The organism is Pseudomonas sp. YuFO8 (assembly GCF_035065025.1).
GTDB classification, from domain to species: domain Bacteria; phylum Pseudomonadota; class Gammaproteobacteria; order Pseudomonadales; family Pseudomonadaceae; genus Aquipseudomonas; species Aquipseudomonas putida_AE.
In genome coordinates, this window is sequence record NZ_JAXDEQ010000034.1 from 1 (window position 1) to 55,954 (window position 55,954).

The 55,954-nt window shown below is 62.1% G+C and carries 54 protein-coding genes and 1 pseudogene (1 of these 55 cut by a window edge); 21 read left to right on the plus strand and 34 right to left on the minus strand.

Annotation, left to right across the window (positions count from 1 at the left end):
• Positions 1-95: 95 nt before the first annotated feature.
• Positions 96-884 carry an alpha/beta hydrolase gene (locus SOP95_RS23955; protein WP_323608548.1) on the minus strand — a complete coding sequence of 263 codons (789 nt, stop codon included), beginning with the start codon at positions 882-884 and terminating at the stop codon, positions 96-98.
• A gap of 52 nt (positions 885-936) precedes the next feature.
• On the opposite strand from SOP95_RS23955, the gene SOP95_RS23960 reads away from it, so the two are divergent.
• From SOP95_RS23960 to SOP95_RS23975, 4 genes are all read left to right on the plus strand, one after another.
• Positions 937-2,214 (plus strand): NTP/NDP exchange transporter, encoded by a 1,278-nt coding sequence (locus SOP95_RS23960; RefSeq protein WP_323608549.1) that lies wholly within the window; start codon positions 937-939, stop codon positions 2,212-2,214.
• Positions 2,211-3,155 (plus strand): aldo/keto reductase, encoded by a 945-nt coding sequence (locus SOP95_RS23965; RefSeq protein ID WP_274077950.1) that lies wholly within the window; start codon positions 2,211-2,213, stop codon positions 3,153-3,155. Before SOP95_RS23960 ends, SOP95_RS23965 begins: the two co-directional genes overlap by 4 nt.
• A 2-nt stretch (positions 3,156-3,157) precedes the next feature.
• Entirely contained in the window at positions 3,158-3,820 is a 663-nt protein-coding gene (locus SOP95_RS23970; RefSeq protein ID WP_274077951.1) for a hypothetical protein, read from the plus strand.
• Between the two features lie 125 nt (positions 3,821-3,945).
• Positions 3,946-4,599 (plus strand): peroxiredoxin, encoded by a 654-nt coding sequence (locus SOP95_RS23975; RefSeq protein WP_323608550.1) that lies wholly within the window; start codon positions 3,946-3,948, stop codon positions 4,597-4,599.
• Between the two features lie 95 nt (positions 4,600-4,694).
• Here SOP95_RS23975 and yghX read toward each other — a convergent pair whose 3' ends face one another.
• From yghX to SOP95_RS24010, 7 genes and pseudogenes are all read right to left on the minus strand, one after another.
• Entirely contained in the window at positions 4,695-5,582 is an 888-nt protein-coding gene (gene yghX, locus SOP95_RS23980) for a YghX family hydrolase (RefSeq protein ID WP_274077953.1), read from the minus strand.
• 31 nt (positions 5,583-5,613) lie between these two features.
• Positions 5,614-5,730, minus strand: a pseudogene (locus SOP95_RS23985) (outer membrane lipoprotein carrier protein LolA); the annotation flags it as partial.
• Between the two features lie 6 nt (positions 5,731-5,736).
• Positions 5,737-6,135 (minus strand): heme-binding protein, encoded by a 399-nt coding sequence (locus tag SOP95_RS23990; protein ID WP_274077954.1) that lies wholly within the window; start codon positions 6,133-6,135, stop codon positions 5,737-5,739.
• 19 nt (positions 6,136-6,154) lie between these two features.
• The gene (glcF, locus tag SOP95_RS23995; protein ID WP_274077955.1) at positions 6,155-7,375 is read right to left on the minus strand and encodes a glycolate oxidase subunit GlcF; all 1,221 of its coding nucleotides are present in this window, start codon (positions 7,373-7,375) and stop codon (positions 6,155-6,157) included.
• 3 nt (positions 7,376-7,378) lie between these two features.
• The gene (gene glcE / locus SOP95_RS24000) at positions 7,379-8,443 is read right to left on the minus strand and encodes a glycolate oxidase subunit GlcE (protein WP_274077956.1); all 1,065 of its coding nucleotides are present in this window, start codon (positions 8,441-8,443) and stop codon (positions 7,379-7,381) included.
• Positions 8,443-9,942 carry a glycolate oxidase subunit GlcD gene (gene glcD / locus SOP95_RS24005; protein ID WP_323608551.1) on the minus strand — a complete coding sequence of 500 codons (1,500 nt, stop codon included), beginning with the start codon at positions 9,940-9,942 and terminating at the stop codon, positions 8,443-8,445. The genes glcE and glcD overlap by 1 nt, the downstream gene beginning before the upstream one ends.
• A gap of 227 nt (positions 9,943-10,169) precedes the next feature.
• Positions 10,170-11,933: an L-lactate permease gene (locus tag SOP95_RS24010; RefSeq protein WP_323608552.1), complete on the minus strand. Its 1,764-nt coding sequence runs from the start codon at positions 11,931-11,933 to the stop codon at positions 10,170-10,172.
• Between the two features lie 164 nt (positions 11,934-12,097).
• On the opposite strand from SOP95_RS24010, the gene SOP95_RS24015 reads away from it, so the two are divergent.
• Positions 12,098-12,334, plus strand: coding sequence for a hypothetical protein (locus SOP95_RS24015; RefSeq protein WP_046818795.1), 237 nt, complete (start codon positions 12,098-12,100; stop codon positions 12,332-12,334).
• Positions 12,335-12,422: 88 nt separating this feature from the next.
• Here SOP95_RS24015 and SOP95_RS24020 read toward each other — a convergent pair whose 3' ends face one another.
• The 11 genes from SOP95_RS24020 to SOP95_RS24070 form a co-directional block, all read right to left on the minus strand.
• Positions 12,423-13,847 (minus strand): gamma-aminobutyraldehyde dehydrogenase, encoded by a 1,425-nt coding sequence (locus SOP95_RS24020; protein WP_323608553.1) that lies wholly within the window; start codon positions 13,845-13,847, stop codon positions 12,423-12,425.
• A 145-nt stretch (positions 13,848-13,992) separates the two neighbouring features.
• Complete coding sequence (locus tag SOP95_RS24025; RefSeq protein ID WP_323608554.1) at positions 13,993-15,528, minus strand: APC family permease; 1,536 nt, start codon at positions 15,526-15,528, stop codon at positions 13,993-13,995.
• A 110-nt stretch (positions 15,529-15,638) separates the two neighbouring features.
• Entirely contained in the window at positions 15,639-16,661 is a 1,023-nt protein-coding gene (locus tag SOP95_RS24030) for a heme-dependent oxidative N-demethylase family protein (protein WP_323608555.1), read from the minus strand.
• Positions 16,662-16,679: 18 nt separating this feature from the next.
• The gene (locus tag SOP95_RS24035) at positions 16,680-17,648 is read right to left on the minus strand and encodes a PDR/VanB family oxidoreductase (protein ID WP_274077556.1); all 969 of its coding nucleotides are present in this window, start codon (positions 17,646-17,648) and stop codon (positions 16,680-16,682) included.
• On the minus strand, positions 17,645-18,247 hold the full coding sequence (locus SOP95_RS24040; RefSeq protein ID WP_274077557.1) for a dimethylamine monooxygenase subunit DmmA family protein: 603 nt from the start codon (positions 18,245-18,247) through the stop codon (positions 17,645-17,647). The genes SOP95_RS24035 and SOP95_RS24040 overlap by 4 nt, the downstream gene beginning before the upstream one ends.
• A gap of 525 nt (positions 18,248-18,772) precedes the next feature.
• Positions 18,773-20,200, minus strand: a complete 1,428-nt coding sequence (locus SOP95_RS24045) for a sigma-54 interaction domain-containing protein (protein ID WP_323608556.1) — start codon at positions 20,198-20,200, stop codon at positions 18,773-18,775.
• Entirely contained in the window at positions 20,197-21,327 is a 1,131-nt protein-coding gene (locus tag SOP95_RS24050) for a PAS domain-containing protein (RefSeq protein WP_274077559.1), read from the minus strand. Before SOP95_RS24050 ends, SOP95_RS24045 begins: the two co-directional genes overlap by 4 nt.
• Before the next feature lie 571 nt (positions 21,328-21,898).
• The gene (gene phnE, locus SOP95_RS24055) at positions 21,899-22,666 is read right to left on the minus strand and encodes a phosphonate ABC transporter, permease protein PhnE (RefSeq protein ID WP_323608557.1); all 768 of its coding nucleotides are present in this window, start codon (positions 22,664-22,666) and stop codon (positions 21,899-21,901) included.
• Positions 22,663-23,490, minus strand: coding sequence for a PhnE/PtxC family ABC transporter permease (locus SOP95_RS24060; protein ID WP_323608558.1), 828 nt, complete (start codon positions 23,488-23,490; stop codon positions 22,663-22,665). The genes phnE and SOP95_RS24060 overlap by 4 nt, the downstream gene beginning before the upstream one ends.
• Positions 23,484-24,281, minus strand: a complete 798-nt coding sequence (locus tag SOP95_RS24065) for a phosphonate ABC transporter ATP-binding protein (protein WP_274077562.1) — start codon at positions 24,279-24,281, stop codon at positions 23,484-23,486. Before SOP95_RS24065 ends, SOP95_RS24060 begins: the two co-directional genes overlap by 7 nt.
• Positions 24,278-25,129, minus strand: a complete 852-nt coding sequence (locus SOP95_RS24070) for a putative selenate ABC transporter substrate-binding protein (RefSeq protein ID WP_323608559.1) — start codon at positions 25,127-25,129, stop codon at positions 24,278-24,280. Before SOP95_RS24070 ends, SOP95_RS24065 begins: the two co-directional genes overlap by 4 nt.
• A 397-nt stretch (positions 25,130-25,526) precedes the next feature.
• Between SOP95_RS24070 and SOP95_RS24075 the strand changes: the two genes are divergently transcribed.
• Positions 25,527-25,976 (plus strand): cupin domain-containing protein, encoded by a 450-nt coding sequence (locus SOP95_RS24075; RefSeq protein ID WP_274077564.1) that lies wholly within the window; start codon positions 25,527-25,529, stop codon positions 25,974-25,976.
• A gap of 6 nt (positions 25,977-25,982) precedes the next feature.
• On the opposite strand, the gene SOP95_RS24080 is transcribed toward SOP95_RS24075, so the two are convergent.
• Positions 25,983-27,245, minus strand: a complete 1,263-nt coding sequence (locus SOP95_RS24080; RefSeq protein ID WP_323608560.1) for an MFS transporter — start codon at positions 27,243-27,245, stop codon at positions 25,983-25,985.
• A gap of 132 nt (positions 27,246-27,377) precedes the next feature.
• On the opposite strand from SOP95_RS24080, the gene SOP95_RS24085 reads away from it, so the two are divergent.
• From SOP95_RS24085 to SOP95_RS24110, 6 genes are all read left to right on the plus strand, one after another.
• Positions 27,378-28,271, plus strand: a complete 894-nt coding sequence (locus SOP95_RS24085; RefSeq protein ID WP_323608561.1) for a LysR family transcriptional regulator — start codon at positions 27,378-27,380, stop codon at positions 28,269-28,271.
• A 514-nt stretch (positions 28,272-28,785) separates the two neighbouring features.
• Positions 28,786-30,183 (plus strand): diguanylate cyclase domain-containing protein, encoded by a 1,398-nt coding sequence (locus SOP95_RS24090; RefSeq protein ID WP_323608562.1) that lies wholly within the window; start codon positions 28,786-28,788, stop codon positions 30,181-30,183.
• Positions 30,180-31,508, plus strand: a complete 1,329-nt coding sequence (locus tag SOP95_RS24095; RefSeq protein WP_274077568.1) for a glycosyltransferase family 2 protein — start codon at positions 30,180-30,182, stop codon at positions 31,506-31,508. Before SOP95_RS24090 ends, SOP95_RS24095 begins: the two co-directional genes overlap by 4 nt.
• Position 31,509: 1 nt before the next feature.
• Positions 31,510-32,352 carry a hypothetical protein gene (locus tag SOP95_RS24100; protein ID WP_323608563.1) on the plus strand — a complete coding sequence of 281 codons (843 nt, stop codon included), beginning with the start codon at positions 31,510-31,512 and terminating at the stop codon, positions 32,350-32,352.
• A 6-nt stretch (positions 32,353-32,358) separates the two neighbouring features.
• A complete protein-coding gene (locus tag SOP95_RS24105) occupies positions 32,359-33,483 on the plus strand; it encodes an HlyD family secretion protein (protein WP_274077570.1) in 1,125 nt (374 codons plus the stop codon).
• Between the two features lie 2 nt (positions 33,484-33,485).
• A complete protein-coding gene (locus tag SOP95_RS24110; protein WP_323608564.1) occupies positions 33,486-34,433 on the plus strand; it encodes an NAD-dependent epimerase/dehydratase family protein in 948 nt (315 codons plus the stop codon).
• Here SOP95_RS24110 and SOP95_RS24115 read toward each other — a convergent pair.
• Positions 34,405-34,665 carry a hypothetical protein gene (locus SOP95_RS24115; RefSeq protein WP_323608565.1) on the minus strand — a complete coding sequence of 87 codons (261 nt, stop codon included), beginning with the start codon at positions 34,663-34,665 and terminating at the stop codon, positions 34,405-34,407. The two genes, SOP95_RS24110 and SOP95_RS24115, sit on opposite strands and share 29 nt — an antisense overlap.
• Positions 34,666-35,081: 416 nt before the next feature.
• Here SOP95_RS24115 and SOP95_RS24120 point away from each other — a divergent pair, with 416 nt between their 5' ends.
• Positions 35,082-36,149: a hypothetical protein gene (locus tag SOP95_RS24120; RefSeq protein ID WP_323608566.1), complete on the plus strand. Its 1,068-nt coding sequence runs from the start codon at positions 35,082-35,084 to the stop codon at positions 36,147-36,149.
• Between the two features lie 16 nt (positions 36,150-36,165).
• Complete coding sequence (locus SOP95_RS24125; RefSeq protein WP_323608568.1) at positions 36,166-36,519, plus strand: DUF1428 domain-containing protein; 354 nt, start codon at positions 36,166-36,168, stop codon at positions 36,517-36,519.
• Positions 36,520-36,534: 15 nt separating this feature from the next.
• On the opposite strand, the gene SOP95_RS24130 is transcribed toward SOP95_RS24125, so the two are convergent.
• The gene (locus SOP95_RS24130; RefSeq protein WP_274077574.1) at positions 36,535-36,729 is read right to left on the minus strand and encodes a hypothetical protein; all 195 of its coding nucleotides are present in this window, start codon (positions 36,727-36,729) and stop codon (positions 36,535-36,537) included.
• Positions 36,730-36,804: 75 nt separating this feature from the next.
• Between SOP95_RS24130 and thpR the strand changes: the two genes are divergently transcribed.
• Positions 36,805-37,344 carry an RNA 2',3'-cyclic phosphodiesterase gene (thpR, locus tag SOP95_RS24135; RefSeq protein ID WP_323608569.1) on the plus strand — a complete coding sequence of 180 codons (540 nt, stop codon included), beginning with the start codon at positions 36,805-36,807 and terminating at the stop codon, positions 37,342-37,344.
• A gap of 210 nt (positions 37,345-37,554) precedes the next feature.
• Here thpR and SOP95_RS24140 read toward each other — a convergent pair whose 3' ends face one another.
• From SOP95_RS24140 to SOP95_RS24160, 5 genes are all read right to left on the minus strand, one after another.
• Positions 37,555-38,652, minus strand: coding sequence for a polyamine ABC transporter substrate-binding protein (locus SOP95_RS24140; protein ID WP_323608570.1), 1,098 nt, complete (start codon positions 38,650-38,652; stop codon positions 37,555-37,557).
• A 53-nt stretch (positions 38,653-38,705) separates the two neighbouring features.
• Positions 38,706-39,590: an ABC transporter permease subunit gene (locus SOP95_RS24145; RefSeq protein WP_274077577.1), complete on the minus strand. Its 885-nt coding sequence runs from the start codon at positions 39,588-39,590 to the stop codon at positions 38,706-38,708.
• On the minus strand, positions 39,587-40,468 hold the full coding sequence (locus SOP95_RS24150; RefSeq protein ID WP_274077601.1) for an ABC transporter permease subunit: 882 nt from the start codon (positions 40,466-40,468) through the stop codon (positions 39,587-39,589). The genes SOP95_RS24145 and SOP95_RS24150 overlap by 4 nt, the downstream gene beginning before the upstream one ends.
• 29 nt (positions 40,469-40,497) lie before the next feature.
• On the minus strand, positions 40,498-41,640 hold the full coding sequence (potA, locus tag SOP95_RS24155; RefSeq protein WP_274077578.1) for a polyamine ABC transporter ATP-binding protein: 1,143 nt from the start codon (positions 41,638-41,640) through the stop codon (positions 40,498-40,500).
• A 360-nt stretch (positions 41,641-42,000) separates the two neighbouring features.
• Entirely contained in the window at positions 42,001-42,762 is a 762-nt protein-coding gene (locus SOP95_RS24160; protein ID WP_323608571.1) for a gamma-glutamyl-gamma-aminobutyrate hydrolase family protein, read from the minus strand.
• A 283-nt stretch (positions 42,763-43,045) separates the two neighbouring features.
• On the opposite strand from SOP95_RS24160, the gene SOP95_RS24165 reads away from it, so the two are divergent.
• The 4 genes from SOP95_RS24165 to SOP95_RS24180 all read left to right on the plus strand — a co-directional run bounded on the left by SOP95_RS24165 (position 43,046) and on the right by SOP95_RS24180 (position 48,256).
• The gene (locus tag SOP95_RS24165) at positions 43,046-44,422 is read left to right on the plus strand and encodes a glutamine synthetase family protein (protein WP_008063763.1); all 1,377 of its coding nucleotides are present in this window, start codon (positions 43,046-43,048) and stop codon (positions 44,420-44,422) included.
• A 187-nt stretch (positions 44,423-44,609) separates the two neighbouring features.
• Positions 44,610-46,100, plus strand: coding sequence for an aldehyde dehydrogenase (locus tag SOP95_RS24170; protein WP_323608573.1), 1,491 nt, complete (start codon positions 44,610-44,612; stop codon positions 46,098-46,100).
• A 52-nt stretch (positions 46,101-46,152) separates the two neighbouring features.
• Entirely contained in the window at positions 46,153-47,436 is a 1,284-nt protein-coding gene (locus SOP95_RS24175) for an NAD(P)/FAD-dependent oxidoreductase (protein ID WP_274077582.1), read from the plus strand.
• A gap of 271 nt (positions 47,437-47,707) precedes the next feature.
• Positions 47,708-48,256: a cupin domain-containing protein gene (locus SOP95_RS24180; protein WP_007946335.1), complete on the plus strand. Its 549-nt coding sequence runs from the start codon at positions 47,708-47,710 to the stop codon at positions 48,254-48,256.
• A gap of 79 nt (positions 48,257-48,335) precedes the next feature.
• Here SOP95_RS24180 and SOP95_RS24185 read toward each other — a convergent pair whose 3' ends face one another.
• The gene (locus tag SOP95_RS24185) at positions 48,336-48,761 is read right to left on the minus strand and encodes a hypothetical protein (protein WP_274077583.1); all 426 of its coding nucleotides are present in this window, start codon (positions 48,759-48,761) and stop codon (positions 48,336-48,338) included.
• 128 nt (positions 48,762-48,889) lie between these two features.
• Positions 48,890-49,108: a PLD nuclease N-terminal domain-containing protein gene (locus SOP95_RS24190; protein WP_274077584.1), complete on the minus strand. Its 219-nt coding sequence runs from the start codon at positions 49,106-49,108 to the stop codon at positions 48,890-48,892.
• Positions 49,109-49,371: 263 nt separating this feature from the next.
• Between SOP95_RS24190 and SOP95_RS24195 the strand changes: the two genes are divergently transcribed.
• Positions 49,372-50,175 carry a hypothetical protein gene (locus tag SOP95_RS24195; RefSeq protein ID WP_323608577.1) on the plus strand — a complete coding sequence of 268 codons (804 nt, stop codon included), beginning with the start codon at positions 49,372-49,374 and terminating at the stop codon, positions 50,173-50,175.
• Between the two features lie 36 nt (positions 50,176-50,211).
• Here the strand turns inward: SOP95_RS24195 and SOP95_RS24200 are convergent, their stop codons facing one another.
• The 3 genes from SOP95_RS24200 to SOP95_RS24210 all read right to left on the minus strand — a co-directional run bounded on the left by SOP95_RS24200 (position 50,212) and on the right by SOP95_RS24210 (position 53,053).
• Positions 50,212-50,949, minus strand: a complete 738-nt coding sequence (locus tag SOP95_RS24200) for a hypothetical protein (protein WP_274077586.1) — start codon at positions 50,947-50,949, stop codon at positions 50,212-50,214.
• Between the two features lie 193 nt (positions 50,950-51,142).
• On the minus strand, positions 51,143-51,379 hold the full coding sequence (locus tag SOP95_RS24205; protein ID WP_274077587.1) for a hypothetical protein: 237 nt from the start codon (positions 51,377-51,379) through the stop codon (positions 51,143-51,145).
• Between the two features lie 258 nt (positions 51,380-51,637).
• Positions 51,638-53,053: a purine-cytosine permease family protein gene (locus SOP95_RS24210; RefSeq protein ID WP_323608578.1), complete on the minus strand. Its 1,416-nt coding sequence runs from the start codon at positions 53,051-53,053 to the stop codon at positions 51,638-51,640.
• A 256-nt stretch (positions 53,054-53,309) separates the two neighbouring features.
• On the opposite strand from SOP95_RS24210, the gene SOP95_RS24215 reads away from it, so the two are divergent.
• A complete protein-coding gene (locus tag SOP95_RS24215; protein WP_274077589.1) occupies positions 53,310-54,221 on the plus strand; it encodes a LysR family transcriptional regulator in 912 nt (303 codons plus the stop codon).
• Between the two features lie 15 nt (positions 54,222-54,236).
• On the opposite strand, the gene argE is transcribed toward SOP95_RS24215, so the two are convergent.
• Both argE and SOP95_RS24225 read right to left on the minus strand, forming a co-directional pair.
• The gene (argE, locus tag SOP95_RS24220) at positions 54,237-55,388 is read right to left on the minus strand and encodes an acetylornithine deacetylase (RefSeq protein WP_323608580.1); all 1,152 of its coding nucleotides are present in this window, start codon (positions 55,386-55,388) and stop codon (positions 54,237-54,239) included.
• Positions 55,385-55,954, minus strand: partial view of a DUF1028 domain-containing protein gene (locus SOP95_RS24225; RefSeq protein ID WP_323608581.1) — the 3' portion only. The gene runs 108 nt beyond the window's last position; only the last 570 of its 678 coding nucleotides appear in the window; its start codon lies beyond the right edge, outside the window; its stop codon occupies positions 55,385-55,387. The genes argE and SOP95_RS24225 overlap by 4 nt, the downstream gene beginning before the upstream one ends.

Here is a 55,954-nt window from a genome sequence, read left to right on the forward strand (position 1 = left end):
GTGGCTGCCGCGGACCTGTAGGAGCCGGCTTGCCGGCGAAGGCGTCCTTGAATATTGCGCTGGCCTTTCGGGCCTCATCGCTTGCAAGCCAGCGCCTACAAACCATCCTCCAGCGCCTCGAGGTATTCCGGGCTGTTGCTGATCGAATTGTGCCCGGTGCCCGCAATTACCTGCAGCGTTGCCACGCCCGCGGGGAAATGGCTGTAGAGGCGCCGGGTGCTTGCGCCTGGAATCACTTCGTCGTGTTCGGCGGCGATCAGGCGTGTTGGCACGGCGATATGTTCGGCGTAGCGCCAGGATTCGTATTTATCCTTCAATAGCCACTTCACCGGAAACCAACGGAACTGCCGCTCGGCCAGTTCCTCCAGGCTGTTGTACGGCGTGATCAGCAGCAGTTTCGCCGCCGGCCGAGAACTGGCCAGGCGCACCGCGACCCCCGAACCCAGGCTGCGTCCGACCACGGCAATCTGCGGGTGGTCGGCATAGACCTTGTCGAACAGGGCCATGGCATCGCGGGCAATCGCCTCTTCCGAAGGTGACCCGGAGCTGCCGCCGTAGCCACGGTAATGCAGCAGATACAGGGCATGGTCGGGGAAGGCCCGGGCGAAGTCCGGCAGGCTGCGCGAGACGTCCTCGGCATTGCCACCGAAGTAGATCAGTGCCTTGGGGCCGTCATGCGCGCGCACCGACACCAGCACCTGCGCCTCGTCCACGGGCAAGGTCAGCAGCGTGTCGGGTGAGTCGACGGCGCGGGGTTGCGGGTAGTAGATGAGCGCGCGCTGAAAGACGAACAGGGCCGCGCAGAGCGCCAGGTACAGCGCAGCGGCGATGACGACGAGGAACACCAGGGTACGGGACATTCGGCTAACGTTAGTGGGCGGCATTGACGGCTCCGGGTTGCTGTCAGAGTGTAGCTGGCGGTAAAGGAGGGCACCGATGCCCATCGCGCTCAAGTGGCTCAACGTAAAGCCTGCGGAAAGAGCGGCCCTGGCCCTGGGTTTCGCCTTCCACTTCTGCGTGCTGGCCAGCTATTACCTGGTACGGCCGTTGCGCGATGCCCTGGGCCTCGAAGGCGGCGTCGACCGGTTGCAATGGCTGTTCACCGCCACGTTCGTGGTCATGCTGCTGATGGTGCCAGTGTTTGGCGCGCTGGCGTCGCGGCTGCCGGCCACGCGCTTCGTGCCGTTGATCTACCGCACGATTGCCGTATCGATGCTGGTGTTTGGCCTGTTGATCGGCAACCGCGTGGCGCCGGTGACGGTCGGCCAGGTGTTTTTTGTCTGGATCAGCCTCTACAACCTGTTCATCGTCTCGATTTTCTGGAGCGTGCTGGTCGATCGCTTCTCCAGCGAGCAAGGCCGACGGCTGTTTGGCTGCATCGCGGCCGGCGGCACCCTTGGCACTTTCATCGGGCCCTTGCTGGCGGCGACCATGGCCACTCGTCTGGGCCCGCTGGCGTTGACCGTCGCTGCGGCGCTGCTGCTGGAGCTGGCGGTTCGTTGCTATCGGGGGCTGCTGGCGAGGACGCAAGCGCAGGCGGCTCATCACCTTTTGGACGAACGGCGCCTGGGCGGCAGCATGCTCGCCGGGATCACTCTCATCCTGCGTTCGCCGTATCTGTTGGGGCTGGTGGCCTTCATGCTGCTGCACACCAGCGCTGCGACTTTGTTGTATTTCGAGCAGGGACGGATCGTCACTGGCAGCTACGCTGATGTAGGCAGCAGGACGCAATTCTTCGCCCTGGTCGATTTGCTGGTGTCGACGCTGACCCTGATCTGCCAGTTGCTGCTGACGGCGCCGTTGATTCGTCTGCTGGGCATCGGCGGCGCGCTGCTGGTCATGCCCCTGGCGACCGTCGTGGCGTTTAGCGTCATGGCTCTGGCGCCGGTGCCGGCCAGCGTGGCCCTGGCCCAGGGGCTGCGCCGCGCGGTGGAGTTCGGCATCGTGAGGCCGGCGCGTGAAGTGCTGTGGACGGTGGTCAGCCGGGAAGAGAAGTACAAGGCCAAGAACGTGATCGAAACCCTGGTCTATCGTGGAGGTGATGCCGCCAGTGGCTGGTTGTCGGCCGGTTTGACAGCCTTGGGCGCAGGCTTCGGCCTGGTCGCGCTGGCGGTCGTGCCGTTCGCGGGCGTGTGGGGCGGGTTGTGCCTGTGGCTGGCCAGGCGCCAGGCACGAATGGCCGACGCAGCACCACCGGGGAGGGAAACGTCATGAGCCATGGCCAAGGTTTTACCCGCAGGCAAATACTCACGCTGGCTGCCGCCGCATCGGCGGTCTTCACGCTCGGCCCGAGCGGCGCGTCAACCTCGCCAGCGGCGGGAACAGGAGGCAAGACCATGATGACCCGCGTCATTCCTTCCAGCAAAGAGCCATTGCCCGCCGTCGGCCTGGGCACCTATCGCGGCTTCGACGTGGCGCCTTCGGACCCTGCCTACCGCAGCTTGTCCGCGGTGCTTGACGCCTTGTTCGAAAAGGGCGGCAAGGTCATCGACAGCTCGCCGATGTACGGCCGCGCCGAGCAGACCACCGGCGAGCTGCTGTCGATTCACGAGCCACGCTCGCCGGCATTCCTGGCGACCAAGGTGTGGACCCGGGGCCGCGAAGAAGGCATCGCGCAGATGGAGCAATCCTTCAAGCTGCTGCAGACCGACCGCATCGACCTGATGCAGATCCACAACCTGCTGGACTGGCAAACCCATCTGCCGACCCTGCGCGAGTGGAAGGAGGCAGGTCGCATTCGCTACATCGGTATCAGCCATTACACCGCGTCGGCCTATGACGAAGTGGAGGCGCTGCTCAAGGCCGAGCCGCTGGACTTCCTGCAGATCAACTACGCGCTGGATGATCGCGCGGTGGAGAAGCGCATCCTGCCGTTGTGCCGCGACCGCGGCGTCGCGGTGATCTGCAACCGGCCGTTCGGCGGCGGTGGCCTGATCGCGCGGTTGCAGGGCAAACCCTTGCCCGGCTGGGCCGCACAAGTCGGGGTCAAGACCTGGCCGCCTTTGGCACTCAAATTCCTCTTGTCGCATTCCGCGGTGACCTGCGTCATCCCTGGCACCGGCAACCCGCGCTACATGGCGGAAAACGCCAGCGCCGGATTCGGCCCGATGCTGACCGATGCACAACGTCATCAACTGATCGCCCTGGTGGGGTAACCATGCACGAAAACGCTCAACAGAAACGCGCCCGCGTACTCGATCCGGTCGACCGGGTCACCGAAGTGATTTTCGGCCTGCTCATGGCCATGACGTTCACTGGAACGATCAGTGTGGCCACCGCCAATCAGGAGGAAGAACGCACGATGATGATCGCCGCGCTGGGCTGCAACCTGGCGTGGGGCCTGGCGGACGCGGTGATGTATCTGCTGCGCACGGTCATCGAGCGCACGCGCAACCGCAACTTGTTCAGCGGTTTGCGCGAGGGTCGCGATGCCAGCGCTGGCCAGGCGCTGATCGCCGATGCGCTGCCGCCACGGATTGCCCTGGCCGCCGGCGCCGAAGGCCTGGAAGCGTTACGCCAGCGCCTGATCCAGGCACCCGCCACGCCGCTGCAGCCGGCGCTGGGCCTGGATGACTTCAAGGGCGCGCTGGGCGTGTTCCTGTTGGTAGTGGTGGCGACCTTCCCGCTGGTGGTGCCCTTCCTGCTCCTCGATCAGACGGCGCTGGCGGTGCGCTTGTCCAACGCCATCGGCATCCTGGTGCTGTTCCTGGCGGGCTGGATCCTCGCCCGCTACGCCGGTGCCAGGCCGTGGCAGGGCGGGGTTGCCCTGGCCGTCCTCGGCGCCGCGCTGATCGCCGCGATCATTGCGCTGGGCGGCTGATCGATCGGCAATCGTCTCCTATACTGAGTCGCGTCAACAGGCAAGGCACCCATTTTCAATGCCGTCGCTAACGCTCACCCGCGCTGCGACAGCGTCCCCTGACCATCACTGCAAGGAGATCGAACATGGCAATCCGCATAGGCGATGAAGCGCCGGATTTCACGGCACAAACCACCGAAGGCACGCTCAACTTCCACCAATGGATCGGTGATGGCTGGGCCATCCTGTTTTCGCATCCCAAGGATTTCACCCCGGTGTGCACCACCGAACTGGGTTACCTGGCCAAACTCAAGCCGGAGTTCGACAAGCGCAACACCAAGATCCTCGGCCTGAGCATCGACCCGGTCAGTGATCACGAGAAATGGGTGGGTGACATCGAAGAAACCCAGGGCAGTGCCGTCAACTACCCGCTGATCGGCGACGAAAACCTGGTCGTGGCCAAGCTCTACGACATGATCCACCCCAATGCCAGCGGCGGCACGCGCACCGCGGTGGACAATGCCACGGTGCGCTCGGTGTTCCTGGTCGGCCCGGACAAGAAGATCAAGGCGATGCTGATCTACCCGATGAGCGCCGGGCGTAATTTCGATGAAGTGCTGCGTTTGCTTGACTCGTTGCAGCTCAACGCCAAGCACACCGTCGCCACGCCGGTGAACTGGCGGCCGGGGGAAGACGTGATCATTCCGACGTCGGTGTCCGACGAGGATGCGAAGAAGAAATACCCGGACGGCTTCAAGACCCTGAAACCGTATCTGCGCACGGTACCGCAACCGAAATAACCCCGGCCTTTGTGGGAGCTGGCCTGCCGGCGATGGCGTCCGCGAGATCGCCTTCGCCGGCAAGCCGGGCTCCTACAAGGGAGGGTGGCTCCGGCTTACCCCAGGTATTTGTGAAACCACCCCAACGTCCGCTCCCACGCCAGCTTCGCCGCCGCCTCGTCATAGCGCGGCGTGGAGTCGTTGTGAAAACCGTGATTGGCGCCGGGATAGATGTAGGCCTCATAGGTCTTGCCCCCGGCCTTCAACGCCTGTTCATAGGCGGGCCAGCCTTCGTTGATGCGCGTATCCAGCTCACCGTAGTGCAGCATCACCGGTGCCTTGATCCGCGGTACATCCTTGGCGTCCGCTTGCCGACCGTAGAACGACACCGCGGCGCCCAGTTCCGGGTAGGCCACGGCGGCCGCATTGGTGACTCCACCGCCATAACAGAAACCGGTGATGCCGACTTTGCCACTGGCGTCGGGGTGTTTCATCATCCACTCGACGGCGGCAAAGAAGTCATTCATGAGCTTTTGCGGGTCGACCTTCTCCTGCAGCGCACGGCCCTTGTCGTCGTTGCCGGGGTAGCCGCCCACCGAGCTCAGGCCATCCGGGGCGAGGGCGACGAAACCGGCCTTGGCCAGGCGTCGCGCGACGTCTTCGATGTAAGGATTGAGCCCACGGTTTTCATGCACGACCACCACCGCAGGGGGCTTGCCGGCGGCTTTTGCCGGACGCACCAGATAGGCACGAACCTGCCCGTGGCCCTTGGGTGAGGGATATTCGACGTACTCGGCAATGATGTCCGGGTCGGTGAATTCGACCTGTTCGGCCAGGGCGTAGTCCGGGCTCAGGGACGCCAGCAGTGCACTGGCGGTCAAGCCACCCAGGGTGAACAGCGCGGCGCGGTCGAGAAACTCGCGCCGGTTGATCAGGCCATGGGCGTAGTAATCGTAGAGTTCCAACAGCTGTGGGGAAAAGTCTTTTGCAGTGAGACGGGTCATATAGGCGCTTCCTCTTCATCCAATAGAACGCGAACCTTGTAGGAGCGAGCTTGCTCGCGAAAAACCTGAGAGCACCGCGGGCTGTCAGGCTCCCCGCGTCATCGTTGACCTCCATCGCGAGCAAGCTCGCTCCTACAGGGGGGGGCATGCCAAATTACAAACTCTGCGCCCCGGCCTTCGCCACCTGCGCATCCTGCTCGGCCTTGACCCCGGACACCCCGACCGCACCGACCACCTGGCCGTCGACCGTGATCGGCACCCCGCCTTCGAGCGAGGTCAGCAGCGGGGCCGAGAGAAAGGCCGTGCGCCCGCCATTGACCATTTCTTCATAGCCTTTGGATTCCCGCCGCCCCAGGGCCGAGGTGCGGGCTTTTTCGGTGGCGATGTAGGCACTGATGGGCGAGGCGCCATCGAGGCGTTCGAGGGCCAGGGGATGACCGCCGTCGTCGACCACCACAATGGTCACTGGCCATTGATTGGCCTGGGCTTCGGTGCGGGCGGCGGCGAGTATCCGGCTGACTTCGGCCTGGCTCAGGACGGCTTTGCTGTTCATGGGCATTCTCCATTGGGCGCTATTGGGACAGGGCGGCTTCGACCAGTTCGATCCAGTGCCGGACGGGGGTACGGCCCGCGCCGTCGAGGTGCGACTGACAGCCGATGTTGGCGGTGACGATGACTTCGGGGTAGCCGCTTTCCAGGGCATTCATCTTGTTGTCGCGCAGTTGCCGGGCCAGTTCCGGCTGGGTCAGCGAATAAGTGCCCGCCGAACCGCAGCACAAATGGCCGTCCGGTACTGTGGTGAGGTTGAAGCCCAGGCGCATCAGTACCTTTTCGACCGCGCCACCAAGTTTTTGCGCGTGCTGCAAGGTGCACGGGCAATGGAACGCCACGCGGTGGGCGTTGTGGATGCCCAGCTGTTCCAGCGGTTCGGCGCGCAACACCTCCACCAGGTCCTTGGCCAGCGCGCTGACCTTCCTGGCCTTGTCGGCATAGACCGGGTCGCGCTCCAGCAGATGCCCGTAATCCTTGATGAACGCGCCGCAACCGCTGGCCGTTTGCACGATGGCCTCGGCGCCTTGTTCAATGCCCGGCCACCAGGCATCGATGTTGTGCCGGGCGCGATCGAGGCCGGCGGCCTGGGCGTCCAGGTGATAGTCCACGGCGCCGCAACAGCCGGCCTCGCGGGCCGGCATGACGCTGATGCCCAGGCGGTCCAGGACCCTGGCGGCGGCCACGTTGGTATTGGGCGACAGGCCGGGCTGCACGCAACCTTCGAGCATCAGCACCTGGCGGGCATGGCGCACGGCGGGGCGCTGCTTGGTCACCGGCAGGTTGCGCGGCAGCTTGCTTTGCAGCGCGCCGGGCAGCAGCGCGCGAAACACCTGGCCGCTGTTGACCAGGCGCTTGAACAGGTCCGGATGCGGCACCAGCGTGCGCAGCCCTTCGCGCAACAGACGCTGACCGAGCGGACGCGGTACCGCCGCATCGACAACGGCCCGGCCGATGTCCAGCAAGTTGTGGTAATCGACCCCCGAAGGGCAGGTGGTTTCGCAGTTGCGGCATGACAGGCAGCGATCCAGGTGCTGCTGGGTCTTCTGCGTCACCTCGTTGCCTTCCAGCACCTGCTTGATCAGGTAGATGCGCCCGCGCGGGCCATCCAGCTCATCGCCGAGCAATTGATAGGTCGGGCAGGTGGCGTTGCAGAAACCGCAATGCACACAGGTGCGCAGGATGCTGTCGGCTTCTTCGGCGCGGGGCAATTGGCGGGCGCGTTCGCTCAAGGTGGTCTGCATGATTCATAACTCCGCGTACAGACGTCCGGGGTTGAAGATGCCCTGGGGGTCGAGTTGCTGCTTGAGGCTCTTGTGGTAGCGCATCAATGCGTCGGGCAGCGGCTGGAAGGGCGTGTCCGTGAGCCCGTGGCTGTAGCAGGTGACGTGCCCGCCAGCCTCTTCGACGACCTGGCGAATGAACTTTGCCTCGGCGTCGGACTTGAGCCAGCGCTGGGCGCCGCCCCAGTCGATCAATTGCCGGCCGGGCAGGGACAGCCGTGGCGTGTTGTTGGGCACGGACAGGCGCCACAGGGGCTGGTCTTCATCGAAGAAGGCCAGGCGTTGTTCGTTGAGATCGGCCCAATACGAAGCGTCGAGCAACTCGCCGCCCAGGCGGTCATGGGCCGCCGCCACCGAACCTTCGCCACCCTCCAACCGCAGATGCAGGCGTTCACCGTCATGACACGCAGCGCTGATCGGCAGCGGTTGCTGGCCCCATTCCGCCAGGCGTAGCAGGGCATGTTCGGCGTTCATTTGCAGGCTGATGCTCAGGGCCTGCCGGGGCTTGGGCAACACCTTGAGCGAGACCTCGGTGATCAGGCCGAGGATGCCGTAACTGCCGGCCATCAGGCGCGACAGGTCGTAACCGGCGACGTTTTTCATGACCTCGCCACCAAAACGCAGGTGCTTGCCCAGGCCTGTGATCACCCGCGTGCCCAGGACGAAATCCCTGACCGACCCCGACCACGGCCGACGCGGCCCCGACAGCCCGCAGGCGATCATGCCGCCGACGGTGGCATCGTCGCCAAAGGAGGGCGGTTCGCAGGGCAACATCTGCTGCGCGGCGTCCAGCACCTTCGCCAGTTCCGCCAGTGGCGTGCCGCAGCGCACAGTGATTACAAGCTCCGTCGGGTCGTAGCTGACAATGCCCCGGTGCGATCGTGTATCGAGTATTTCGCCCGCCGTCACCCGTCCCAGGAACGCCTTGGTATTGGCCCCCTGGATGCGCAGCGGCGTGGCGTTCGCCAACGCCTGGTTGACCTGCTCCTGCAGCGCGCTGCTGTCATCGAGATCGGCAGTTTCCTGCATCAGAAGCGCTCCAGGTCAGGGAAGGGCAGTTGGCCTGCGTGCACATGCATGGCGCCAAACTCGGCGCAGCGGTGCAGGGTCGGTATGTTCTTGCCAGGATTGAGCAGGCCGCCGGGGTCGAACGCCGCCTTGACCGCGTGGAACAGGGTCAACTCATCGCTGTTGAACTGCGCGCACATCTGGTTGATCTTTTCCCGGCCGACGCCGTGCTCACCGGTAATGCTGCCGCCGACCTTCACGCACAGCTCGAGGATCTTCCCACCCAGGGCTTCGGCGCGATCCAGTTCGCCAGGCGTATTGGCATCGAACAGGATCAGCGGGTGCATGTTGCCGTCGCCGGCATGGAACACGTTGGCCACTCGCAGGCCGTACTCGGCCGAGAGGCTGGCGATGGCCTTGAGCACACCGGGCAGCTCGCGGCGCGGGATGGTGCCGTCCATGCAGTAGTAATCCGGCGACAATCGGCCCACCGCCGGAAAGGCGTTCTTGCGCCCGGCCCAGAAGCGCACGCGCTCGGCCTCATCCTTGGCCTGGCGCACTTCGGTGGCGCCAGCCTGTTGCAACACCTGGCGCACGCGGTCGCAATCGTCACGCACGTCGGCTTCGACGCCGTCGAGTTCGCACAAAAGGATGGCTTCGGCCTCCACCGGGTAACCGGCGTGGATGAAGTCCTCGGCGGCGCGGATGGCCAGGTTGTCCATCATCTCCAGGCCACCGGGAATGATGCCGGCGGCAATGATGTCGCCGACGGCGCGACCGGCCTTTTCCACGGAGTCGAACGCCGCCAGCAGTACCTTGGCCGACTGCGGTTTGGGCAGCAGCTTGACCGTGACCTCGGTGATCACCCCGAGCATGCCTTCGGAGCCGGTGAACAAGGCCAGCAGGTCCAGACCGGGCGAGTCCAGGGCGTCGGAGCCCAGGGTCAGGTGTTCGCCGTCGACGGTGAGGATGTCCACCTTGAGCAGGTTATGCACGGTCAGGCCGTATTTCAGGCAATGCACGCCGCCGGCGTTTTCGGCGACGTTACCGCCGATGGAGCAGGCAATTTGCGAAGAAGGGTCGGGCGCGTAGTACAGGTCGAACGGTGCGGCGGCCTGGGAAATCGCCAGGTTGCGCACCCCTGGCTGAACCCTGGCGGTACGGGTGGCGGGGTCGATCTGCAGGATCTGGTTGAAGCGGGCCATCACCAGCAGCACGCCTTTTTCCAGGGGCAAGGCGCCGCCGGACAGCCCGGTACCGGCGCCCCGGGCGACGACCGCTACCCGGCGCTCATGACACAGGCGCAACACGCCCTGGACCTGGGCAATGTCCCGCGGCAGCACCACCAGCATCGGTGTAGTGCGGTAGGCGCTGAGCCCGTCGCATTCGTACGGCTTGAGCTCTTCCTGCTGGTGCAGGATCTCCAGATCGGGCAACTGCGTGCGCAAGGCCTGCAACAGCGCGCTCTTGTCGACCTCTGGCAACGCGCCATCAACGCGTTCATCGTAAAGAATGTTCATAGTCGTTTTACGATACTCCGTTCATGAAAGCCCGGGCCAGTGCCCGTATTGCTGCTCACTGTAGGAGCGAGCTTGCTCGCGATGAACTCAAGAGCGCCGCGTTTAGCCCGTAAACACGCGTTATCGTTGACGACCATCGCGAGCAAGCTCGCTCCTACAGTGGACAGCATTAGGGCCAGTGCCCGGGATTTTCAACAGAGTTGCGCGAGCAACCCGGGCTGTGCCGATCAGTGGCCGCCCACCACCATATGACTGAACGGCGCAACATAGGCCTGCAATGTCACCAGGCCACCGACCAGGATCGCCAGGACGATCGAGTGGAAAAACACATAACGCAGGATTTCCCCTTCATGGCCGTACCAGCGGGTGGCGGTGGAGGCGACCACGATCGACTGGGCGTCGACCATCTTGCCCATCACCCCGCCGGAACTGTTGGCGGCGGCCATCAACACCGGGCTGAGCCCCAGTTGCTCGGCGGTCACCTTCTGCAAGCCGCCGAACAGCACGTTGGACGCGGTGTCCGAGCCGGTCAGGGCCACGCCGAGCCAGCCCAGCAGGGTGCCGAACATCGGATAGAAAATCCCGGTCGCGGCAAAGGCCAGGCCCATGGTCGCGTCCAGCCCCGAGTAGCGGGTGAGGAACCCCAGGGCCAGCATCGCGGTAATGGTGATCAACGAGTAGCGCACCACCCACAGTGTTCGCAGGTATTGGTGAATCAGTTGCGGGATGGAGTAGCCCATCAACAGCCCGCCGAGGATCGCCGACAGCAGGATGCCGGTGCCGGTGCTGGTGAACCAGGTGAACTTGTAGATCGCTTCTTCGGTTTTCGGCGCAGGCACCACGGGCGGAACCTTTTCGATCTGCTGGTGAATCGTGGTGAAGGTCAGGGTCGGGGCGAAAATCGGGTTGGCCTCGCGCAGCGGTTTACCCTGGGGATCCAGTTTCGCCGTGCTGGTGGCCGGATCGATCGCGGGGCGGGTGTCGAACATGTTCTTGAAGCCCTGGGTGCCCCAGGCGAACACGAAGACGGTGAGGATGATCCACGGCATCCAGGCGCGCATCACCGCGGGCTTGGCGTCGCTGGCAAAGGCCGCACTGGCGACCGGTTTTTCGTCGTGTTCCTCGGCGATCGCCGAGTTGTCGACGCGCCCGGACAGGGCGGCGGAGGTGTGCACCGTGGCCGGTTTCCACACTTTCAGGAATCCTGTCAGGCAGGCCATGGAAATCAGCGCGGCGATCACGTCCACCAGCATCGGCCCGTGATAGTTGGACACGACGAACTGCGGAACGGCAAAACTGATCCCGGTCACCAGGATCGCCGGCCAGATTTCCAGCATCTTGCGCCAGCCGGCAAAGGCCCAGATCAGCCAGAACGGCACGATCACCGAGAAGAACGGCAGTTGCCGACCGACCATCATCGACAGCTCCATTTCATCCAGCCCGGTGACCTTGGCCAGGGTGATGATCGGCGTGCCCAGGGCACCGAAGGCCACGGGGGCGGTGTTGGCGATCAGCGCCAGGCCCGAGGCGGCCAGCGGTGAGAAGCCCAGGCCAATGAGGATCGCTCCGGTCACCGCCACCGGTGTACCGAACCCCGCCGCGCCCTCGAAAAAGGCACCGAAGCAGAAGGCGATCAGCAGCAATTGCAGACGGCGGTCGTCGGTGATCCGCGCGAGGGAGTCCTGCAGCACTTTGAACGAGCCGTTCTCGGTCGTCAGCCGGTGCAGGAAAATGATGTTCAACACAATCCAGCCGATCGGCAGCAAACCGTTGGCGGCCCCGTACAGCGCGGCCGACCCGGCCATGCCGGCGGGCATGCCGAAGGCGAAAATCGCGATCACCAGGGCCGAGGCCAGGGCCATCAGTGCCGCCAGATGTGCCTTGACATGGAAGAACGCCAGGGCTGCCAGCATCACCACCACCGGCACGGCGGCCATGAGGGTTGAAAGCACCGGGTTGTTGAACGGATCGTAGAGTTGCTGCCAGACCATGTTCCACCTCTGCTTTTTATTGTTGGACGTGCAGCCCCTTGGGGGGGAGGTGGCCTGTAGTATAGGTGGCATTGCGCCGCTGTCAGGGCGTGTTTACCGGCGCTGTGCAGGCGCCTGAGCTAGCATTGCCGATAGGTCCAAACTGCAACGGGAGGAAAACCGCAATGACTGAGCGCCATCTGGAGCACAAGGAGACGCTTTCGAACGGATGCAGCATCAAGGTCAAGGCCGAGATACTGAAGGACGGCTCCCTGGGCATGTTCATCGGAGTCTACCGACCGGATGGCACGGCCATCGACGAAAACCACGATCCCAAGCCGCATATGCTGGACATGGAAGCGGCGATGGACTGGGGGATCGACATTGCCAAGGGGATTGGCAATAGCCAGAGGACGCTTTAGCGCAAGGCTGGGGATTTGCGGTGATGCCATCGCCAGCAGGCTGGCTCCCACAGCCAAATTGTGGGAGCCAGCCTGCTGGCGATGGTTTTTAATGCTTGAACATCACATGCCGCACGACGGTGTAATCCTCCAGCCCATACATCGACATGTCCTTGCCATACCCGGACAGCTTCTGCCCGCCATGGGGCATCTCGCTGACCAGCATGAAATGCGTGTTCACCCAGGTGCAGCCGTACTGCAAGCGCGCCGACAGGCGATGCGCACGACCGACGTCGGCGGTCCATACCGATGACGCCAGGCCGTAGTCCGAGTCGTTGGCCCAGCCCAGCACCTGCGCCTCATCGGTGAATCTGGTCACCGACACCACTGGCCCGAACACTTCGCGCCGCACGATTTCGTCGTCCTGCTGAGCATCGGCCAACACCGTCGGTTCGAAGAAGAAGCCATTGCCGTCCACCGCTTTACCGCCGGTGATCAGGCGGATGTGCGGCTGCGCCACGGCGCGCTCGACGAACCCGGCCACGCGGTCGCGGTGCTGCGCGGTGATCAGCGGGCCGAGCTCGGTCGCCGGATCGTCCTGCAAGCCGTACTTGATGCTGCTGACCGCCGCGCCGAGTTTTTCCACGAATTTGTCGTAGATGCCTTCCTGGGCATAGATGCGGCAGGCGGCGGTGCAGTCCTGGCCGGCGTTGTAGAAACCGAAGGTGCGGATGCCCTCGACGGCGGCGTCGATGTCGGCGTCGTCGAAGATGATCACCGGGGCCTTGCCGCCCAGTTCCATGTGCATGCGCTTGACGCTGTCTGCGGTGCTGGAAATGATGTTCGAGCCGGTGGCGATCGAGCCGGTCAGCGACACCATGCGCACTTTCGGGTGGGTGACCAGCGGGCTGCCGACTGTGGGACCACGGCCAAACACCAGGTTGAGCACGCCAGCGGGGAAGATTTCCGACGCCAGTTGTGCCAGGCGCAGGGCGGTCAACGGCGTCTGTTCCGACGGCTTGAGCACCACGGTATTACCGGCGGCGAGGGCCGGGGCGATTTTCCAGGCGACCATCATCAGCGGGTAGTTCCACGGCGCGATGGAGGCGATCACCCCCACCGGGTCGCGGCGGATCATCGAGGTGTGGCCGGGCAGGTATTCGCCACCGGCCGAGCCGCTCATGCAGCGGCTGGCGCCGGCAAAAAAGCGGAACACGTCGGCGATCGCCGGAATCTCGTCGTTGAGCGCGGCGCTGTAGGGCTTGCCGCAGTTGTCCGACTCCAGCTTGGCCAGCTCTTCGCCGTGGGCCTCGATGGCGTCGGCGAGTTTGAGCAGCAGCAGCGAACGTTCCTTGGGCGGGGTCTGCGACCAGCTGTCGAACGCGGCATCGGCGGCGCGCACGGCGGCATCGACCTGGGCTTCGCTGGCTTCGTTGATTTCCACCAGCACGCGCCCCAACGCCGGGTTGAACACCGGTTGGGCGGGGCCTTCGCCGTTGATGAGTTGGCCGTTGATCAAGAGTTGGGTTTGCATAAGTCTGTCCTCGTTCGAGTTCCCTGTAGGAGCTGGCTTGCCAGCGAAGGGGCCATCACTTCCAGCAATGATGTCGGCTGACACACCGCTTTCGCTGGCAAGCCAGCTCCTACAGGATCCGGTTCGCACAATGGGTATCGGGTTGTCAGATGGCTGGTTTGTTTATCGCAGCACCGGGAATGTCAGCACCCTTGGCCCGCGGCTTGGAAAACTTCCACGCATCCCCCGCCGGCGCCGTGCCTTTGTCGTAGGGCTTGCCCAGCAGCATGTAGACCAGACCCGCACCCATCACCACCAGCGTGGTGAGGATCATCGAATAGTTGATGTACCAGGCCGCGTCCGGCGAGCGCGGCCAGACCATGTTGACGATGGCGCACACGCCATAGATCAGTGCCGCCAGGTTCACCCACAGGCCCCAGGCGCCGAGGGTGAATTGACCGTTCGGGCGCCAGCCCTTGGCACGGGCGATCAGCGCGGCGACCACGATCAACTGGAAGGCCACGTAAATGCCGATCGCGGCGAAACCGACGATGGTGGCCACGGCATCGGCCATGAACATCCCCAGGCAGACAATCGCCGCCGGCACCAGGCCGCTGACCAGCAGCGCGAACGACGGCACCTGGTTGGCCGACAGGCGCTTGAACAGTGAGCTGCCGACGATCATCTCGTCCCGGGCATAGGCGAACAACAGTCGGCTGGCCGCCGCTTGCAGGCTCAGCACACAGGAGATGAACGAGACCATGACCACCGCCATCACCAGGCGCGAACCGACCGGGCCGAAGGCATTGGCCAGGATCGTGGCGACCGGGTCGGTGTCTTCACCGGCCAGTACCTTGGCCATGTCCGGCACCGAGAGAATCAACGCCAGGCACGCGAACATCGCTGCCGCGCCGCCGATGTAGATGGTCATGCGCATGGCCTTGGGAATGCGCTTGCCCGGGTTCGGGGTTTCTTCCGCGACATCGCCGCAGGCCTCGAACCCGTAGTACTGGAACAGGCCGGCCAGGGAGGCCGCGAGGAAGGCCGGCAGGTACGAGCCATTGACCTCAAGGTTGAAGGTGTCGAACAGCACGCCGATCGGTTGATGGCGCTCGAAGATCAGCAGGTAGCCACCGACCAGGATCGCGCCGACCAGCTCGCAGAGAAAGCCGAACATCGCCACCCGTGCCAGTAGCTTGGTGCCCACCAGGTTAAGCGCGGTGGACAGCAGGATGATCGCCAGGGCGATGACGATGTTGGCATCCGGGCCGGGATTGAAGCCCAGCATGATCGCCAGGTACGGCCCGGCACCCACCGCAACCCCGGCGATGGTGGCGCATAACGCCCAGGCATAGACCCAGCCGACCATCCACGCCCAGCGCTTGCCCACCAGGCGACGAGCCCAGGGGTAGACGCCACCGGAAATCGGGAACTGCGACACCACTTCGCCAAAAATCAGGCAGACCAGCATTTGCCCGGCGCCGATCAGCAGGTAGGACCAGAACATCGGCGGGCCGCCGGCGGCCAGGCACAGGCCGAACAGGGTATAGACCCCGACGACCGGCGACAGGTAGGTAAAGCCCAGGGAAAAGTTCTCCCACAGGCTCATGCTGCGATTGAAATCCGAGCTGTAGCCGAGGGCGCGCAGTTGTTCGGCGTCCTGGTCGGCGCTGCTTGCACGCGTGTTGGATGAGCCACTCATGTTATTTCCTCATTATCAATGGCAGTGGATTGCGGTGTGGGAGCAGCCTGCTGGCGATGGCGCCCTCAAGACCGCCATCGCCAGCAGGCTGGCTCCCACAGGGGATCTCATCAGGCTTTGGTTTCGTCGTCGTACTGCGACAGCCACTCGACCGCCGCATCGCGGTACCGGCTGAAGCCTTTGTAATCGACCAATTGCTGATTCAGGTCGCGCAGCACCCGGTGCATGCGCCGCGCCCATGCCGGGTTGGTGGCGATGTCTTCGAGGCTGAGCAGGTAGGTGCGGATCGGAAAGACAATGGCGTTGCTGCGCGGCAGGCGGTGCAGCGGTTGCAGCTCGATGCGCAGGTACACCAGCTTGCCGGCGTTTTCGGCCGTCACGAGGGTCCGGTCCGGCGCCCATTCGGGCAGGCTTTCGGCTGAGACCTCGAGGCGCGGGTTGACCGTCAGCGACCAGTTCAGGCGCCGCACCGGGTGGCCGGTGCGCAGGCGCAGGAGGAACTTCAGGGCACGGTCGAGCATGCCGATTTCCTTCACCAGCGGCACCGGGCCGTGGAACTCTTCCCAGCTCATGCCGAGGTTGAAGCGCAGCGAATAGTCGGCGCGCTGGGTGGCGATCCCGGCGCCCCAATACAGCGTACCGTCGCGTTCTTCCTGCAAGACCCAGTCGCCCTGGGCCTGGCGGGTCACGTATTCCATCGGCTCATAGGGCAGGGTCGCCGGGTCGCCGAAGGTGAAGTGATCGTCGATGTCCAGCAGGCGGTTGACCCAGTGCCACTGGCGGCCTTCACGGGACAGGGTGAAGTACTGCGGATAGTCGCGGGCGTAGGACTCCATGATCAGTTCGAGCAGGTCCCACTGCGCCTCCATCATGTGCGGCGCCGCGACGTAGTGCATGCCCGGATCTTTCTCCAGGGTGATGGCGCGGTCCCGGCATTCGCTGATGTAGTGCTCGTCGATATCGAACGCGGCCCGGAAGGCGCCGTCGCCGACCGAGACATGGGGCTCGAGGTTCATCGAGTACATGTAGTCGTCATCGGGGAACGGGAAGGGCGCGCGGGCGATGGTCTCCGGGCTGTTGGCGAAGGTGTAGTCGTCGCGGTAGGTTTCGTCGGGATTGAACTTGATATTCATTGTTATGGCTTCCGTCGATCAGAGGTCGATGACCAGGCGATTGCATTTGGCGCGGGATACGCAGGGCATGATTTTCTTGTGGCTGCTCTTGTCGTCGTCCGACAGCCAGTCATCGCTGTGCAGCAGTTCGCCATCGAGCTCCAGGACCGCGGTTTCGCAATGGCCACAGGCACCACCACGGCACAGGTAAGGCATGCTGTAGCCCGCGGCCTCGACCGCTTCGAGCATGGTCTGGTCAGGCGAGACTTCGATGGTTGCGCCACTGCGCCCGAGGGTGAAACTGAAGGCTTCGCCGCCGCTGCTTTGTTCGAGGAATCGCTCGAAGTGCACGTGGCTGTCGGTCCAGCCCAGGTCGCGGGCACAGGCCAGCGTGGCGTCGATCATGCTGTCCGGTCCACAGGCATAAACGTGACTGCCCAGCGGGCGATCGGCGAGGATCCGGCCGATGTCCATGCGCGTTTCGATGCCTTTGCGATACAGGTGGACCTGTTCGCCGTAGGTGGCCTGCAACTCTTTGCCGAGCTGTGCGTGTTCATCGCCGCGAACGGCGTAATGCAGTTCGAAGGGCACCTTGCTCAGGCGCAATTCCTCCAGCTGGGAGATCACCGGGGTGATACCGACGCCACCGGCAATGAACAGGTGCAGGCGGGCCTGCTTGATCAGCGGGAACAGATTGACCGGTGGCGTGACCTCGATCAGGTCGCCCTCGCGGACACTGTCATGCAGCGCCATCGAACCACCGCGACCGCTTTCCACCCGGCGCACGGCAATCTGATAGCTGCTGGTGTCATAGGGCGAACTCAGCAGCGAGTAGGGGTTGCGCAGCGTGTTGTTCGGGTTGGCGATGAGCACCACCACGTGGCTGCCGCCGGAGAACGCCGGCAGGTGCGCACCGGTCGGCGATACCAGGGTGAAGCGCTTGATCTCTGGGGTCACCGCTTCGATGCGGACCACCCGCAGATTCAAGGTCCCGTTGTTCTGGCTCATGTATCGAGCTCCTCGGCTGGGGGCAGTTCGCCCGGTACTTCGGCATCGGCCTTGACCGCCTGGAAGGCCGCCAGGCGCCGGGAATAGTGGTCGCGCACCACCAGCGTCAGGCTGCAACCGGGGCAGTCGTAGACGCGTTGGGTCACGTTTTCGGTGTAGGTGTCGCAGTGCACGCACCAGACCCGGCGCACGAGCGTGCCGGAGTGCTCGCGAAGCACTTCGTCGCGATTGAGATCGAAGCGGGTGGCCACTTGCATGGCGCTGCCGAGGAAGCTTTCGGAACCGGCGAGGTAGAGGCGGGTACCCATCCTGGCGTCGCCGAGCAGGTCGTCGAGGGCGTCGATCAATGCCTGGTTGCTGGCATACACCCGCAGTTGATGACCCGGGTGCTGCTGCAATTGCGCCAGGAAGTCCTGGCCGGAAAATGACTCCTGGGCGTACAGCAAGGTCACGGGGCGATCCAGCCCGGCCATCTCCTCCAGCAAACGCAACATGGCGCGACCGCCACTGCCTTGCCCGGCAATGATGTGCCGGACACCTCCCGGCAGAGGTTGCAACCGGTCGTAGACCGGCCGACTTTTGATCCCGGTGATCAACATTATTGTTATTCCTCCTGACTATCGGAGCCCAACGATGGTGGGTTGCAGATAGCAGGAGCACAGGGCGTGCCAAGTGTTTAAGTCGTTGTTTTTAAATGATTAAATATTTATACAGAAGAAAAGTGTAAGCAGAAATAACTACGTTGTAGGCGTTTTTGCAGCGTTTTATTGGAGAGAACCGGGAAAAACCTGTAGGGAGCTGGCTTGCCGGCGAAGGCAGCCTGACAGCCGACCAATCTCCTGCCGATGTACACCGATCAACCTGTAGGAGCCGGCTTGCTGGCGATGGCGGCCTGACAGCCGACCATTCTCTTTCAGGTGTACATGGATCAACAGCCAAGCTAGTGCTTGTGGGAGCGAGCCTGCTCGCGAAAAACCTGAGAGCGCCTCGGGGTGTCAGGATCCCCGCGTCATCGTTGACGTCCATCGCTGCGATGCGGCGACCCGACAAGCCAGCTCCTACAGTTAAGAGGCAAACCGTAGATGGCTCCGAAAGAATAGGGTCGCCAAGCCCACACGCTGCAATCAGTCGCGCTGCAACTTGCGAATCAGCGTCCCTATATCAATCCCCAGATGCTGTGCAGCCTTGCGCTTGCTCCCGCACAGGTGCACGGCGCGAAGGATGACCTGGCGCTCGAAATGCTGAACCTGAAGCTTGAGGTTCTGCTCCGACTCTTGCGGCGCTTGTTCCTGCGCGACCGAGGTGGCCCGGGAGCGCACCGGTTCGAGCAGTTCAGCCGGCAAATGATGCTCCTGCGCCTCATCGTCGGCGAGCACGGCCAGACGTTCGAAAATGTTCACCAGCTCGCGAATGTTGCCCGGGAAGTCATAGCTCATCAAACGCTTGCGAACGCCGGCGGACAGGCTCAGGGACGGTACACGATCGCCATTGATGCGGCTGAGCAGGATGTCGATGAGAAACGGCAAGTCATCGCGGTGCTGGCGCAGCGGCGGGATCTCCACCGGCAGCACGGCGAGGCGATAATACAGGTCGGCGCGAAACTCACCCAGGTCCACCAGATGACGCAGGTCCTTGTTGGTGGCGGCGATGACCTGTACCTGCACGGTTTTGCTCAAGGGCGAGCCAACCGACTGGATGGTGCTGTCTTCGAGAAATTTCAGCAGCTTGGCCTGTACGTGCAGCGGGATCTCACCGATCTCGTCGAGGAACAGGGTGCCGCCCGACGCCGCTTCGATATAGCCCTGCTTGCCGCCCTGCAGCGCGCCGGTAAAGGCGCCGCGCTCGTAGCCGAACATCTCGGATTCGAACAGGCTCTCCGGGATGCTCCCGCAATTGACGTGGATGAACGGACGATCGCCCCAACCGGCGGCTCGATGGATGTGCCGGGCGATCGCTGTCTTGCCGACCCCCGGCTCACCCAGCAGCAACAGCCGTGCGCGCCGGCGGAACGCGCGCACGCCGGTGTCGGCGATGCTCGACAGCTGCGGCGAAAGGTGCAGGGCATTGTCCTGGGGATCGCGCAGGCCCTGGGGCTCCAGCGGCCGGTTGTTGAGCGATGCCCGGCGCTGCGGCTGGCTGGCGTCGAAGTCTTTCTGGGTGAGCATCCTGAACGGTTTTTCGTAGGCACCGGTAGGGATCGCGTGGGTACTGCTGAGCAGCACCCGGCCTTCCCGGGAGCGGGTCAACGCACTGTTGCCACCGCGGTTCAGCGCGGCCAGGAAGTCGTCGTAGTTCAACGCCGAACGCTGGAAAAAATCATTCTCGGACAAGCCTACGGCCTGCTGTTTCGACAGCCGGTTGACGCGCTCGGCGGCCAGGTTTATGAAGCGCAGCCGGCCCTCACCGTCGCTGATGATCAGTGCTTCGCTGAAGCTGTCGAGCAAGGCATGCAAGGCAGGCGTTTCCAGCAGTGCGCCCAGCACTTCGCTGCTGACGTTGACCGAAGAGCGCATGCCCATCTGCAAGGTGGGCGGCAGGTTGGAGTCTTTCATGGGTGCAACTCTTGGGGGGTGCGAACGCCCTGGCTTTCACGAAACACCGCCACGCGCCAGGCCACGCCTTCGCGAATGAGGATGCGCGAGCAATGCACATTGAAGTTCAGGTCGCGTCCGCTCAGGTCCGGCAGGGGCAGGCTGTGCCAGGTGCGTTCGGGCAAGGCATTGTCCAGCAGCAAACGGGCGATACCGGCACCATGGGTAATGCCGAAGGTGTCCTCGAAGGCTGCGTTGCGCCACTGCGGTTGCAAGTGTTCATCGATTACCAGCACCGCGTCGGGCACGGCATCGAAGACCCGGCGCAAAGCATCGATGCGTTGCTCGGCATCGTGCTGCATGCGCAACTCCTGGCTGACGTCACGAATGCTGCCCCACATGCGCAACAGCTGGCCATTGACGATGGTGGCCCTGACGTCGTTTTCCACGTAGGCCGGCGAGCCATCGTGGCGGCGATCCACCGAGAGCGCTCCGTCGACATGAAACCCGGCCTCGATCAGGCGCCGCACGAACTCTTCGTTGGCCGGGCTGCGTGGCCAGTACAGGCGCACCGGTTGCTGGTTGAAGTCGACATCCGACGGCATCTCGTACACCTCGGCCATGGCCCGGTTGCACAGGCGCCAGTGGGAGTCGTTTTCGAACACCTGGCGCACGATCTCATCCGGTGAGTGGTTGATGTCCACCGCCTCGGCGAATTCGATGCACCAGTAGGCGACCTTGGCGCTTTGCAGCATCTGGTTCATCACTTCATTGGCGTTGTGCATTTCCCGCAGCCGGTGCCCCAGCGTACCAAGGGGAATCTTCAACAGGTGCAGGCGTGCCGGTTGCACATTGCGCCACTCCAGCACACCGCTGGCAATCACATGCAGCAGGCCACCGTTGTGGCGAATCAGGGTCAGCTCCAGGCTGTGGATCAGCTCGTCGGCGGGCGGGTTGGCAAACAGCGCCTGCACCGTGCGCAGAGACTCGACGCTCAATACCCGTTCGATCGGTTGATTGAGCAGCTCTTCGGGTGCATAGCCCAATTGATCACTCAGGCTCAGGGACAGGCCGAGCAGTAGTCCGTCGGCGCCGACGGTACTGGTCAGGGGCTGGGCTTTGTTTACCAGCAAATTCAGGATATCCATTGGTGGATCGGCTCGATTCGGCTAATGGGACCTGGGCACAGAATGCCAGGGCAGTCTGGTAAGGGCATATCGCATGCCAACTCTAAAGCCAGTGAACAGGGGGGCTGGCGCGAGGTGTGAAGACCGAGTGCTGCGTTATTGCAGCGTAACAGGCAGATTCGCAGCGAAGGACTGGATGGACATATTATTTTTCCGTCCTGCACCTTTTTTTACAGGGCGAAATCGATCTAAAAATACCAGCCCACACCGTGAGCGTTTTGCTACTCTGAAGTTGTAGGTGAAAACGCAGACTGATGCGCAAGCGGATAGCGAGGACGCGTGGGGCGCGCTCCGAAGGGTACACGGTTAGAAAGATCTCCGCGCTGAGATCCAGCCCTTATGCCGTGTGAAGCAGGACAGCGCTTATTGCTGTTTCTGTGAGAGTCCTGATAAACCTCGTAAGCCAGAGACCAGCACTGGCCACCTACTTGGCTCTTAGAAGCCTGCCTTGTGCAGCTGAACATATGCAGCTCGCCAAGATCAAATGCCCCGACTTTCGGGGCATTTGTTTGTCTGCTCGTAGCCAACGATCTCAGGCCTTCACCCAGCGCTGGCGACTCCAGCTGCTCAGCGTATCGACCGCAAACACCAACACCAGCATCGCCAGGATCACCGTGCTGGCCTGAGCCTCCTGGAACAGGCTGAGGCTCATGTAAAGCATTTGTCCCAAACCGCCGGCACCGACAAAACCGAGCACGCTGGCCATGCGGATATTGTTCTCCCAGCGGTACAGGATGTAGGCCAGCAGCTGCGGGAAAAGGTTGGGCAGGGTGCCGTAGCAGAACGCCCACACGGCATTGCCCCCCTGCAGGCGGATCGCGTCGGCCGGTTCCGGCGGGGTGTTTTCCAGCGCTTCGGCAAACAGCCGGCCGAGCACGCCGGTGGTGTGCAGCGCTAACGCCAGGGTGCCGGCATTGGGGCCGAGCCCGGCGGCCAGGACCATCAGCACCGCCCAAACAAGCTCCGGAATCGCGCGCAGGGCATTAAGCACCAGGCGCGACAAACCCTGCATCGGCCAGCCGAATCGACCGGCCGCCGGCAGCGCGAGCAACAAGCCGAACACCGTCGCCAACAGTGTGCCCAGTGCCGACATGGCGATGGTTTCCAGCGCGCCGCGAGCAATGGCCTGCAAATGTCCGGTGCTCAGGTCCGGGCTGAGAAAACGCTGAATGTAGGCGAGCATCTGTTTCAGGTTGCCGCTGCCACCCAGTTCACCGAGGTCGATGCCCAGGTAGCGGAACGAAGCGAATACTGCGGCGCCGATGCACAGCACCAGCAGCAGGTTGACCAGGCGACTCATGCCAGCCTCCAGCGCAACAGGCGGCTCAGTTGATCGGCGAGCAGCACCAGGACGAGGAAGGTCAGCAACAGGCTGGCCACTTCACCGCCGGCGAACATGCGCATCGACAGGTCGATCTGTTGGCCCAGGCCGCCGGCCCCGACGAAGCCCATCACCACCGAGGCGCGAATCGCGCATTCCCAACGGTACACCGTGTACGACAACAGCTCCGCCGCGACGTTGGGCAGGATCCCGTAGCTGAACGCCGCGAGCCGCCCACTGCCGGCTTGCAGCAACGCGTGGGCGGGGCGCTGGTCGACCGATTCGAAAATTTCCGCGTAGACCTTGCCCAGCATGCCGCTGTAGGTAATGGCGATGGCCAGGACCCCGGCGGTCGGCCCCAGGCCAACGGCGCGCACAAACAGCAGGGCCCAGACGATTTCCGGCACGCTGCGCAGGAAGATCAGCACCCCGCGCACCGGCCAGCGCAGCAGTTGCCCCCACTGGCTCGGGCGCCCGGCGCGGGACGCTGCCGACAGGGACAGCGCGCGGCTGGCCAGCAGGCTGGCGGGGATCGCCAGGAGCAGCGCCAGGGCCATGCCAGCCGTGGCGATGGCCAAGGTCTGCAAGGTGGCTTGCCACAACAGCTGAAGGAATTCTGCGCCATGGGCGGGCGGCCAAAAGGTCGCGACAAACCGGCCCATTTCGCTCTGGCTGTCACTGGCCAGCAATACACTCAAGTCCAGTTCGCTGAAGCGGATACCCGGCCACAGCAGGGCGATCGCCAGCAGAGTGAGCAGCAGGCGTGGCCGGGCGGCGGGATCACGGGTGGCACGACTCAGCATCGGGGAATCTGCACGCTCAAGGAGGGAACCGGGGTTGGGGAGGGCTGCAACTGCTCGTTGGCGTAGAGGGCGTCGAGTTGCTCGCGGTCGACGGCGCTGGCCGGCAGGTCGAAGAGGATTTGTCCGTCACGCAAGCCGATGATCCGCGAGAAGTGCGCCAGCGCCAGATCCACCGCGTGCAGGCTGGCGACCAGGGTCACGGCGTGCTCCCGCGCATGCTGGCAGAGGACCTTGAGCGTGTGGCCGGCCAGCACCGGGTCCATGGCCGAAACCGGTTCGTCAGCCAGCAACACCTCGGGCGCCTGATACAGCACCCGGGCAATGCCCACCCGTTGCAGTTGGCCGCCGGACAATTGTTGGCACTGAGCGAAGAGCTTGTCGTGCAGGTCGAGCCGGGTCAATGCCGCGCGAGCCCCGGGAACATCCAGCGGGTGCAGCAGGTTGATCAGGCTCTTGGCCAACCCCCACTGACCGATTTTTCCCGCCAGCACCGCGGTGATCACCCGCTGGCGCGGAGGCAGCGGCGGCGCTTGATGCACCAGGCCGATGCGCGCGCGCAGGCGTTGGCGCTGACGGGCCGACAGGTGCCAGGGCTGTTCCCCCAGCACTTGCAATTCGCCGTTGCCGGGGCGCAGGCCGGTGGCAAGTACGTTAAGCAGGCTCGACTTGCCCGCGCCGGACGGGCCGATGATGGCGACCTGTTCACCGGCTTCGATGTGCAAGTCCAGGCTGCGCAGCGCCTGTACTCCGTTGGCATGGGTGAGACTGACCCGGGTCAAATGCAAGGTCATTTGAGCAGGTCGGCGGCGCGTGCGGCTTCCTCGATGCCGTTGTAGTTTTCCGGCTTGGTCTCGATGAAGCGGCTGGCGGCCTGCAAGTCGAGGATTGCTTTCTGCTCGGGTTTCGCCGGATCAAGCGCCAGGAAGGCAGCCTTGATCTTCGCCGCCAGCGCCGGGTCGAGGGTGCCGCGCACGGTCCAGTTGTAGTCATAGTACGCCGGCGTGGTGGCAAATACCTTGACCTTGTTGGTGTCGACCTTGCCAGCCTTGACCAGTTTTTCCCAAACGCTGGCGTTGAGCACACCGGCATCGACTTTGCCCGCCTGGACCCAGGCCACGGTGGCGTCATGGGCGCCGGAATAACCGACGCGGCTGAAGAAGGTTTCCGGCTTGATGCCGTCCTGCAACATGAAATAGCGCGGCATCAGGCTGCCGGATGTCGAGGACACCGAGCCGAAGGCGAAGGTCTTGCCCTTGAGGTCGGCGAGGGATTTGACGTTCGGGTCGGCGGTGATGAATTTGCTGGTGAACTGGGCGTCCTGTTCGCGCTGCACCAACGGAATGGCATTGCCGGTTTTCAGCCGCGCCTGGACGAAGGTGAACCCCCCGAGCCAGGCCATGTCGATCCGGTCGGTGGCCAGCGCCTCGACCACGGCCGGGTAGTCGCTGACCGGCACGAACTCGACCTTCATGCCCAATTGCTGTTCCAGATAAGTGCCCAGAGGCTGGAACTTGCGCAGCAGTTCGGTGGGGGCTTCATCGGGAATGGCACTGACCTTGAGGACGTCGGCGGCCTGTGCCAGCAGGGTGGAAAAGGACAGGGTCAAGCCGACAGCCAATGCCAGGGTGCGTTTGAGCATGAAAGTTCTCCGGTTCATTAGCGCAAGTATTTCGAAGCGCCTGACCTATATGGGATAACGGTCAGGCGCTTTTTGAGGGTAGACGAAGTGCGGCGATTATAGGGATTGCAGATGGCGTATCAACCAATCGCTGCTCGGCGAGGCGCAGAGGTTACCTGTAGGAGCGAGCCTGCTCGCGAAAAACCTCAGAGCACCGCGGGGTTTCAGGCTCCCCGCGCCATCGTTAACGTCCATCGCGAGCAGACTCGCTCCTACAGGTATCGCAACGTATCCACCGTTCACCCAGCTACGTTGGCATACAAAAACCGGGGTGGCGGGACACGCAGGCGATACACGACGAGCGCGTAATGCAACAGCCGCATAACGGCTTTTACCTTGCGCTCACTGGAGAATTACCATGTCCCGAACCCCCACCCGCTACGCGGCAGGCCTGCTCGGCGTTGCCCTGGTCACTGCGACACTCACCGCCTTCACGGGCCTCGCCCAAGCCCAGGAATCCGGCCAGCCACCGGCAAAAAACTGGCAGGCCGGCCTCAAGCGTACGGACCTGGTGCGCCGCGACCTTGACGTCGCCGGGCGCGAAGTGATCCAGGTGCTCGTTGAATTCGATCCGGGCGTGGCGTCGCCGAAACACTCGCACCCCGGGGTAGAAGTGGCCTACGTCACCGACGGCACCCTGGAATATCAACTCGAAGGGCAACCGACCGTGACGCTCAAGGCTGGTGAATCCCTGTACATTCCGGCCGGCACCGCCCATGTGGCGAAAAACATCGGCCAGGGCAAGGCGTCGGAACTGGCGACCTACATCGTCAAGAAAGACACGCCGTTGGTGTCGCTGGAGCAGTAAGCGCCTCTACCGCGGGTCAGCCTGCCTGCGCCATGCGACCAGGCAGGCGACAACGATCAGCCCCAGCGCGACCAGAAAGGTCGTGCGCATGCCGCTGGCAATGGCCTGCGGCTGGGCGGTGCCGATGTCGACCGCCTTTGAGGCCAGGGCAAACACGGCGCCCATCGCCGAGGCCCCGGTGACCAGTCCCAGATTTCGTGACAGGTTGAGCAGGCCGGAGACCACGCCGCGTTGATGGGGCAACACGTCGAGCATCACGGCGGTGTTGTTGGCGGTCTGGAACAGCGCATACCCCAAAGTGATAACGACCATGGGCGCGATGTAGCCGCCGACGCCGAACGTTTCGGGCACCATCGACAACAGGCAGCAGCCGAGCGCCATGCCCAGCAGCCCGGCGAGGGTCATGGCCGGGGCCCCCCAACGGTCGACGATGCGCCCGGCGGGCACTCCGGCCAGCATGGCGATCAGCGGCCCGACCGCCAGCACCAGCCCGATCTCCATCGCCGTCAACCGCAGGGTCTGCGACAGGTAGAACGGCCCGACCAGCAGCGTCGTCATCATCACGGTGGTCACCAGCAGGCTCATGGCAAGGCAGCCACTGAGTCGGCTATCGCGCAACAGCGCCAGTAACAATGTACCCAGCGAATCGACCCCCGCACGCCTGGTTTGCCCCTGGCGATCTTCGGGCAGGTAGCGTTGCGCGAGCAGCCAGGTCAGCAGACCCAGGGGTACGCTGATGAAGAAAATCCAGCGCCAGCCGAATCCGTCAATGAGCACGCCACCGAGCGCCGGTCCCATCGCCGTACCCATGGCGGACACGCTCCCCAGCAGCCCCATGGCGCCACCGGTCTTGCCCTTGGCCACCGTCTCGCCGACAAAGGCCAGGGTCAGCGCCATCATGACCGCCGCGCCCAGGCCTTGCAGCGCCCTGGCCGTGACCAACAGGCCGAGATTGGGCGCCAGGCCGCACAGCGCCGAAGCCAATGTGAACAGGGTAATGCCGGACAACAGCAGGCGGCGCCGACCGACAAGGTCGCCGAGGCGGCCGACGCTGACAATCGAGGCGGTAATGGCCAGCAGATAGGCGATGACCACCCACTGCACCTGTTGAAAGGACGCGCTGAATGCCTGTGTCAGGGATGGCAGGCCGACGTTGGCGATGCTGGTGCCGAGGGACGACAACAACATCGCCAACGACAGGCTGGCCAGCGCCCCTTTCACCGAAGGTGTTTGTTGAGCCACTGCCGCGACTGCAGATCCGTCATTCATGGTGTTGCCCTTTTCTGGCCGCTCCCGACTGGAGCTACCAGAAATCTACGCCGGGGCCTAACATGGCGGAAGACGCACGGTTTGCACTGATTACGTGCATACAGCGCCATACCTGCCGACCTGAGGCCTCGCATGTCCACTCCCGATCTCAATCTGCTGATCACCCTCGATGTGCTGCTGGCAGAAGGCAGTGTCGCCCGCGCCGCCAAACGCCTGCGCCTGAGTCCATCGGCGATGAGCAGGGCGCTGGCGCGATTGCGTGAAACCACCGGCGATCCGCTGCTGGTCAGGGCCGGTCGCGGCCTGGTGCCAACGCCGCGTGCGCTGGAATTGCGTGAGCGGGTCGCCCAGCTTGTGCAGGAGGCCCAAGCGGTGCTGCGTCCGGCCGAGCAGCCCGACCTCCTGCAGGTGTCGCGCACCTTCACCTTGCGCACCAGCGAAGGATTTGTCGAAAACTTCGGCGCCGCACTGATCGCCCGCGTCGCCGAACAGGCGCCAGGCATACGCCTGCGCTTCATGCCCAAACCCGACAAGGACAGCACGGCGTTGCGCGACGGCACGGTCGATCTGGAAACGGGTGTGGTGGGCAGGACGGCGAGCCCGGAACTGCGTACCCAGGGGTTGTTCCGCGATCGATTGATTGGCGTGGTGCGCGCGGGGCATCCGCTGTGCGACGGTGAGATGTCGCTCGAGCGTTTTGTCGCCCGCGGTCACATCAGCGTGTCACGACGAGGGCTGGAAAAGGGGCCAATAGATGAAGCCCTGGAGGCGCTTGGTTTGCAGCGGCAGATCGTGACCATGGTCGGCGGTTTCTCGACTGCATTGGCGCTCGCCCAGGCAAGCGATCTGATCGCCACTGTGCCCGAGCGGCATACCGCCAATCTGCGAGCCGGCATGCACAGCTTTGTGCTGCCAGTGGCACTGCCGGAATTTACCTTGGCGATGATCTGGCATCCTCGACTGGATGCGGATCCCGTGCATCGATGGCTGCGTGCTTGCCTGAGGGATGTTTGCGCTTCTGCCTGATAATTAATCCGGGTGTTTCATGTGTCTACGTTGATATTAAAATAATGGCTGTATCATTGTTGTAACTATTCGTGCCTGCTTTTTGTTTTGTTATATAGTCTCATTGTGTTGATATAAAAAAGTTCGAACTCATAAGTTTGCATGCTGTATCGGAGGTCAAAATGGGATCCAGTTTAGTTAAGCTAGTAATTGATAGGCGCTCGCAATTACTGTCAAGTGGCCAGAGGCTATCAATGTTGGTCACCAATTATTAATGATAATTAATAATTTTTAGTTTTGTATGGTGATCGTAAATATATGAATCTTAAGAATATTTTGTAGTTAAGATAATTGATTTCTATGGATTTCTCCAATATCAATTCAGTGTCAAGATTTGGCGACGAGTGGTGATGAATTTTTGACGCTGGTCGTGTCAAAAAATAACTTCATAATAATTCACACGTTTCACATATGTGATGCTAGTGTTCCTACCTCCAATTAACCCGCACTTGTCTGATTGTAGAGGACGTGCGTCATGCCGACTTCAAATCCTCGGGTTGCGATATTCGGTAATAGAGTTCCGAGCCTGAATCTTCCAGCGCTTGAGCACTTTACCGACTTGGGCAGCCTGCTGGCTGCCGATGCATTTGATGTGATGCTGCTGGACATGCCAGGTGCGTATGCCGGCAAAGTCCTTCGCAAACTGCGCTCACTTCCCTCTTACCGCTACACGCTCATCTACTGCTGTCGTGATCAGGATGGCTGGTGCGAAGCCTTGGGCGATGGCGCGTGCCCTGTGGAAACCAGCGAAATCATAAGGCTCTGGGGCGTATGGCAGGATCGCTTCGGACTGTTCAATCATGGATCCGCACCGGAACGTTTTGAAAGCCGGGTACTTTCCTGGCTGTGGTTGCGCGACGGCGCCCAGGTGCTCGCCCTGCGCGATCCGGAGGTGCCTCAGCACTATCGCTATCCATTGCTGGACGTCCTGGCCGATAGCGAGCAGGTCAACGCGTTTGTCTGGCTCAGCCTGATGGTGCAGCAGGACTGGCTGGAGGAGGGGGTCCTGATCGACCGCGTCCGCCTCTGTTCCGATTGTGGTTCGGGACGGCTCAATTACATCGATGTGTGTACCGAATGCCATAGCCTGGACATCGCACGGCAACCGTCACTGCACTGTTTTACCTGTGGTCATGTCGGGGCGCAGGAGTCATTTCTCAAAGATGGGGTGTTGCTGTGCCCCAACTGCCTGAATCGGCTGCGCCACATTGGCAGTGATTACGACCGCCCGATGGAGAATTATCGCTGTCGCTCGTGCCAGGCGTTTTTTGTCGATGCCGAGGTGCAGGCGCGTTGCCTGGATTGCGGCCTGTCGCACACGCCCGACAAGTTGCGCATACGCGAAGTCAGGGATTTCCGCCTGTCCGAGGCCGGGCGTTTCCGTTGCCGGCAGGAGTTCAGTGAAAGAGCGGTGCAGCACTTCGGTCAGCTCAATCTGTTGGGTGGCAAGAATTTTTATGATCTGCTGACTTGGCAAATGCAGATAGTGCGCCGCCATCCGGTGCCTGAGTTTTCCCTGATCGGCCTGCGCTTCGTCAACCTCGCCGGTACGTTGTCGCACCTGGGTGAACAGCGCGGGCATGCCTTCGTTGATAGCGTGGCCGATCGCTTGAAGGAGTCCGTCAGGGAAACGGACCGCTGTTCTCGCAGTACCGAAGAGTTCTTCTGGATCATGCTTCCCCATACCGACGAGAAAGGCCTGGAAATCGTCAAGCAGCGCCTGGGCCGGGTCGCCGAATTGTTTTCGGCGCCGGAGGTCAGCGACGTTACCTTGCGTGTCATCGGCATCACCGCCCCCCAGGATCTACTGGATCAGGAAGATGGCGAGCTGTTACTGGCGCGCCTGGCCGGTGAGATGGGTGATACCCCATGAGCCCTTTCCTCGAGCAACTGTTGAACGCACTCAGCGCGCTCGCGGGGCCGGATGGCATGAGCCGCCTGTTCTACATGCTATTTCCGGCGTTCCTGATGTTCGAGTTGCCGATGATGATCATGGTGATGCTGGGCGTGTTGCGCTGGTTCACCCGTCGGCGCACCAGCGTGCCGAAGATCAGTGTTTATTGCCCGAAGGTCTCTTGCATCATTACCTGCTACAGCGAAGGCATGGACGTCCAGACCACGCTGTTGAGCCTGTGCGAACAAACCTATGGCGGCCACATCGAGATGATTCCGGTGGTGGACGGCGCCACGGTCAACCAGGCGACGCTCAGCGCCGTGCGCAGTTTCAATGTGGACTCGCAGTTGTACCCCAAGCGACATTTACGGCCGATCGCCAAATGGCAGCGGGGCGGAAGGGTGTCGTCCCTCAACGCCGGCCTGTCGCTGGCCGGCGGTGAAATCGTCATGGCGCTCGATGGTGATACATCCTTCGACAACAACATGGTCGCCTCCATCGTACGGCACTTCGAGGACCCCTCGGTACCTGCGGTCGCCGGCAGCCTGCGGGTGCGCAATGTCTGGGGCTCGTGGGTGACGGCGATGCAGGCGCTGGAGTACCTGCTGTCGATCCACATGTCGAAGATCGGCCTGGCGGAATGGAACCTGGTCAACAACGTCTCCGGCGCCTTTGGCGCATTTCGCCGCAGTTTCCTGGTGAAAATCGGTGGCTGGAACACCCACACCGCTGAAGACCTGGACCTGACATTGCGTATCAAGAGCTACTTCAAGCGGCATGACCTGAGGATTCCATTCGAGCCCGAAGCGGTAGGGCACACCGATGCCCCGGCGACGCTCAGCCAGTTCCTGATGCAGCGCCTGCGCTGGGATGGCGACCTGTTTTTCCTCTACATCCGAAAGCACAACCACAACATCAGCCCCACGTTACTGGGCTGGCGCACCTTCCTGATGATCCTGCTCACGGGATTCTTCTTTCAGTTGGTTCTGCCGTTCATCATCTTCATCTACACCCTGCTGGCCCTGTTCATTCTGCCGGGCAAGACGCTGTTGTTTCTGTTTGCGCTGATCTACCTGCTGTACCTGACAATCACCCTGGTGATGTTCTTGGCCATGTTGGTGATGGTCTCCGACCGGCCCCGACAAGACATGGTGCTGGGCTTGCTGGTGCCTTTCTTCCCGCTGTTCATGCTGCTCCTGCGGTGCTGGAGCGTCGTGGCCATGCTTAACGAGATGTTCCGTCGCGGCCATGAAGAAAGCTCGATGGCACCCTGGTGGGTGCTCAAGCGCGCCACGAGGTTCTGACATGCGATCGATACTTCTGGCGGTGACGCTATGGATGCCCTTTGTGATGCTGGCGGTACACCCCATGACGCTTGAAGCGGCGCCAGCGCAAAAGTGGTCCCAGGCCAGCTATGTGTGGGACAGCGAGGCGTTGCTCGATCCAGGGCAGCGTGCTGCTGAACTGACGGCGCTGCGCAAGGCCGGGATGGAAAAGATCTACCTGGGCCTCAAGGGCGCACAGGTCAAGGACCTGGCTACCACGCGCGAACGCCTGGAGCAATTGCTGCAGGACGCGGCCAGGCAGGGTCTGCAAGTGGGTCTGCTGCTGGGCGATCCTGAATGGTTGAAACCGCAGGAACGCCATCAGCTCACCGATTTGCTGGGCAAATTCCAAGGGCTTTCATTCAGCAGCCTGCACCTGGACCTGGAAGTCGAACAGCTGGGCGTACCGGTGCCTGACCAGCGTTTGCGGGACTTGCTCGACACCTTGCGCGCGGCTTCCCGAGCGAGCCCCTGGCCGGTCGAGATTTCCAGCCATCATCGCTGGTTCGCCGAGCCCAAACCCGGACAAACCTGTGTGCCCTGCGGGCTGCCCGATGCTGGCGTGCGCCAGGTCAGCCTGATGATTTATACCCGCAACCCGAAAAACAGCGCACGCACGGCAGAGCAGATCGCCCAGCGCTGGCCCGATCTGCAATTTCGCCTCGCCCAAAGCACGGAGCCACAACTGGATGCCACGGAGTCCTGGGCCGGCGCGTCGACCGAGCAGTTGCAACACCAGAGCAGTGCCTGGCGTGAACAACTGCAACCCCTGGGGATTGCCGGCATTGACTGGCAAGCCTGGCGAGACTTTCCAAAACGGTGAGCCGTCATGAAGATTCGTTTCGATAGTCGTAAAGAATTGAGTCCCACTCAGGAACAGGGTTTGACCGTGCTCTACGCGCCGGGCAAACGCATGGCCTTTCGCGTGCGCTGGTATCTGATCCTGCTGCTGGTCGCCAGCCCGTTGATCTGGCTGGGGGGCAAGCTGGCCTACGGCATGCTGATGATCGACGCGCCGGCGCAGTTGCGCCTGCCGATTCTCGAGGTGCGCGCGCGCGATACCGGTCGGGTCGAGCAATTGTTCGTCAAGGCCGGTGATCAGGTCCGGACCGACCAGCCTTTGGTCAATCTCGACAATCCGGAATGGCGAGCACGGTTATCGCAACTGGCGGCCATGCCGACCCAGACCAGCCCTGCGCGCAACAACAAATTGGGTGGCAACGAACGGCAGTTGCTCAAGACTCGCATCGGCAGGGCGCAGGAAAGGGTGGGCGTGCTTGAAAGTCTGGTTGCAAGAGGGGCGGTGTCGCCTGGCGAGGTGCTGACGGCGAAGTCCGAGCTCGACAGTTTCAGGGCGGATCTGCTGGCGTTCGAGCGCCGTGAGCAACTGGCCAATCAGCCGACGTTGAGCGTTGAGCGCGATGTCGTGCAACAACAGGCTGAACAACAGTGGCTGAAAACCCGCCTGGCTGCGCTGCCGATCAACGCCGCGCAAAGCGGACGCATTGCCGAGGTACTGGTCAATCCTGGCGAAAACGTCGGTGCCGGCACCTTGCTGATGCGCATTGAGCGCCTGGAAGACCCCTTGCTGTGGATCTACCTGGAGCCGTTGAACATCAGCTACGCCGCGATTGGCCAGCCGCTGCGGGTGCGCATGCCGGACGGCGAGTGGTTGAGCGCCCATGTGGTCCAGGCGGTCGACAGCGCCGGCCGTACGCCGACGGTGTTGCGCGGGCCGTTCGCTGCCAGCGAAATGGGCTTGCAGGTCGCCGCCCGGTTCGACCGGCCGCTGCCGCCGCGTTGGCGAATCGATCAACTGCCGTTGAACGTCCGTTTCCCCACTGACTGGCCACAACTGCTCAGTGACAGCCGTGAGTTCATCGATCAAATAGGGGAGTTCATCGCCATGGATCGAACTCCCGACACCAAAAACAGCGTATCGGAGGCTCAATAATGATGACTGCTGAGCGAATCCTGGTCACCGGTGGCGCCGGCTTCATCGGCTCGCACCTTGTCGAAGCCCTGCTCGAACACGGTTACAGCGTCCGAGTCCTGGACGATCTTTCCAGCGGTAAATTATCCAACCTGCCGATTGATCGATGCCATCTGACGTTGGTTGTGGGGGACGTCGCCGACGCGCCGACGGTCGCGCGGGCGATGAAAGACTGCACCGCGGTGGTCCATCTGGCGGCGGTGGCCTCGGTGCAGGCCTCGGTCGACGATCCGATCGCCACTCACCAAAGCAACTTCATCGGTACGTTGAATATTTGTGAAGCCATGCGCCAGGCGGGGGTAAGGCGAGTCGTTTATGCCTCCAGTGCGGCGATCTACGGCAACAACGGCGAAGGCACCGCGATCAGCGAAGACACGCCAAAAAATCCCCTGACGCCCTATGCCGCCGACAAGCTGGCCAGCGAACACTTCCTTGATTTCTATCGTCGCCAGCACGGACTGGAACCGGTCATCCTGCGCTTTTTCAATATCTACGGACCGCGCCAGGACCCTTCGTCGCCTTACTCCGGCGTCATCAGTATTTTCAGCGAGCGAGCACAAAAAAAACTCCCCATCACGGTCTACGGCGATGGGGAGCAAACAAGGGATTTTGTCTACGTCGATGACCTGGTCAAGATCCTGGTACAGGCGGTCGCTGAAGCCAAACCACGTATGGAACCGGTCAATGTCGGGTTCAACCGCTCCACCAGCGTCAACGATCTGGCGACGATGCTGAGCGAACTGCTGGGATGGCCGCTGGCGCTGACCTACGATGCGCCCCGATCCGGTGACATCCGGCATTCGCGTGCCGAGAACAGCCGTTTGCTGGCACATTTTTCGTTGGAGAAGCCGACCTGTTTTGCAGAGGGCCTGGGTCAGTTGCTCAGAAGTATTGATGCCGGCGGGCGCTAGAGGCGGCTTCGGTCTCCAGCAAATGCTCAGCCAGTACATCGTTGAGAAAGCGGAACTGATCGTTGAGCCCGACCACTTCGTTACTGAAGTGATGACCGGCTGCCGGAATCAGCAGCGCCTCGAATTTTTCGTCGAACATCAGGGTCAATACTTTACGAGACTCGAATTGTTGCGAGTAGTAGTTGGTGCCGAATACCGGGAAGCTCACGGCCAGGGTGACGGTGGTGATCATGACGTGCGCTCCTCGGAGAGTAAGAACCAGCCGAATACGCTCAACGTGAAGGCCGTCAGGGCCAGGCAGGTCAGGAGATGGATCAGCATGGTTCGACCCTCCGCTACAGGGTTTGGTGTTGGGTTGGAATTGATCCTACGCTGACGGTCGATGGGCGGAAGGCAATCGTGGCGATGGTGAATATCGATGGGAGTGATGGTCCGGATTTGTTGGTGTCCTTGATGGCCCCATCGCCAGCAGGCTGGTTCCCACAGGGGTTATGGGTGTTCACAAGACTTGTGTTCCACCCCGATCCACTGTGGGAGCCAGCCTGCTGGCGATGGCGGCCTCAAGAGCACCATCAGACCTATACTCAAACCAGGGGCCTTTGAACGCCGAACCTCCCGTTCGGCTCACATTTTCAGGAAACCGCGATCTTGAACCTGCGTTCGCTGATCGTCGCCGTGCTGGTGGTGTTGGCGGGATGCGCCACGGCCCCGCCTGCCCCGGTGGAAGTGCCGCAGATCATGGTGTCTCCCAGCACCTGGCAGCAGGTGGATCGGGAGATTGTCGATGCGTCGCAATCGGCCACCGATCAGGCAAAAATCTACGCCCGCGGGGCCATGGATTACTGGCGCACGCGGGTCTATCAACTGACCGAAGAAAACTTCATTCCCTGGTTCAGCAGTTACTGGACTCAGGAATGGCTGTCGATGAAGGTCAGCTGGTACTCCATCAGTAGTTCCAGGGACGAGCAAAATGCCTCGGAAAAACGCCTGGCGGCCTACCTGCTGGAGAAGTACCAGGAAAAAGTGCTGGCCCCGGCGGCGCTCGAGGTCGACCCGGACGCGATCCTCACCCTGGCGGCGGCGTTCTACGTGGACATTCTCAAGGAAGAACTGCAAAAGATTTCCCAGCGCCATGGCGTGCCGATGGCCCAGCTCAATGGCCGCGTGCGGAAAATTCCGGCGATTGCCCTCGGACCGCCGTCCGCCAGGGACGCCTCGCTGTTCCTGGTGGTGCACACTGAACAGTTGGCCACGTTGCCGGCGTACGCCGCGCTGGTCGACAAGGTGCACAAGGCCGGTGGCGACAAGGGCGTCGGCTCGACCGACACGGCCATGGCCCCGGTGGCCAAGCGCGCCAGTAAACGCATTGAAGCCGAGATGGCTCCGCGCGGGGCGGCCAGTGCGGTAGCGGCGGCCGCTGGGAAACTCGCCGGTGCGTTGATCTCCGTCGGCGTGGCGGGCGTGCGGGCGATCATCCAGGCCAACGACCGGCCCGACAGCGAAGCGTTGATTCGCAGCAGCCTGGGTAACACGTTCGACAAGGCCTGGACCAAGCTGCTGCAGAACCCGACCACCGGTGTCATGGCGAGCACCCTGTACATGGCCTCACAGATAGAAGGGAACCTGGCGCAGAGCGCGCAACCGTCGGTCGGTCCGGATGCGGGATCTGTCGATTGGAGTCCGACCCAGTCGACTAACCAGCAGCTCAACCCATGATCCAAGGAGAACGCTCATGTCTTATGTTGATGGCTTTGTCATTGCAGTACCCACCGCCAACCGCGAAAAATTCAGGCAGCACGCCGACATGGCCGCTGCCATTTTCATCGAGAACGGCGCGCTCAGCCTCGCCGAGTGCTGGGGCGACGACGTCCCCGACGGCAAGGTGACCTCTTTTCCCATGGCGGTGAAACTCAAGGAGGATGAAACCGTGGTGTTTTCCTGGATCGTCTGGCCGGACAAGGCCACCCGTGACGCCGGGATGGCGAAACTGATGACCGATCCGCGGGTGCAACCGGACGTCAATCCGATGCCGTTCGATGGCCAAAGGATGATTTTCGGCGGGTTTGAAATGATCGTGAAGGCTTGAACCGACATCAAAGGATCACTCCGCCGCAGGGGTGATCCGGCAGCTCTTGCGGTTGCGGATTTCGTGATCGCTCGGGCGCTCGCGGATGAACTCGAAACGCGGCTCGCCTTCGCTGTAATGCACCAGCCAGCCCCAATCCAATTCCATTTCGTCCTGGCCTGGCTCTGGCGGCGCGGCCCACCAAGGTTCCTTGCTGAGGATCTGGCGCATACTTGCCTCCGGTTGATTTCGCTTGCATCAACTATAACTGGCATGCCGGCAGACGCCAGAAACGAGAGACCCCGCATGAATGACGACATCCACGAACCTTTCAAACGGCTGTTTTTCGCGCTGGACTGCGCACCCGCACTGCGCAAGGCCATCGGCCAATGGCGCAGTGCCTTGCAACTGCGTAGCGGGCGCCCGGTGCCGGTGGAGAATTTTCACCTGACCCTGAAGTTTCTCGGGGCGGTAGGGATCGCGCAGATTGCCGACATCTGCAGCGCAGCCGCGTCGGTGCGCACGCCGGGGGAACGCCTGACCGTGGAATTGGATCGCCTGGATGTCTGGCGCAGGGCAGGGGTCCTGGTGCTGTCGCCCGAGCAGGCATCGCCGGCGCTGTTGCGGCTGGTGTATGACCTGGAGCAGGCCTTGTTGCCGTTTGGCCTGGAAGACGCACCCCGGGAATTTCGCCCGCATTTGACCCTGGCACGTGACTACCGGGCGCCGGTGCCGGAGTCCGCTACGCCACCCGAATTTTTCCTGCGTGCCGAGCGCTTCACCTTGTTCGAATCCCACAAGGGCCGCTATCGGCCATTGGCCCAGTGGCCGTTGAGCGGTGCCTGAGCCAAAACAAAAAAGGCGCCCGAGGGCGCCAAACTTCACCTTAACCGAGGAGCCAGGTGAGTGATGCAGCGGTGGTAAGGCGCTGCATGAATATAAAAAATGTACGCAACCCCCTGTAGGAGCTGCCGCAGGCTGCGATCTTTTGATCTTGATCTTGAAAAAGCAAAGATCAAAAGATCGCAGCCTGCGGCAGCTCCTACCAGAGCAGAATTACTTACCCAACTTCACCTTGGTCCAACCCCGGGTCATGATCCGCTGCACCGCAATCGGCTGGTCAGGAACGGCATACAAGGTCGCCATCACCGCTTCCGGCGGATACGAGCCCGGCTCATTGCGAATCGCCTCGTCCACCAAAGGCGTCGCGGCCGAGTTGGCGTTGCTGTAGCCGATGTTGTTGGTGATCTCGGCGATGATGTCCGGGCGCATCAGGAAGTTCATGAACTGGTAGGCGTTGTCGACGTTGGCGGCATCGCGCGGGATGGCGACCATGTCATAGAAGCTGCCGGCGCCTTCCTTCGGGATGCTGTAGTCGATCTTCACCTTGTCCCCGGCTTCCTCGGCGCGGGCCTTGGCCTGCAGCACGTCACCGGAATAACCGACGGCTACGCAGATGTTGCCGTTGGCCAGGTCCGAGATGTACTTCGAGGAATGGAAATACGCCACCGACGGGCGGATTTTCATGAACAGCGCTTCGGCTTCGGCGATGTGCGCCTTGTCCTGATCGTTCACCGGGTAGCCCAGGTAGTGCAGGGCGGCCGGGATCATCTCGGTGGGCGAATCGAGGAAACTGATGCCGCAGGCCTTGAGCTTTTCCGCGTTTTCCGGCTTGAACAGCAGGTCCCAGGAGTTGGTCGGGGCGTTGGCGCCGAGCACTTCCTTGACCTTCTGCGGGTTGAAGCCGATGCCGATCGAGCCCCACATGTACGGGAAGGCGTGGGCGTTATCCGGGTCGCTGGCGGAGGCGTTTTTCAGCAGCACCGGATTGAGGTTTTTCCAGTTCGGCAGCTTCGACTTGTCCAGTTCCTGGTAGACCCCGGCCTTGATCTGCTTGGCCAGGAAGCTGTTGGACGGCACGACCAGGTCGTAGCCGGACTTGCCCGCCAGCAGGCGGGCCTCCAGGGTTTCGTTGCTGTCGAACACATCGTAGGTCACTTGGATCCCGGTCTCGTCTTCGAACTTCTTGACGGTGTCCGGGGCAATGTAATCCGACCAGTTATAGACGCGCAGAACCTTGTCATTGGCCTGGGCGCCCGAGGCGATCGCGCCCAATAAGGACAGTGTCAGCAGAGTCCTGCCAAACATTTTCATCGGTACAACTCCATTCTTTTTATTCAAACGCAAAATCTGTGAAACGCGACGGCCTAGGCCGTCGCTTCTACCATTTGCTTTTTCGGTTGTTGCCAGGATTCGCTCGCCGTCTGGTCCATCGCTTCCTGGATCGCTCGCTTACGGCTGGCTTCGGCACGGCGGCTGAAGTACCAGACCATGAAGGTCACGATCGACACGGCCAACAGGATCAGGCTGGCCACGGCGTTGATCTCCGGTTTCACGCCCAGGCGCACCGCCGAGAACACTTCCATCGGCAGGGTGGTGGAGCCCGGGCCCGAGACGAAGCTCGCCAGCACCAGGTCATCCAGCGACAGGGCGAACGACATCATGCCGCCGGCCGCCAGTGAGGGCGCGATCATCGGGATGGTGATCAGGAAAAACACCTTGAACGGCTTGGCACCCAGGTCCATGGCCGCTTCTTCGATGGACAGGTCCAGCTCGCGAAGGCGGGCGGAGACTACCACCGCAACGTAGGCGGCACAAAACGTGGTGTGGGCGATCCAGATCGTGACGATGCCACGCTCCATCGGCCAGCCGATCATCTGCGCCATGGCCACGAACAGCAGCAACAGCGACAGACCGGTGATCACTTCCGGCATCACCAGCGGCGCGGTCACCAGGCCGCCGAACAGCGTGCGGCCCTTGAAGCGGGTGACGCGCGTCAGCACGAACGCGGCCAGCGTGCCCAGTGCGACGGCGGCAATCGCGGTGTAGCAGGCGATCTCCAGGGAACGCAGCACCGAGCCCATCAGTTGCGAGTTGTCGAGCAGGCCGGCGTACCACTTGAACGACCAGCCACCCCACACCGTCACCAGCTTCGAGGCGTTGAACGAGTAGATCACCAGGATCAGCATCGGCAGGTAGATGAACGACAGGCCGAAAATCAGCATGAACTTTGAAAATCCGAAGCGTTTCATCCCCGTGCCTCCATCTCTTTGGCTTGACTGCGGTTGAACAGCAGGATCGGCACAATCAGGATCAACAGCATCACCACCGCCAGGGCGGACGCCACCGGCCAGTCGCGGTTGTTGAAGAACTCCTGCCACAGCACGCGGCCGATCATCAGGGTCTCGGGACCGCCCAACAGCTCCGGAATCACGAACTCACCCACCACCGGAATGAACACCAGCATGCAGCCTGCGATGATGCCGTTCTTGGCCAGCGGCACGGTGATTTTCCAGAAGTTGTTGAAGTTGCTCGAGCCCAGGTCGGACGCGGCTTCCAGCAGGCTGCCATCGTGCTTGACCAGGTTGGCGTACAGCGGCAGCACCATGAACGGCAGATACGCATAGACCACGCCGATATAAACAGCGGTGTTGGTGTTGAGGATCTCGATCGGGTGCGAAGTCAGCCCGGTCCACATCAGGAAACCATTGAGCAAGCCGTTGTTGCTGAGGATGCCCATCCACGCGTAAACGCGGATCAGGATTGCGGTCCAGGTCGGCATCATGATCAACAGCAGCAGGACGTTTTGCGCTTCCTTGCTGGTCTTGGTGATGGCGTAGGCCATCGGAAAACCGATCACCAGGCACATCAGCGTGCTGAGCAATGCAACCTTCAACGAACCGAGGTAAGCCGACAGGTACAACTCGTCTTCGCCCAGCAAGGTGTAGTTGCCGATGTTGAGCAACAGGTTGAATTTCTGCTCGGCGTAGGTGTAGATCTCCGAGTAGGGCGGAATGGCCAGGGCCGCTTCCGAGAAGCTGATCTTCATCACCAGGAAGAACGGCAACAGGAAGAACAGGCACAGCCACAGGAACGGAATGCCGATGACCAGTTTTCGTCCGCTGGGCACCAGGCGCAGCAATTGCTGATTGAAGGTTTTCATGCGCGCAGTACCACGCCGCTGTCGTCTTCCCACCACACGTAGACCTGATCGTCCCAGGTCGGACGCGCACCACGGCGTTCGGCGTTAGCCATGAACGATTGGACGACCTTGCCGCCCGGCAGCTTGACGTAGAACACCGAGTGACCGCCGAGGTAGGCGATGTCATGCACCTTGCCGCTGGACCAGTTGTAGCGGGCGTCCGGCTGGGTGGTGCTGACCAGCAGTTTTTCCGGGCGGATGGCGTAGGTGATCGACTTGTCCTGCACTGACGTACTGACGCCATGGCCGACGTAGATCTTCTGCTCCAGGTCCGCGCTGTGAATGATCGCGTGGCCTTCCAGGTCTTCCACCACGGTGCCTTCGAAGGCGTTCACGTTGCCGATGAATTCGCAGACCATGCGGCTGACCGGCGCTTCATAGATGTCCACCGGGCTGCCGATCTGGGCGATCCAGCCCAGGTGCATGATCGCGATGCGCTGGGCCATGGTCATGGCTTCTTCCTGGTCGTGGGTCACCATGACGCAGGTCACGCCGACGCGCTCGATGATCTCAACCAGCTCCAGCTGCATCTGCGAGCGCAGCTTTTTATCCAGCGCGCCCATGGGTTCGTCGAGCAACAGCAGCTTCGGACGCTTTGCCAGGGAGCGGGCCAGGGCTACACGCTGACGCTGGCCGCCGGACAACTGATGGGGTTTGCGCTTGGCGTACTGGGTCATGTGCACCAGGCGCAGCATTTCTTCCACACGGGCGTCGATTTCAGCGGCGGGCAAACGATCCTGCTTGAGGCCGAAGGCGATGTTCTGCGCCACCGTCATGTGCGGGAACAGGGCGTAGGACTGGAACATCATGTTGATCGGCCGCTCGTAGGGCGGCATGTCGGTGATGTCGACGCCGTCGAGCAGGATCCGGCCTTCGGTCGGGCGCTCGAAGCCGGCGAGCATGCGCAGCAGCGTCGATTTGCCGGAGCCGGAACCACCGAGCAGGGCAAAGATCTCGCCCTGATGGATTTCCAGGGACACATCGTCCACGGCGGTGGTCTCGTCGAATTTCTTGGTGACGCGGTCGACTTTCACCAACACCTTTTTCGGTGCCTGGTGACCCTCAAGAGCCTTCCTGTAGATGCTGGAGGCGTTTGCCATGTGAAACTCCCAACAGGTTTCAGTCGTCGGGCCAACGCGGCCTGACTTAATAGTTGATTGCAAACCCTTGCAGTAAGGCGCCAATCAGGACGCGGTCTCTGTAGGAGCTGGCTTGCCAGCGAAGGCGGCCTTGCAGTCAACGATGATGTCGGCTGAAAGGGCCTCTTCGCTGGCAAGCCAGCTCCTACAAGGTATTGCGCATGCCTGACGGGCACTCCACTCGGGTTAATTCGGCGCCGCCGTCCTGGCTGCCTGGTAGTGCTTGTTGTTATTGCAGTGTGTTGTTTTCGCGGGCGAGAGGCGCGCAAAAGCCCGCCTGCCCGCTCGCGGGGGCAGTAAATGGTTTGATCGTTTATGGCGTCAGCGTGAGTTACGCAGCGCCGCCCGTTGCCGGCACGCGTCGCCAAACGCCTGGAAGATCTTCAGATACGGCGGGTTGTCCAGCACCTGCCATTCCGGGTGCCATTGCACACCGAGGGCAAATGCCTTGCTGTTCTCCACCGAGACCGCTTCGATCAAGCCATCCGGCGCGAGTGCTTCGGCGCGCAGGCCGGGAGCGAGTCGGTCGATCCCTTGGCTGTGAATCGAATTGACCTGGAACACCGGCGGCAGATCCAGCGCCTGGAACACACCGCCCGGTTGCACATCGACGGCATGGGCCGGTGCGTATTGCACCGCCAGATCCGGATGGTTGGCCTCGCGATGATCGAGGAAGCCGGGAAGTTCATGGACCTTCTGATGCAGGCTGCCACCGAACGCCACGTTCATCTCCTGGAAGCCGCGGCAGATGCCGAGCACGGGAACGCCAGCGGCAATGGCTGCGCGAATCAGGGGAAGGGTGGTGCGATCCCGCTGGGGATCGTGTTCCGTGCCGGGAGCGCTGTCGGGGCCTTGATAGTGGAAGGGTTCCACATTCGATGGCGAGCCGGTCAGCAACAGACCGTCGAGCTGCGGTAGCAGATCCTCGATTTCGGTCAGTTCGCCCAGGGAAGGAATGACGACAGGCAGCCCCAGTGCCGCAACGCTGACAGCACGCAAGTACTTTTCGCCGCTGACATGGTAGGGGTGCAGGCCAATCTGTTTGACGCATGCAGTAACACCGATCAATGGCTTGAATGCCATTTTTATCACCTCGAAGTTTCACACTTGAACGAGCTTTTCCGGAGCTTAGCCTTGTTGATTTTAATTAACAACTCTCATGTAAAAAATTCTAAACGCCGCACGTCCGAAGCTGAGGATTTACGCGTGTTCCAGGGATGATCTGGCACTCTTGTGCCTCTGAGAGGCCCGAAAATAAACGTTTAAAGGCAAGGTGTTCGCTATTGACTTCACTTTGCCTTTCGGATTGACTGGCTACGTGAAAGGGCGGTGAACATAATAATTAACAGTAAAAAATAGGTGCATCATGTCGGTCCCTCTGCGTACCGTTCAACTCAACGAAGCAAACGCATTCCTTAAGAAATATCCTGAGGTTTTGTACGTCGACCTTCTGATTGCGGATATGAACGGTGTGGTGCGCGGTAAGCGCATCGAACGCACCAGTCTTCATAAGGTTTACGAGAAAGGCATCAACCTGCCGGCGTCCCTGTTTGCCCTGGACATCAATGGCTCCACGGTGGAAAGCACCGGCCTGGGTCTGGACATCGGCGACTCCGACCGGATCTGCTACCCGATCCCCGGCACCCTGAGCATCGAGCCATGGCAGAAGCGCCCAACCGCGCAACTGCTGATGACCATGCACGAACTCGAAGGCCAGCCATTCTTCGCCGACCCGCGGGAAGTCCTGGCCAACGTGGTGCGCAAGTTCGACGACATGGGCCTGACCATCTGCGCCGCGTTCGAACTGGAGTTCTACCTGATCGACCAGGACAACGTGAATGGTCGTCCGCAATCGCCACGTTCGCCGGTGTCCGGCAAGCGTCCGATGTCGACCCAGGTGTACCTGATCGACGACCTCGACGAGTACGTCGACTGCCTGCAGGACATCCTGGAAGGTGCGAAAGAGCAGGGCATCCCGGCTGACGCCATCGTCAAGGAAAGCGCCCCTGCACAATTCGAAGTCAACCTGCACCACGTGGCCGACCCTATAAAGGCATGCGACTACGCCGTCCTGCTCAAGCGTCTGGTGAAAAACATCGCCTACGACCACGAGATGGACACCACCTTCATGGCCAAGCCGTATCCGGGCCAGGCGGGTAACGGTCTGCACGTGCACATTTCGATTCTCGACAAGGAAGGCAACAACATCTTTGCCAGCGAGGATCCCGAGCAGAACGCCGCGCTGCGTCACGCGATCGGCGGTGTGCTCGAGACCCTGCCGGCGCAGATGGCGTTCCTTTGCCCGAACGTCAACTCCTACCGTCGTTTCGGCGCGCAGTTCTACGTGCCGAACTCGCCGAGCTGGGGCGTCGACAACCGTACCGTGGCGGTCCGTGTGCCAACTGGATCACCGGATGCCGTGCGCATCGAACACCGCGTGGCCGGTGCCGACGCCAACCCGTACCTGTTGATGGCTTCGGTATTGGCCGGCGTGCACCACGGCCTGACCAACCAGATCGAGCCGGGCGCCCCGGTGGAAGGCAACAGCTACGAGCAGAACGAACAGAGCCTGCCGAACAACCTGCGCGATGCCCTGCGCGAGCTGGACGACAGCGAAGTCATGGCCAAGTACATCGACCCGATGTACATCGACGTGTTCGTGGCGTGCAAGGAAAGCGAGCTGGCCGAGTTCGAGAACTCCATCTCCGACCTTGAGTACAACTGGTACTTGCATACCGTCTGATTAGTCGGTTCAACACGATCAAATGTGGGAGCGGGCTTGCTCGCGAAAGCGGAGTGTCAGGCGACATCAATATTGGATGTGCCGGCGCCTTCGCGAGCAAGCCCGCTCCCACAGGGATCGCATTTCAAATTTGAATTGGCGGGCGTCGGCCTGACGATCACCTATTCCCCTGCGTCGAGTCACAACCATGACAACTACTCGCAGCGACTGGGAGCAACGCTTCCAGTCCCTGACAATCGAAAGCCGTGCCTTCATTGACGGCCAATACTGCGCAGCCGCCAGCGGCGCGACGTTCGAATGCATCAGCCCGGTAGACGGCCGTTTCCTGGCCAACGTCGCCAGCACCGACGAAGCCGACGCCAACCTGGCCGTCGCCGTCGCCCGCCGCACCTTCGAATCCGGCGTCTGGTCCGGGCTGGCCCCGGCCGAGCGCAAGCGCATCCTGATCCGCTTCGCCGACCTGATCCTGGCCAACCAGGAAGAACTGGCGCTGCTCGAAACCCTCGACATGGGCAAGCCGATCGGCGATTCGCTGGCCATCGACATTCCGGCCACCGCCAATGCGATCCGCTGGACCGCCGAAGCCATCGACAAGATCTACGACGAAGTGGCCGCCACCCCCCACGACCAACTGGGCCTGGTGACGCGCGAAGCGGCCGGCGTAGTAGCGGCCATCGTGCCGTGGAACTTCCCGCTGATCATGGCCAGCTGGAAATTCGCCCCGGCCCTGGCGATGGGCAACTCGTTCATCCTCAAGCCTTCGGAAAAGTCGCCGCTGACAGCCATTCGCATCGCGCAGCTGGCGCTGGATGCGGGCATCCCCAAAGGCGTGTTCAACGTGCTGCCGGGTTTCGGCCACACCGTCGGCAAGGCGCTGGCGTTGCACATGGACGTCGACGTGCTGGCCTTCACCGGCTCCACGGCGATTGCCAAGCAACTGATGATCTATGCCGGGCAAAGCAACATGAAACGCGTCTGGGCTGAAGCCGGTGGCAAGAGCGCCAACGTGGTGTTCGCCGATGCACCGGACTTGCGCGCCGCCGCGCAGGCCGCCGCTGGCGCCATTGCCTTCAACCAGGGCGAGGTCTGCACCGCCGGCTCGCGTCTGCTGGTGGAACGCTCCATCCGCGAGCAGTTCATCCCGTTGCTGGTGGAAGCCCTGCAAGGCTGGAAACCGGGGCACGCGCTCGATCCTGCGACCACCGTCGGCGCGGTGGTGGACCAGCGTCAACTGGACAACGTGCTGCGCTACATCGACATCGGCAAGGAGCAGGGCGCCCGGTTGATCGCGGGCGGCAGCCGCACCCTCGAAGACACCGGCGGCCTCTACGTCGAGCCGGCGATTTTTGACGGCGTGACCAACGCCATGACCATCGCCCAGGAAGAAATTTTCGGCCCGGTGTTGTCGGTGATCACCTTCGACACCCCTGAAGAAGCCTTGGCGATTGCCAACGACAGTATCTACGGACTGGCCGCCGGCGTGTGGACCAGCAACCTGAGCAGGGCCCACACCTTCGCCCGTGGCCTGCGTGCCGGCAGCATCTGGGTCAACCAGTACGACGGCGGCGACATGACCGCGCCGTTCGGCGGGTTCAAGCAGTCGGGCAATGGCCGGGACAAATCGCTGCATGCGTTCGACAAGTACACCGAACTGAAAGCGACCTGGATCAAGCTCTAATAACAATAAAGCGGCGGTCGCCGGCTCTTTGCGGCGGCCATCGGAGAAACTTATGAAACAAGCACATGTAAACAGCTACTACGCCGCCACCCGCAACTTCACCGGCGATTTCCCGGTGCTGGAAGGCGCGGTGGACTGCGACGTCTGCGTGATCGGCGCCGGCTATACCGGCCTGTCCTCGGCACTGTTCCTCGCTGAAGCGGGCTACAGCGTCACCGTGCTTGAAGCCGCCAAAGTCGGCTTCGGCGCCAGCGGTCGCAACGGTGGTCAACTGGTCAACTCCTACAGCCGTGACGTCGACGTCATCGAAGAGCGCTACGGCGACAAGACCGCCGAAGTCCTCGGCAGCATGATCTTCGAAGGCGCCGACATCATCCGTCAGCGCATACAGCACTACGACATCCAGTGCGACTACCGTCCGGGCGGCATATTTGCCGCGATGAACAAGAAGCAGCTCAAGGGCCTGGCCGAACAGAAGAAGGGCTGGGAACGCTACGGCAACAAGAACCTGACCATGCTCGGCAAGGATGACATCAAGCGCGAAGTCGGTTCCGACGCCTACGTCGGCGGCCTGCTGGACATGCAGGGCGGGCATATTCACCCGCTGAACCTGGCGCTGGGCGAGGCTTCGGCGATCATCGGCCTGGGCGGCAAGATCTACGAGCAATCGGCGGCGGTGGAAATCACCTATGGCGAGCCGATCACCGTACGCACCGCCAAAGGCGTGGTGAAGGCCAAGTACCTGCTGATCGCCGGTAACGCCTACCTGCCGCAGGGCCTGGACAACCGCGTGACCAGCAAGAGCATGCCGTGCGGTTCGCAGATTGTCGTCACCGAGCCGTTGTCGGAAAAGCAGGCCCGCAGCCTGATCAAGAACAACTACTGCGTCGAAGACTGCAACTACCTGCTCGACTACTACCGCCTGACCGCCGACAACCGCCTGCTCTACGGCGGTGGCGTGGTCTACGGCGCCCGTGAGCCGGACGACATCGAACAACTGATCCGCCCGAAAATCCTCAAGACCTTCCCGCAGTTGAAGGACGTGAAGATCGACTACCGCTGGACCGGCAATTTCCTGCTGACCATGTCGCGCATGCCGCAATTCGGCCGTATCGAGAAAAACGCCTACTACATGCAGGGCTACAGCGGCCACGGCGTCACCTGTTCGCACCTGGCGGGCAAGCTGATTTCGGAAATGATCCGCGGCGACGCCGAACGCTTCGACGCCTTCGCCTCGCTGCCGCACATGCCGATGATTGGCGGGCGCACCTTCTCGGCGCCTTTGACCGCCCTGGGTGCGGTGTACTACTCGCTGCGCGACCGTTTCGGGATCTAAGCTTTACCTCGCCGGTGGTCAACCCCAGGAAGGCCACCGGCTTTTTACCTGAAACACCACGTTCCCGTGTAGGAGCTGCCGCAGGCTGCGATCTTTTGATCTTGCTTTTCAAGATCAAGATCAAAAGATCGCAGCCTGCGGCAGCTCCTACAGCAACACCCACAAACGTGATTTAATAGCCGCCTTTCACGTTTCCGGGACAGGAAAACGGCGCGATCCACGCCTGCTCTCCACCCCCATTACCCTTGCGTACCAAGCACATAAGGCTGTCATGGACACGGGCTCACGACTCAAATTAGTACGCGAAAGCTACAAACTGTCCCAGCGCGAGCTGGCCCGGCGTAGCGGCGTCACCAATGCCACCATTTCCCTGATCGAGCAGAATCGCGTCAGTCCTTCCGTCAGCTCGCTGAAAAAGCTGCTCGAAGGCATTCCCATGTCCCTGGCCGACTTCTTCACCTTCGATCAACCGCCGCGCGAGCACCAATACGTCTTCCGCGCCAACGAACAGCCCGACCTCGGCCGCCACGGCCTGCGCCTGCTGCTGATCGGCGCGTCCGTGCCAAGCCGGCAGATGCGTCTGCTGCGCGAACAATACGCACCGGGTGCCAGTTCCGGGGAAGAGCCGATCGTGCATTCGGAAGGCGAGGAGTGCGGTCTGGTCACCCGTGGCACCGTCGAACTGACGGTGGATGGGCAGATCAGTGTGCTCAATGCCGGGGACGGGTATTACTTTCCGACGACCTTGCCGCACAAGTTTCGCAATATCGGCCAGGATGAGGCGGAAATCATCAGCGCGAACACGCCGGCGAACTTCTGATTACGGCGGGTGTGATCCGGCGGCGCATCATCCATGGTGCTTGATAAAAAACCGATGCCCGCTCAGGCATCGGTTTTTTTTATTTGGTTTTCCAGTGACCACCGCCCGACTCGCAATCAATCTTGGCTTGGGCGATGTGCTCGGCACCGTAGTAATACGTCGTGACCTGGGCATTGTCGGGAATGTTGACCGACTGACTGTTCTTGTCCTTGCTGGTGGAATGAGGGTTGGCCAGGGATTCCTGGGTCAAGGTGGCGATGCAGGTGGCCTGGTAATGATCGTCACAATGTTCGACTTTCTTCTTGGTACTGGTCAGCATCTCCTTGCTCTCGTTGCTGCATGACCAGTCGATGGAATTGACCGGCATGCCTTCGTACTCATAGCAGCTATGACTTTCCACCACGGGAATGGAAGCGCTTTGGGATCGGGTCAGCACGTCGCAACCTTCGGCGTACGCCAGGGCAGGGCACAGGCCAGCGAGCAAAAGCAGCAGTCTAGTGTTCATCGGGATTTCCTCTCCAATGGCGCCTTGTTTGATCCAGGATCAGCGCTGATAAAGTTTCGAAACCCCGATGTGGCCTGTGGTTCCATGCATTTCGCTCAGTCACGAAGCGTTAACGCATTTCCCCGGCCTTATTGTCGGGCCTGTGCTGGATCCGGGTGGTGAGCGATGTGCTTGGGCCCCGCCAGGGCCCACAGTATCAGCCCGATCAGCGGCACAAACACGATCACCACCATCCACACACCTTTGCTGCTCGCTTTGCCTGCGCTTTTGCGCACCCGATTGATGGCCCACAACTCGATCAACAGAAGAACGGCTGCCAATACAATCCACGTCGTTTCGATCTGCATGTAGTCACCTCCTGAATAGTCTTTCAGTTAGGTGGGCTGGTGGACACAGGGTTCAGTTAATTTGCGGTTTTCTAGAATGGGGGTATCGGCGCACTCTAACGTTCGTCGGATCTCATGTGGCTATCAGCGGATTTGGCTGCCCGTTCCATCACGGCTGCTAAGCTTCGTCGTTGCAGCACCCGAGCCAGTCCTGGGCTCACGTTGCGTGCGCAACCACGGAGTTCCACCTCTTTTCCTGTCGGCAATCTGCACGGAGGCAGGCGATGGTGATCAAGCGCATGGTTGATTCGAGCGCGGCGGGGGTTCCCGTGCCGCTCGATCCTGAAGAGATGCAGCGCGTACTGGCGTTGCTGCTGGCCAGCCCGTTGTTCGCCAAATCCCGGCGCATGGGCAGTTTGTTGCGCTTTCTGGTCGAGCACGACCTGCAACCTTCAAATACCCCCCTTACCGAACACGCCATCGGCATCGCGGTGTTCCGTCGCGATCCGGCGGTGTACTGCACCGGCGACGATCCGGTGGTGCGGGTGCAGGTGGGGCGGTTGCGGCGCAAGCTGGCGGCGCATTACGCCAGCAACGGCCAGCAGGACCCGGTTCGGCTGAGCATACCGGCAGGGTGTTATCGCCTGGCTTATCAGCGGTTGCAAACCAAGGGGACCGCCACCCGCCATCCGGTTTTGCAGATCCAGCCGTTCACCTGCATCACCCCGGATGGCGATGACTTCGCCCGGGGCTTGTGCGAAGAGCTGAGCTGTCGCTTGTTCGAGTCGTTCGAGCAAACGCAAAGCGTGGCCAATCATGTGTTGATGAAGGTGCCGCGCAGCAGCGTAAAAGCAGCGGAGGGCCGGCGCGGCGGGCGCTACAGCTATTGCCTGGAAGGCAGCGTGCGGGTCGAGCCGGCGCGGGTGCGGGCGTCGTTGCGCCTGGTGGATGTGGCGCAGGGGCGGATTCGCTGGTCGGCGCAGTTCGATCGCAACCAGCCTTATGGCATCGCCACCCAGGAGGACCTGGCGCAATCGATCTGCCTGTCCCTGACGGGCTACTTTGCCAAAGGCGCGATCGACGAATGAAAGGGGCAACCCTGGGGTTGCCCCGGTGCGCAGCAGTTACACGGTTTTCCATTGACCGCCTTCGTAAAGGCGACCGGCGGTGTTTTCGAACGTCAGGTCGATTTCGATCGCCTTGGAGCGTGAGGTACTGAACATGGTACTGGTCTGTACGTTCTGTTCGAACCATACGAGGATGGTTTCAACGGGGGTCAGTACGGTTTTACCGGTGACGACCGGGTCCACCGCCACGTAGATCGGCGTGCTGACCTGATTGCCATCGATGCCGGTGGACAGCTGGTTGATCCCCGGATGGATCGGCGCGTACTCGTTCACAAAGGTCATGGAAACGTCCGGGCCGCCCGTGATCGCCGGGCTCAGCAGGCCGTGTTCATCGAGTGTCGAGGTTTGCCCAAGACCGATATTGACGATGTTGGTCGAGACTTTGACCTGGACGTTTTCCTTGAACACGTTGGAGGCGAACAGCTGATACAACGGCGTCCAGCTGAATTCGTTATTGCTCAGGTACGCGACATAGGACTGCCAGACCACGTTGTAGTCGGCGGTGCCGACCTTCTTGGCAAAGCACAGCTTGTAGCCAGACTTCTTGAGCAGGGTCAGGTCGCCGGCGGCGATTTCGATGGTGACGGTTTTTTGCGCCGCCGCCAGGGCGGACTTCAAGACCCTGCCATAGTCCGACGCCTTCAGTTGCGTTGCACCCATGATCGACTTGACGGCTTCTTGCACATCATCGTGCAGCTGCTGGCGTTGTTGGCTGACAGCGTTTGATTGGCTCATGGTGTCCCTCTTCCTTGGTGGTGTGTTGGGCAATCGATGGGTGGAGGGCAGTCAACCCGGTCCATCCATCGAGGGCTTCACTCTAGGTTCAGGCAGCGCATGGGCTAAGTGTCTTGGCGTTACAGGCGGGTAACGGGGGGGTATCAATCAGGTTGAAGTGGCGGGGCGAACGACGGGCCGCCCCGCCAGGGCCTCAGGCTGCCTTCACATCGGCCCAGACGAAGTTCCAGCTGGTGCGCTTGCCCTTGGCAATCTCGATCAGCTTGTTCTCATACACCGTGTGATTGACCAGGCCGGCGTAGGTCAGGGTGCGAGCAGCGTTGTTGCCGCTGCACTCGCCCGGTACGCCGCCAGACTCGAACATGGCTTTTATCATGTCGGCTTCCGACGGGGCGCTGCTCTGGTTTTTTTCAACTTTGACGAAACTCATGATGTCACCTCTTCCGTGATGGGAAATCGGTGCGGTTGAGGGTCGACAGCGTTCGTGCCTGCCGCAACACACCGAAGGCCATACTGTATTGGCCTGCCGTGCGGCGCAGAAGTGACAAGTGGGGCAGTGAGGTAACAGCACGATCGGGGGGACGTATCAGCGAGGTATCAAGCGCGGGTCGATTCAGGTGGAGTTTGCTCGCGAAAGGCCTGACGATCCATGTCAGGGCTTTGTCGCGAGCAGGCTTGTGGATCTTGATTACAGGCTGGTAGCGAGTTTCCCACTCGACAACCGACGCTTGTAGGCACTGTCGCGATTGGCCAGCCACCAGTACAGCGGCGAGGTAATCACCAGGCCCACCAACCAGGACAGATCCGCGCCGTTGATGTGCTCGGAAATCGGTCCGACGTACAGCGGCGTGTTCATGAACGGAATCTGCACCAGGATGCCGATCGCGTAGGCCAGCAGCGCCTGCGGGTTGTAGCGCCCGTAGATGCCGCCATCGACGTGGAAGATCGAGTCGATGTCGTACTTGCCCTTGTGAATGGCGTAGAAGTCGATCAGGTTGATCGCCGTCCACGGCACCAGCACCACCAGCAACACCAGCACCATGTCGACGAAGTGGCCGATGAAGTCAGCGGAGGCACCGACGGCGGCGAAGCAGCAGGCGCCGAGCACGATCACCGAGAGCACGGCGCGGCTCTTGGCGGTGGGGATCCAGCGGTAGGCGAAGGTCTGCACGAGGGTGATCAGCGACAGTACGGCGCCGTAGAGGTTGAGGGCGTTGTGGCTGATGACGCTGAGCAGGAACAGCACCAGCATCAGCGGGCCGATGGAACCGGTGGCGAGCTTGACCGCGTCCATGGTGTCCATGCCGACGGGCGTGGCCAGTACGGCGACGGCGCCGAAGACAAACGACAGGCTGGAACCGAGCACGGTGCCCAGGTAGGTGGTCCAGAAGGTCGACGCCACGGGCACGTCGGCCGGCAGGTAGCGCGAGTAGTCGGACACGTAGGGCGCGAAGGCGATCTGCCAGAGCGCGGCCAGGGACACCGTCGCCAGCCAGCCGGAGATGTTGAAGCTGCCGCGGGTGAGGAAGTCGTCCGTCTGCACGTGGGTCAGGATGTAGGCGAAACCCAGCACGATGCCGATGCCCAGCACCCAGGTGCCGATACGGTTGAGCACGTGGATGAAGCGATAGCCGATGATGCCGATGATGCCCGAACCCAAGGCGCCGATGACGATGCCCACGGGCACCGGGACGCTGTCGACCACGCCGTGCAGGGACTTGCCAGCCAGCACGATGTTGGAGGCGAAGAAGCCGATGTACATGACGCCGGCGATCAGCACCACCAGCAGCGCGCCGAGGGAGCCGAATTGCGCGCGGCTCTGGATCATCTGCGGGATGCCCATCTGCGGGCCCTGGGCCGAGTGCAGCGCCATCAGCACGCCGCCGACCAGATGGCCGACGAGGATGGCGACGATGCCCCACACCAGGTTCAGGTGAAACAGCTGCACGCCGAGGGCGCCGGTGACGATGGGCAAGGGCGCGATGTTGCCACCGAACCACAGGGTGAACAGGTCGCGCGTCTTGCCATGACGGTCTTGCGGCGGCACGTAGCCGATCGTGTGTTTCTCGATGAGCGGAGCGCTCGTTGCTGCAGTGGTTACCATGACGAACTCCAAGGCAAAGTGAGTACGTGGACGTACTTCGGTGAGCGTCGCGCGAACGACGCTTTTCTTGTTGGAGCGATCATGTGCAATGGATCGGGATAGATAAATTAGTAAGTTTGTTGCTTCAAACCTTAAAAAATATATGCCGCGCCGGCGGTCGCCTCCGGTATGTTCAGCCTTGACCGCAGGCCGGCACCAACCCCTTGTGTGCGCTGCCGATTCCTTGACCCTGATGTTCTGTTTTCCGGAGGTTCCCATGGCCGCCTACAACCTGCGCCAGCTCAGGTATTTCGTCACCACGGCCGACTGCGGCAGCGTGGCGGAGGCCTCGCGCAAGCTCTACATCGCGCAGCCATCGGTATCGACGGCGATCAAGCACCTGGAAGAAAGTTTTGGCGTGCAACTGTTCATCCGCCATCACGCTCAGGGGGTGTCGCTGACGCCGAGCGGCTCGCGGTTCTACCGCAAGGCCCAGGAGCTGCTGCGGGTCGCCCATGAGTTCGAGCAGAACGCCCTGGCGGACAACGACGTGGTGGCGGGACAGATCGACATCGGTTGTTTTGAAACCGTGGCACCCCTGTACCTGCCACGCCTGATCGCTGGTTTCAAGGAGCGCTGGCCCGGGGTGGAAATACGCATTCGCGATGGCGAGCAGCAGGAACTGGTGCAGGCGTTGACCGCCGGCAGCATCGACATGGCCATGGTCTACGAACATGACCTGGACAGCACCATCGAGACCGTGGCGTTGATGCCGGCCCAGCAACCCTATGCCTTGCTGCCCGCCGACCATCGCTTCGCCCAGCAGGCGAAAGTCTCGCTGCACGACCTGGTGCTGGAGCCGATGATTTTGCTGGACGTGGTGCCCAGCCGAACCTACTTCGTGAGCATTTTCGAAGAGCGCGGGCTGACGCCGAACATCGTGTTCAGCTCGCCGTCGATCGAGATGGTGCGCGGGATGGTCGGGCGGGGTTTCGGCTTTTCGATCCTGGTGACCAAACCGTTTTCCGAATACACCTATGACGGGCAAAAAGTCGTGTGCGTGCCGCTGGCCGAAAACGTCACCGGCTCGGGGTTGTCCGCGGCGTGGTTGCGCCGGGCACAGCTGACCAAGCCGGTGCAGCTGTTCGTCGATTACTGCCAGGAAGAACTGGCCCGACTCTATACCTGAGCGTCGGGCCAGGGATCAGTTGCTGATTGCCAGCAGCATCCGTTGCAGCATGGCGTCGCAGCCGTTCAGTTGCTCCAGGCTGACGAACTCATCGGGTTTATGGCCTTGCTCCATGCTGCCCGGGCCGCACACCACCGTCGGGATGCCCGCTGCATCGAACAGACCGCCTTCGGTGCCGAACGCCACCGTGCCGAATTCCCGCGAGCCGGAAAACGCGGCGATCAATTCCGCGGCTTCGCTACGGGCATCGGTGGCCAGGCCGGGGTACGCCGACAACTCACTGAAACGGATCTCGCTGTGCTCGCTCACGGCGCGCATGCGCGGCAACAACTGCTGTTCGGCATAGGCCTGCAGTTCCTCTGCCACCAGGCGCGGGTCGTGGGAGGGCAGGGCGCGAACTTCGAAGTCGAAGCGGCAGTCGGCCGGCACGATGTTCAAGGCCTTGCCGCCGCCAATCACCCCGGTTTGCACGGTGGAGAACGGCGGATCGAAGCGCGGGTCATGCAGCTCCGGAGCCTTGAGCCGTTGGCCGATGCGCCCCAGTTCACCGATCAGCTCGGCTGCGTATTCGATGGCATTGACCCCGAGCGGGGCGTAGGCCGAATGGCAGGCGTGACCGTGGATGTCGCAGCGCATCGCCAGCTTGCCCTTGTGGCCCAGCACCGGTTTGAGCTCGGTGGGTTCGCCAATGATGCACAGCAGCGGTTTGACCGGACGTTGCTCGAGGGCCTTGAGCAGGGAGCGCACGCCCAGGCAGCCGACTTCCTCGTCGTAGGACAGGGCGATATGCACCGGCAGGCGCAACGAGGCCTGCACCAGCGCCGGCACCAGGGCGAGCACGCAAGCGATGTAGCCCTTCATGTCCGCCGTGCCGCGACCGTACAGCAGGCCATCGCGCTCGGTGAGCTGGAACGGCGCGACGGTCCACGGCTGGCCGTCGACCGGGACCACGTCGGTGTGCCCCGATAGCACGATGCCCGGCCGGTCCGCCGGGCCGATCGTGGCGAACAGGTTGGCTTTGCTGCGCTCCTGGTTGTAGACCAGCTGGCACGGCACATCGAAGCCTGCGAGGTAGTCGCGGACAAACTCGATCAGCTGCAGGTTGGATTCGCGGCTGGTGGTGTCGAACGCCACCAGCGTTGTGAGCAGATCGCGGCTGGCGCTCATCGATCGTCTCCAGCGACGCCGTAGCCAGGGGACCGGTCGGGCGCCAGGGCGCGGTCGATGTAGTCCTGGACCTGCGGACGGTAGGCCTGCCAGAGCTTTTGCAGCTGGCCAATCGGATCTTCGTCGGCCCAGTCGACCCGCAGGTTGACGATCGGCCAGGTCAGCTCACCGACCACCATGACCGCCGCCGAATGCACCGGTCCGGCTTCGCCACCAGCCGCCACGCCACCTTGCATCGCCGCGATCAAGCGGTCGGCCAGTTGGCCTTCAGCCTGTTCGAAGGCGCGGACCATGGCCTCGATCACCGCCGGGCTGGCAAGCATGTTGCCGGCCGCCACGCATTGCTCGCCGGACACCGCATTGTGGTTGCCCAGGGTTTGCGCGCCGCTGAAGTGCGCGGTGCGGCCGAGGTGGTCGATGGCGGTGATCTGCCGGTACTGGCTGTAGCCGTTGCGGGTCAGCACCTTGTCCAGGGCCTCGGCGGGTGGCAGACCCTGCTCCATCAGGGCCAGGGTTTCCGGGCCAAGAGAGGGCAGGGTGATGTTTTGCGTGGAGACGGCGCCCAC

Excerpts from the sequence above, each read along its gene's own strand:
- SOP95_RS23955 (WP_323608548.1), bottom strand. The coding sequence starts at position 884 with ATGCCGCCCACTAACGTTAGCCGAATGTCCCGTACCCTGGTGTTCCTC.
- SOP95_RS23960 (WP_323608549.1), top strand. The coding sequence starts at position 937 with ATGCCCATCGCGCTCAAGTGGCTCAACGTAAAGCCTGCGGAAAGAGCG.
- SOP95_RS23965 (WP_274077950.1), top strand. The coding sequence starts at position 2,211 with ATGAGCCATGGCCAAGGTTTTACCCGCAGGCAAATACTCACGCTGGCT.
- SOP95_RS23970 (WP_274077951.1), top strand. The coding sequence starts at position 3,158 with ATGCACGAAAACGCTCAACAGAAACGCGCCCGCGTACTCGATCCGGTC.
- SOP95_RS23975 (WP_323608550.1), top strand. The coding sequence starts at position 3,946 with ATGGCAATCCGCATAGGCGATGAAGCGCCGGATTTCACGGCACAAACC.
- yghX (WP_274077953.1), bottom strand. The coding sequence starts at position 5,582 with ATGACCCGTCTCACTGCAAAAGACTTTTCCCCACAGCTGTTGGAACTC.
- SOP95_RS23990 (WP_274077954.1), bottom strand. The coding sequence starts at position 6,135 with ATGAACAGCAAAGCCGTCCTGAGCCAGGCCGAAGTCAGCCGGATACTC.
- glcF (WP_274077955.1), bottom strand. The coding sequence starts at position 7,375 with ATGCAGACCACCTTGAGCGAACGCGCCCGCCAATTGCCCCGCGCCGAA.
- glcE (WP_274077956.1), bottom strand. The coding sequence starts at position 8,443 with ATGCAGGAAACTGCCGATCTCGATGACAGCAGCGCGCTGCAGGAGCAG.
- glcD (WP_323608551.1), bottom strand. The coding sequence starts at position 9,942 with ATGAACATTCTTTACGATGAACGCGTTGATGGCGCGTTGCCAGAGGTC.
- SOP95_RS24010 (WP_323608552.1), bottom strand. The coding sequence starts at position 11,933 with ATGGTCTGGCAGCAACTCTACGATCCGTTCAACAACCCGGTGCTTTCA.
- SOP95_RS24015 (WP_046818795.1), top strand. The coding sequence starts at position 12,098 with ATGACTGAGCGCCATCTGGAGCACAAGGAGACGCTTTCGAACGGATGC.
- SOP95_RS24020 (WP_323608553.1), bottom strand. The coding sequence starts at position 13,847 with ATGCAAACCCAACTCTTGATCAACGGCCAACTCATCAACGGCGAAGGC.
- SOP95_RS24025 (WP_323608554.1), bottom strand. The coding sequence starts at position 15,528 with ATGAGTGGCTCATCCAACACGCGTGCAAGCAGCGCCGACCAGGACGCC.
- SOP95_RS24030 (WP_323608555.1), bottom strand. The coding sequence starts at position 16,661 with ATGAATATCAAGTTCAATCCCGACGAAACCTACCGCGACGACTACACC.
- SOP95_RS24035 (WP_274077556.1), bottom strand. The coding sequence starts at position 17,648 with ATGAGCCAGAACAACGGGACCTTGAATCTGCGGGTGGTCCGCATCGAA.
- SOP95_RS24040 (WP_274077557.1), bottom strand. The coding sequence starts at position 18,247 with ATGTTGATCACCGGGATCAAAAGTCGGCCGGTCTACGACCGGTTGCAA.
- SOP95_RS24045 (WP_323608556.1), bottom strand. The coding sequence starts at position 20,200 with ATGAAAGACTCCAACCTGCCGCCCACCTTGCAGATGGGCATGCGCTCT.
- SOP95_RS24050 (WP_274077559.1), bottom strand. The coding sequence starts at position 21,327 with ATGGATATCCTGAATTTGCTGGTAAACAAAGCCCAGCCCCTGACCAGT.
- phnE (WP_323608557.1), bottom strand. The coding sequence starts at position 22,666 with ATGAGTCGCCTGGTCAACCTGCTGCTGGTGCTGTGCATCGGCGCCGCA.
- SOP95_RS24060 (WP_323608558.1), bottom strand. The coding sequence starts at position 23,490 with ATGCTGAGTCGTGCCACCCGTGATCCCGCCGCCCGGCCACGCCTGCTG.
- SOP95_RS24065 (WP_274077562.1), bottom strand. The coding sequence starts at position 24,281 with ATGACCTTGCATTTGACCCGGGTCAGTCTCACCCATGCCAACGGAGTA.
- SOP95_RS24070 (WP_323608559.1), bottom strand. The coding sequence starts at position 25,129 with ATGCTCAAACGCACCCTGGCATTGGCTGTCGGCTTGACCCTGTCCTTT.
- SOP95_RS24075 (WP_274077564.1), top strand. The coding sequence starts at position 25,527 with ATGTCCCGAACCCCCACCCGCTACGCGGCAGGCCTGCTCGGCGTTGCC.
- SOP95_RS24080 (WP_323608560.1), bottom strand. The coding sequence starts at position 27,245 with ATGAATGACGGATCTGCAGTCGCGGCAGTGGCTCAACAAACACCTTCG.
- SOP95_RS24085 (WP_323608561.1), top strand. The coding sequence starts at position 27,378 with ATGTCCACTCCCGATCTCAATCTGCTGATCACCCTCGATGTGCTGCTG.
- SOP95_RS24090 (WP_323608562.1), top strand. The coding sequence starts at position 28,786 with ATGCCGACTTCAAATCCTCGGGTTGCGATATTCGGTAATAGAGTTCCG.
- SOP95_RS24095 (WP_274077568.1), top strand. The coding sequence starts at position 30,180 with ATGAGCCCTTTCCTCGAGCAACTGTTGAACGCACTCAGCGCGCTCGCG.
- SOP95_RS24100 (WP_323608563.1), top strand. The coding sequence starts at position 31,510 with ATGCGATCGATACTTCTGGCGGTGACGCTATGGATGCCCTTTGTGATG.
- SOP95_RS24105 (WP_274077570.1), top strand. The coding sequence starts at position 32,359 with ATGAAGATTCGTTTCGATAGTCGTAAAGAATTGAGTCCCACTCAGGAA.
- SOP95_RS24110 (WP_323608564.1), top strand. The coding sequence starts at position 33,486 with ATGACTGCTGAGCGAATCCTGGTCACCGGTGGCGCCGGCTTCATCGGC.
- SOP95_RS24115 (WP_323608565.1), bottom strand. The coding sequence starts at position 34,665 with ATGATCACCACCGTCACCCTGGCCGTGAGCTTCCCGGTATTCGGCACC.
- SOP95_RS24125 (WP_323608568.1), top strand. The coding sequence starts at position 36,166 with ATGTCTTATGTTGATGGCTTTGTCATTGCAGTACCCACCGCCAACCGC.
- SOP95_RS24130 (WP_274077574.1), bottom strand. The coding sequence starts at position 36,729 with ATGCGCCAGATCCTCAGCAAGGAACCTTGGTGGGCCGCGCCGCCAGAG.
- thpR (WP_323608569.1), top strand. The coding sequence starts at position 36,805 with ATGAATGACGACATCCACGAACCTTTCAAACGGCTGTTTTTCGCGCTG.
- SOP95_RS24140 (WP_323608570.1), bottom strand. The coding sequence starts at position 38,652 with ATGAAAATGTTTGGCAGGACTCTGCTGACACTGTCCTTATTGGGCGCG.
- SOP95_RS24145 (WP_274077577.1), bottom strand. The coding sequence starts at position 39,590 with ATGAAACGCTTCGGATTTTCAAAGTTCATGCTGATTTTCGGCCTGTCG.
- potA (WP_274077578.1), bottom strand. The coding sequence starts at position 41,640 with ATGGCAAACGCCTCCAGCATCTACAGGAAGGCTCTTGAGGGTCACCAG.
- SOP95_RS24160 (WP_323608571.1), bottom strand. The coding sequence starts at position 42,762 with ATGGCATTCAAGCCATTGATCGGTGTTACTGCATGCGTCAAACAGATT.
- SOP95_RS24165 (WP_008063763.1), top strand. The coding sequence starts at position 43,046 with ATGTCGGTCCCTCTGCGTACCGTTCAACTCAACGAAGCAAACGCATTC.
- SOP95_RS24170 (WP_323608573.1), top strand. The coding sequence starts at position 44,610 with ATGACAACTACTCGCAGCGACTGGGAGCAACGCTTCCAGTCCCTGACA.
- SOP95_RS24175 (WP_274077582.1), top strand. The coding sequence starts at position 46,153 with ATGAAACAAGCACATGTAAACAGCTACTACGCCGCCACCCGCAACTTC.
- SOP95_RS24180 (WP_007946335.1), top strand. The coding sequence starts at position 47,708 with ATGGACACGGGCTCACGACTCAAATTAGTACGCGAAAGCTACAAACTG.
- SOP95_RS24185 (WP_274077583.1), bottom strand. The coding sequence starts at position 48,761 with ATGAACACTAGACTGCTGCTTTTGCTCGCTGGCCTGTGCCCTGCCCTG.
- SOP95_RS24190 (WP_274077584.1), bottom strand. The coding sequence starts at position 49,108 with ATGCAGATCGAAACGACGTGGATTGTATTGGCAGCCGTTCTTCTGTTG.
- SOP95_RS24195 (WP_323608577.1), top strand. The coding sequence starts at position 49,372 with ATGGTGATCAAGCGCATGGTTGATTCGAGCGCGGCGGGGGTTCCCGTG.
- SOP95_RS24200 (WP_274077586.1), bottom strand. The coding sequence starts at position 50,949 with ATGAGCCAATCAAACGCTGTCAGCCAACAACGCCAGCAGCTGCACGAT.
- SOP95_RS24205 (WP_274077587.1), bottom strand. The coding sequence starts at position 51,379 with ATGAGTTTCGTCAAAGTTGAAAAAAACCAGAGCAGCGCCCCGTCGGAA.
- SOP95_RS24210 (WP_323608578.1), bottom strand. The coding sequence starts at position 53,053 with ATGGTAACCACTGCAGCAACGAGCGCTCCGCTCATCGAGAAACACACG.
- SOP95_RS24215 (WP_274077589.1), top strand. The coding sequence starts at position 53,310 with ATGGCCGCCTACAACCTGCGCCAGCTCAGGTATTTCGTCACCACGGCC.
- argE (WP_323608580.1), bottom strand. The coding sequence starts at position 55,388 with ATGAGCGCCAGCCGCGATCTGCTCACAACGCTGGTGGCGTTCGACACC.